Annotated in this window: 54 protein-coding genes (2 of these 54 running past the window's edge); 22 read left to right on the top strand and 32 right to left on the bottom strand. The window is 42.8% G+C overall.

The features are described from left to right. A protein-coding gene (locus ABWP91_RS07025) for a PTS system mannose/fructose/sorbose family transporter subunit IID (RefSeq protein WP_353242656.1) crosses the window boundary here: on the top strand, positions 1-754 show its 3' portion. The gene continues 98 nt to the left of window position 1, outside the view; the window shows 754 of its 852 coding nt (coding positions 99-852); the start codon falls outside the window, past its left edge; its stop codon occupies positions 752-754. Between the two features lie 13 nt (positions 755-767). After that, entirely contained in the window at positions 768-1,811 is a 1,044-nt protein-coding gene (locus tag ABWP91_RS07030) for a tyrosine-protein phosphatase (protein ID WP_353242657.1), read from the top strand. A gap of 194 nt (positions 1,812-2,005) precedes the next feature. Here ABWP91_RS07030 and araD read toward each other — a convergent pair whose 3' ends face one another. After that, entirely contained in the window at positions 2,006-2,704 is a 699-nt protein-coding gene (araD, locus tag ABWP91_RS07035; protein WP_353242658.1) for an L-ribulose-5-phosphate 4-epimerase, read from the bottom strand. Positions 2,705-3,158: 454 nt separating this feature from the next. Here araD and ABWP91_RS07040 point away from each other — a divergent pair, with 454 nt between their 5' ends. From ABWP91_RS07040 to ABWP91_RS07070, 7 genes are all read left to right on the top strand, one after another. Next, positions 3,159-3,971 carry a DeoR/GlpR family DNA-binding transcription regulator gene (locus ABWP91_RS07040; protein ID WP_353242659.1) on the top strand — a complete coding sequence of 271 codons (813 nt, stop codon included), beginning with the start codon at positions 3,159-3,161 and terminating at the stop codon, positions 3,969-3,971. A 212-nt stretch (positions 3,972-4,183) separates the two neighbouring features. Continuing rightward, positions 4,184-5,176 (top strand): substrate-binding domain-containing protein, encoded by a 993-nt coding sequence (locus ABWP91_RS07045; RefSeq protein ID WP_219249519.1) that lies wholly within the window; start codon positions 4,184-4,186, stop codon positions 5,174-5,176. Between the two features lie 157 nt (positions 5,177-5,333). Next, positions 5,334-6,851, top strand: a complete 1,518-nt coding sequence (locus tag ABWP91_RS07050; protein ID WP_353242660.1) for a sugar ABC transporter ATP-binding protein — start codon at positions 5,334-5,336, stop codon at positions 6,849-6,851. Then, positions 6,844-7,833: an ABC transporter permease gene (locus ABWP91_RS07055; RefSeq protein ID WP_353242661.1), complete on the top strand. Its 990-nt coding sequence runs from the start codon at positions 6,844-6,846 to the stop codon at positions 7,831-7,833. The genes ABWP91_RS07050 and ABWP91_RS07055 overlap by 8 nt, the downstream gene beginning before the upstream one ends. A 13-nt stretch (positions 7,834-7,846) precedes the next feature. Beyond that, entirely contained in the window at positions 7,847-8,881 is a 1,035-nt protein-coding gene (locus ABWP91_RS07060; RefSeq protein ID WP_219244722.1) for an ABC transporter permease, read from the top strand. 19 nt (positions 8,882-8,900) lie between these two features. Further along, on the top strand, positions 8,901-9,764 hold the full coding sequence (locus ABWP91_RS07065) for an L-ribulose-5-phosphate 3-epimerase (RefSeq protein WP_047756407.1): 864 nt from the start codon (positions 8,901-8,903) through the stop codon (positions 9,762-9,764). 11 nt (positions 9,765-9,775) lie between these two features. Beyond that, entirely contained in the window at positions 9,776-11,251 is a 1,476-nt protein-coding gene (locus tag ABWP91_RS07070) for an FGGY-family carbohydrate kinase (RefSeq protein ID WP_353242662.1), read from the top strand. A gap of 55 nt (positions 11,252-11,306) precedes the next feature. Here ABWP91_RS07070 and ABWP91_RS07075 read toward each other — a convergent pair whose 3' ends face one another. Then, positions 11,307-12,650, bottom strand: a complete 1,344-nt coding sequence (locus ABWP91_RS07075) for a phosphoethanolamine transferase (RefSeq protein WP_353242663.1) — start codon at positions 12,648-12,650, stop codon at positions 11,307-11,309. A gap of 501 nt (positions 12,651-13,151) precedes the next feature. Between ABWP91_RS07075 and ABWP91_RS07080 the strand changes: the two genes are divergently transcribed. From ABWP91_RS07080 to ABWP91_RS07095, 4 genes are read left to right on the top strand one after another with little or no spacing between them, the layout of a single operon-like run. Beyond that, entirely contained in the window at positions 13,152-13,904 is a 753-nt protein-coding gene (locus ABWP91_RS07080) for a sugar phosphate isomerase/epimerase family protein (RefSeq protein WP_353242664.1), read from the top strand. Between the two features lie 3 nt (positions 13,905-13,907). After that, positions 13,908-14,891: a sugar kinase gene (locus ABWP91_RS07085; protein WP_353242665.1), complete on the top strand. Its 984-nt coding sequence runs from the start codon at positions 13,908-13,910 to the stop codon at positions 14,889-14,891. A 13-nt stretch (positions 14,892-14,904) separates the two neighbouring features. Then, positions 14,905-16,185 (top strand): MFS transporter, encoded by a 1,281-nt coding sequence (locus ABWP91_RS07090; protein ID WP_353242666.1) that lies wholly within the window; start codon positions 14,905-14,907, stop codon positions 16,183-16,185. 12 nt (positions 16,186-16,197) lie between these two features. Further along, positions 16,198-17,178 carry an NAD(P)-dependent oxidoreductase gene (locus ABWP91_RS07095; RefSeq protein ID WP_353242667.1) on the top strand — a complete coding sequence of 327 codons (981 nt, stop codon included), beginning with the start codon at positions 16,198-16,200 and terminating at the stop codon, positions 17,176-17,178. A gap of 58 nt (positions 17,179-17,236) precedes the next feature. On the opposite strand, the gene ABWP91_RS07100 is transcribed toward ABWP91_RS07095, so the two are convergent. Next, positions 17,237-18,259: a LacI family DNA-binding transcriptional regulator gene (locus ABWP91_RS07100; protein WP_353242668.1), complete on the bottom strand. Its 1,023-nt coding sequence runs from the start codon at positions 18,257-18,259 to the stop codon at positions 17,237-17,239. A gap of 80 nt (positions 18,260-18,339) precedes the next feature. Continuing rightward, positions 18,340-19,293, bottom strand: coding sequence for a DNA-binding transcriptional regulator DsdC (dsdC, locus tag ABWP91_RS07105; RefSeq protein ID WP_353242669.1), 954 nt, complete (start codon positions 19,291-19,293; stop codon positions 18,340-18,342). Between the two features lie 209 nt (positions 19,294-19,502). On the opposite strand from dsdC, the gene dsdX reads away from it, so the two are divergent. Beyond that, on the top strand, positions 19,503-20,840 hold the full coding sequence (gene dsdX, locus ABWP91_RS07110) for a D-serine transporter DsdX (protein WP_353242670.1): 1,338 nt from the start codon (positions 19,503-19,505) through the stop codon (positions 20,838-20,840). Positions 20,841-20,852: 12 nt separating this feature from the next. After that, on the top strand, positions 20,853-22,187 hold the full coding sequence (gene dsdA / locus ABWP91_RS07115; RefSeq protein WP_353242671.1) for a D-serine ammonia-lyase: 1,335 nt from the start codon (positions 20,853-20,855) through the stop codon (positions 22,185-22,187). A 42-nt stretch (positions 22,188-22,229) separates the two neighbouring features. Here the strand turns inward: dsdA and ABWP91_RS07120 are convergent, their stop codons facing one another. The 6 genes from ABWP91_RS07120 to ABWP91_RS07145 are packed head-to-tail and all read right to left on the bottom strand — an operon-like array spanning position 22,230 to position 29,204. Next, the gene (locus tag ABWP91_RS07120; protein WP_353242672.1) at positions 22,230-23,279 is read right to left on the bottom strand and encodes an osmoprotectant NAGGN system M42 family peptidase; all 1,050 of its coding nucleotides are present in this window, start codon (positions 23,277-23,279) and stop codon (positions 22,230-22,232) included. Positions 23,280-23,284: 5 nt separating this feature from the next. Then, positions 23,285-24,055 (bottom strand): FadR/GntR family transcriptional regulator, encoded by a 771-nt coding sequence (locus tag ABWP91_RS07125; protein ID WP_353242673.1) that lies wholly within the window; start codon positions 24,053-24,055, stop codon positions 23,285-23,287. An 18-nt stretch (positions 24,056-24,073) separates the two neighbouring features. Further along, a complete protein-coding gene (locus tag ABWP91_RS07130) occupies positions 24,074-24,868 on the bottom strand; it encodes an ATP-binding cassette domain-containing protein (protein WP_353242674.1) in 795 nt (264 codons plus the stop codon). Further along, entirely contained in the window at positions 24,865-26,682 is a 1,818-nt protein-coding gene (locus tag ABWP91_RS07135; protein WP_353242675.1) for an ABC transporter permease subunit, read from the bottom strand. Before ABWP91_RS07135 ends, ABWP91_RS07130 begins: the two co-directional genes overlap by 4 nt. Further along, positions 26,679-27,626 carry an ABC transporter permease gene (locus ABWP91_RS07140; RefSeq protein ID WP_353242767.1) on the bottom strand — a complete coding sequence of 316 codons (948 nt, stop codon included), beginning with the start codon at positions 27,624-27,626 and terminating at the stop codon, positions 26,679-26,681. Before ABWP91_RS07140 ends, ABWP91_RS07135 begins: the two co-directional genes overlap by 4 nt. 18 nt (positions 27,627-27,644) lie before the next feature. Continuing rightward, positions 27,645-29,204, bottom strand: a complete 1,560-nt coding sequence (locus tag ABWP91_RS07145) for an ABC transporter substrate-binding protein (RefSeq protein WP_353242676.1) — start codon at positions 29,202-29,204, stop codon at positions 27,645-27,647. A 157-nt stretch (positions 29,205-29,361) separates the two neighbouring features. On the opposite strand from ABWP91_RS07145, the gene ABWP91_RS07150 reads away from it, so the two are divergent. From ABWP91_RS07150 to ABWP91_RS07165, 4 genes are all read left to right on the top strand, one after another. Beyond that, positions 29,362-30,024: a DUF1028 domain-containing protein gene (locus ABWP91_RS07150; RefSeq protein ID WP_353242677.1), complete on the top strand. Its 663-nt coding sequence runs from the start codon at positions 29,362-29,364 to the stop codon at positions 30,022-30,024. 893 nt (positions 30,025-30,917) lie between these two features. Next, on the top strand, positions 30,918-32,336 hold the full coding sequence (locus ABWP91_RS07155) for an NAD(P)/FAD-dependent oxidoreductase (protein WP_353242678.1): 1,419 nt from the start codon (positions 30,918-30,920) through the stop codon (positions 32,334-32,336). 124 nt (positions 32,337-32,460) lie between these two features. After that, positions 32,461-32,961, top strand: coding sequence for a RidA family protein (locus ABWP91_RS07160; RefSeq protein WP_353242679.1), 501 nt, complete (start codon positions 32,461-32,463; stop codon positions 32,959-32,961). 210 nt (positions 32,962-33,171) lie between these two features. Next, positions 33,172-34,638, top strand: coding sequence for a hypothetical protein (locus ABWP91_RS07165; RefSeq protein WP_353242680.1), 1,467 nt, complete (start codon positions 33,172-33,174; stop codon positions 34,636-34,638). A 192-nt stretch (positions 34,639-34,830) separates the two neighbouring features. Here the strand turns inward: ABWP91_RS07165 and ABWP91_RS07170 are convergent, their stop codons facing one another. The 14 genes from ABWP91_RS07170 to ABWP91_RS07235 form a co-directional block, all read right to left on the bottom strand. Further along, complete coding sequence (locus ABWP91_RS07170) at positions 34,831-35,589, bottom strand: iron ABC transporter ATP-binding protein (protein WP_353242681.1); 759 nt, start codon at positions 35,587-35,589, stop codon at positions 34,831-34,833. Between the two features lies 1 nt (position 35,590). Next, positions 35,591-36,580, bottom strand: coding sequence for an iron chelate uptake ABC transporter family permease subunit (locus ABWP91_RS07175; protein ID WP_353242682.1), 990 nt, complete (start codon positions 36,578-36,580; stop codon positions 35,591-35,593). Beyond that, a complete protein-coding gene (locus ABWP91_RS07180; protein ID WP_353242683.1) occupies positions 36,567-37,529 on the bottom strand; it encodes an ABC transporter permease in 963 nt (320 codons plus the stop codon). The genes ABWP91_RS07175 and ABWP91_RS07180 overlap by 14 nt, the downstream gene beginning before the upstream one ends. Before the next feature lie 3 nt (positions 37,530-37,532). After that, on the bottom strand, positions 37,533-38,501 hold the full coding sequence (locus ABWP91_RS07185; protein ID WP_353242684.1) for a siderophore ABC transporter substrate-binding protein: 969 nt from the start codon (positions 38,499-38,501) through the stop codon (positions 37,533-37,535). A gap of 355 nt (positions 38,502-38,856) precedes the next feature. Next, positions 38,857-39,129: a helix-turn-helix domain-containing protein gene (locus ABWP91_RS07190; RefSeq protein WP_353242685.1), complete on the bottom strand. Its 273-nt coding sequence runs from the start codon at positions 39,127-39,129 to the stop codon at positions 38,857-38,859. A 14-nt stretch (positions 39,130-39,143) separates the two neighbouring features. After that, complete coding sequence (locus ABWP91_RS07195) at positions 39,144-39,965, bottom strand: MrpH family fimbial adhesin (RefSeq protein ID WP_502935792.1); 822 nt, start codon at positions 39,963-39,965, stop codon at positions 39,144-39,146. A gap of 17 nt (positions 39,966-39,982) precedes the next feature. Next, positions 39,983-40,513: a fimbrial protein gene (locus ABWP91_RS07200; protein ID WP_353242687.1), complete on the bottom strand. Its 531-nt coding sequence runs from the start codon at positions 40,511-40,513 to the stop codon at positions 39,983-39,985. After that, on the bottom strand, positions 40,513-41,001 hold the full coding sequence (locus ABWP91_RS07205) for a fimbrial protein (RefSeq protein ID WP_353242688.1): 489 nt from the start codon (positions 40,999-41,001) through the stop codon (positions 40,513-40,515). The genes ABWP91_RS07200 and ABWP91_RS07205 overlap by 1 nt, the downstream gene beginning before the upstream one ends. A gap of 11 nt (positions 41,002-41,012) precedes the next feature. Further along, complete coding sequence (locus tag ABWP91_RS07210) at positions 41,013-41,564, bottom strand: fimbrial protein (RefSeq protein WP_353242689.1); 552 nt, start codon at positions 41,562-41,564, stop codon at positions 41,013-41,015. Then, a complete protein-coding gene (locus ABWP91_RS07215; protein ID WP_353242690.1) occupies positions 41,557-42,138 on the bottom strand; it encodes a fimbrial protein in 582 nt (193 codons plus the stop codon). Before ABWP91_RS07215 ends, ABWP91_RS07210 begins: the two co-directional genes overlap by 8 nt. A gap of 16 nt (positions 42,139-42,154) precedes the next feature. Then, positions 42,155-42,904, bottom strand: a complete 750-nt coding sequence (locus tag ABWP91_RS07220) for a fimbria/pilus periplasmic chaperone (RefSeq protein ID WP_353242691.1) — start codon at positions 42,902-42,904, stop codon at positions 42,155-42,157. 35 nt (positions 42,905-42,939) lie between these two features. Next, entirely contained in the window at positions 42,940-45,630 is a 2,691-nt protein-coding gene (locus ABWP91_RS07225) for an outer membrane usher protein (protein ID WP_353242692.1), read from the bottom strand. Between the two features lie 20 nt (positions 45,631-45,650). After that, the gene (locus tag ABWP91_RS07230; RefSeq protein ID WP_353242693.1) at positions 45,651-46,202 is read right to left on the bottom strand and encodes a fimbrial protein; all 552 of its coding nucleotides are present in this window, start codon (positions 46,200-46,202) and stop codon (positions 45,651-45,653) included. Between the two features lie 79 nt (positions 46,203-46,281). Further along, positions 46,282-46,812, bottom strand: a complete 531-nt coding sequence (locus ABWP91_RS07235; RefSeq protein ID WP_353242694.1) for a fimbrial protein — start codon at positions 46,810-46,812, stop codon at positions 46,282-46,284. Positions 46,813-48,091: 1,279 nt separating this feature from the next. On the opposite strand from ABWP91_RS07235, the gene ABWP91_RS07240 reads away from it, so the two are divergent. Further along, a complete protein-coding gene (locus ABWP91_RS07240; RefSeq protein WP_353242695.1) occupies positions 48,092-48,757 on the top strand; it encodes a 3-oxoacid CoA-transferase subunit A in 666 nt (221 codons plus the stop codon). Continuing rightward, positions 48,748-49,395 (top strand): 3-oxoacid CoA-transferase subunit B, encoded by a 648-nt coding sequence (locus tag ABWP91_RS07245; protein WP_353242696.1) that lies wholly within the window; start codon positions 48,748-48,750, stop codon positions 49,393-49,395. The genes ABWP91_RS07240 and ABWP91_RS07245 overlap by 10 nt, the downstream gene beginning before the upstream one ends. 64 nt (positions 49,396-49,459) lie before the next feature. Here ABWP91_RS07245 and ABWP91_RS07250 read toward each other — a convergent pair whose 3' ends face one another. Genes ABWP91_RS07250 through ABWP91_RS07275 form a run of 6 tightly spaced genes read right to left on the bottom strand, consistent with a single transcriptional unit; the run spans position 49,460 to position 55,732 of the window. Continuing rightward, a complete protein-coding gene (locus ABWP91_RS07250) occupies positions 49,460-50,716 on the bottom strand; it encodes an amino acid deaminase (protein WP_353242697.1) in 1,257 nt (418 codons plus the stop codon). Positions 50,717-50,738: 22 nt separating this feature from the next. Further along, positions 50,739-52,190, bottom strand: a complete 1,452-nt coding sequence (locus tag ABWP91_RS07255; RefSeq protein WP_353242698.1) for a sodium:solute symporter family protein — start codon at positions 52,188-52,190, stop codon at positions 50,739-50,741. Between the two features lie 24 nt (positions 52,191-52,214). Continuing rightward, on the bottom strand, positions 52,215-52,610 hold the full coding sequence (locus ABWP91_RS07260; protein WP_353242768.1) for a RidA family protein: 396 nt from the start codon (positions 52,608-52,610) through the stop codon (positions 52,215-52,217). Positions 52,611-52,622: 12 nt separating this feature from the next. Further along, positions 52,623-54,059: an N-acyl-D-amino-acid deacylase family protein gene (locus ABWP91_RS07265; RefSeq protein WP_353242699.1), complete on the bottom strand. Its 1,437-nt coding sequence runs from the start codon at positions 54,057-54,059 to the stop codon at positions 52,623-52,625. 18 nt (positions 54,060-54,077) lie between these two features. Further along, the gene (locus ABWP91_RS07270) at positions 54,078-54,704 is read right to left on the bottom strand and encodes a 2-dehydro-3-deoxy-6-phosphogalactonate aldolase (RefSeq protein WP_353242700.1); all 627 of its coding nucleotides are present in this window, start codon (positions 54,702-54,704) and stop codon (positions 54,078-54,080) included. A 32-nt stretch (positions 54,705-54,736) separates the two neighbouring features. Further along, a complete protein-coding gene (locus tag ABWP91_RS07275; protein WP_353242701.1) occupies positions 54,737-55,732 on the bottom strand; it encodes a 2-dehydro-3-deoxygalactonokinase in 996 nt (331 codons plus the stop codon). Positions 55,733-55,984: 252 nt separating this feature from the next. Here ABWP91_RS07275 and ABWP91_RS07280 point away from each other — a divergent pair, with 252 nt between their 5' ends. Next, positions 55,985-56,767, top strand: a complete 783-nt coding sequence (locus ABWP91_RS07280; protein WP_353242702.1) for an IclR family transcriptional regulator — start codon at positions 55,985-55,987, stop codon at positions 56,765-56,767. Between the two features lie 120 nt (positions 56,768-56,887). On the opposite strand, the gene narI is transcribed toward ABWP91_RS07280, so the two are convergent. Both narI and narJ read right to left on the bottom strand, forming a co-directional pair. Continuing rightward, on the bottom strand, positions 56,888-57,565 hold the full coding sequence (gene narI, locus ABWP91_RS07285; protein ID WP_206083360.1) for a respiratory nitrate reductase subunit gamma: 678 nt from the start codon (positions 57,563-57,565) through the stop codon (positions 56,888-56,890). After that, a protein-coding gene (narJ, locus tag ABWP91_RS07290) for a nitrate reductase molybdenum cofactor assembly chaperone (protein WP_353242703.1) crosses the window boundary here: on the bottom strand, positions 57,562-57,671 show its 3' end. Its footprint extends 613 nt past the window's final position; the window shows 110 of its 723 coding nt (coding positions 614-723); its start codon lies off the right edge, out of view; the stop codon is at positions 57,562-57,564. The genes narI and narJ overlap by 4 nt, the downstream gene beginning before the upstream one ends.

Consider the following 57,671-nt stretch of genomic DNA (forward strand, 5'->3'; position numbering starts at 1 on the left):
CATGTCATTATCCTATAACTACGAAAAGCTACAAACCATCGGTTTTGCACATTGCATGGTGCCTGTACTCGATAAGCTGTATGAGAAGGCCGACCAAGAAACACGTATTAAAGCGATGCAACGCCACTTTGAATTCTTTAATACCCAAATAAACGCAGGGGCCCTGATCCTCGGTGTGACTGCCGCGTTAGAAGAAAAAACCACTGAAGAAGAAAAAGAAGCCGTTGTTTCCGTAAAAGCTGGCCTTATGGGCCCCTTTGCAGGGCTTGGAGACAGCTTATTGAAATTTACGTGGCTGCCAATCTGCGGAAGTATCGGGGCTGCCTTTGCACTTCAAGGCAATATTATCGGCCCGATACTGATGTTCCTGCTGTTTAACATCGTCAACATCGGTACCAAATATTTCTTTATTCATTACGGCTATAACAAAGGGGTTGATTTAATCGAGCAGTCGAAAAAATCAAATATTATTCAACGTATTACTAATATAGCGAACGTCGTCGGGGTGATGGTCCTAGGCTCCTTGATAGCCACCACCGTCAAGCTCTCTACCCCGCTAACCATTGCCGTGGGTGAACAGTCCATCAAAGTACAAGAGATGTTTGACAAAGTTATCCCTAACTTACTAACCCTATTATTTGCACTCGGGATTTTCTTCCTCGTACGTCGGTTACAAGGAAAACATACAGTTGCACTGATTGTGGCCATTATGGTTCTCGGCGTGGTGTGTTCTATGTTTGGAATTTTAGGATGATTAAGGAAAATATATGGAAATCGCAGTAAATCGAATTAACGCGTCCACGCTGGAGATTAAATTCAGTGAAATACCCAGCTCACCCGCGGCTTTATATTGGACAGATGAGGCGAATACGCAAATTCGCCCTGAGAATTTTATTACCGATAAACTGGAAAGTGCACTGACCGTGCACGACCCTTTAAATGCCAAACAACGTATTTATTTTATCTTGCAAACCGAAAGTGGGTGCCAACTGTTTGCTGAACGAACCTTGCCCATTGAAGGGCTAAATAACTTTCGTGATTTTGGGGGTTATATCACAACGGAAGGGAGGCAGGTCAAATGGGGGATGTTATATCGCTCTAACCACCTGTTTAATTTAAGTGAGCAGGCCAAAAATTATCTTTCTCACCTCGGTATTAAAAGTATTATTGATTATCGAACTCAAAATGAAATCAATAAATTCCCCAACTGCCCTATTGGTGAAGATAAAACCTATCATTTAGATGCAACGGCACAAACCGCAGAGCTTGCAGCGCAGTTTGCGGCCTCGCCAGACAATGAAGATAAAGCGTTAATCGAAAGCGTTATCCACCATATTCCCAAAGAAATGGTTAACGGAGATGGACTGCAAATATTGGAGCAATATCGCCAATTTGTTATCAGCGAGAAATCTAAAATTGCCTTCCACCAAATGGTTAAAGTATTGCTCGATGAACATAATAGCCCGAGTATTCAACACTGTAGAGGTGGTAAGGACCGAACAGGTTATGGCGCTTTGCTGATCCTTTCAATGTTGGGCGTCCCCAAGAAAACCATTGTGCAAGACTATATGGTGACGCATTTTAATCGGCTTGCACGTAATGAAATTAAAATGGCAGGCTATCGAAAGATCACACAAGACCAAAATGTTTTGGATTATTTACTTTCATTAATCGACACCAAAGAGGCGTTTATTATTGAAGTCTTTAATGCAATGGAAGAAATGTCAGGCTCAGTTGAAGCTTATATTAAAAATGAGCTTAAATTTGCCGATGACGATATCAAAAAATTGAAAGCCATTTATTTAGATTAATTTTATTTAAAAAAAATAAAATCGATTAATTTAGCTGATTAAACGCTAGGAAATTTTATTTTCAAAAAATGACAAAATAGCCACATTGAATCGCTCTTTGTGGCTATTTTTATTTAAAAAATAACAATAATGATTAAATACCTAAAATCATTATTAACTATTTTTATTGCGTTCAAATATGAATGATTAAAAATTTACTTTTGACCATAATACGCGTTTTTGCCGTGCTTACGTAAATAATGCTTATCTAACAGTTCTTGCTGCATTGCCCCTACCGCAGGCTGTAATTGGCGAGTAAATAAATTCATATAGGCAATTTCTTCCAGAACGACCGCATTATGCACAGCGTTGTCAGGGCTCGTTCCCCATGCAAAAGGGCCGTGGCTATTGACTAAGACCGCAGGAACATCTTTTGCTGTAATGCCTTTTTCTTTAAAGGTTTCAATGATGACATTACCCGTTTCCCTTTCATAATCACCGGCAATTTCACTTTCCGTCATTAAACGCGTACATGGAATTTCACCATAAAAATAGTCAGCGTGTGTGGTACCTAACGCGCTTAATGGTTGCCCTGCTTGCGCCCAAATGGTTGCGTGGCGCGAGTGAGTATGCACGATACCACCAATTTCTGGGAATGCCTTGTAAAGGGCTAAATGGGTATCTGTATCAGAAGAGGGACGGTATTTCCCTTCTACCACTTTCCCCGTTTCTAATGAAACAACAACCATGTCTTCTGCCTGCATGGTTTCATAATCCACGCCCGATGGCTTAATCACCATTAACCCTGCTTCACGGTCAATCCCACTCACGTTACCCCATGTGAACGTCACTAAGTTGTGTTTTGGTAAAGCAAGGTTCGCTTCAAAGACGTGTTGTTTGAGTTTTTCTAACATAATGATCCCCTAGCTATAAAATTTGCTTAAATATCAACAACAAAAATTTATTCTCTGGGTATGTTTTGTGTGTTGATAACCTGTCTCTACCTATTAAGGTAAACAGATTTTGCTGATTTAAAAAGCAGCCACATTTACAAACTCGCAACAATTCAGACTAAATCGGTCACACTCGGGCGCATTTGGTCATATTTAGTCTATTTCAATGCGTGGAAATATGACCGAATCAGCCTAACCATTTTTGTTTCTCATGAATCAGATGGAAAGATAACGCAAATAACCGAGACTCAAGTCACATATTTAATGTAACAAGCAACATACATTTCAAATACAGACAATACAGATCACTTTAAAATGCTTTGTTTTTTTCAAAAAGAGATTACTTGAATCCAGTCACGACAAAAAAAAAGTAACGCAGGCAGAATAAATATCGTGGAAAGAATAGGAGCTAAAAATGTTACAAGCCGAACGCCATAAATTAATTTGTTCCCATGTTACTCAAAATGGTTCGGCGTTAGTGCGTGAATTAGCTCAGTTATGCTTAGTTTCCCAAGAAACGATCCGCCGTGATTTAACCGCACTGGAACGCGAAAACCGTATCATTCGTAGCTTCGGTGGCGCTGTCGCCATTGACCAAGAAGAAATGCCGATGGTCAACGTAATGCCATCTTCGGTCAAACTCAGTCAAATGGTTGATGGTGCAGAGTCTTTTCGCAAAAGAACTGAAGAACACCCTGATGCGAAAATGAAAATATCCAAAGCTGCGCTGAAATTTATCCAGCCTGGCGACTGTATTATGTTAGATAACAGCAGTACATGCTGGTTTCTCGCAAGGCAAATTCCAGACATCGATATTACGGTGGTCACGAATTCCGTCAAAATTATCCAAGCCTTAGCGTGCCGCGACCGAGTTCGTGTTATTGGGATTGGCGGTGAATATTCAGAACGCCATGATGACTTCCATGGCCCGATTGCAGAAAGCATTATTCGTAGCTTCCAAATTAAAACCTTATTTTTATCATGCCAAGGTTTTAATATTGAAAATGGTATTCGTGATGGTAGCGAAATAAACTCAAAACTAAAAAACATTATGTTGCAGGTCTCTGAGAATACCGTTTTGCTCGCAGATAACAGTAAGCTTGGGAAATATGCATTTAGCCAAGTTTGTACATTCGATGCTATTAACGTACTCATTACCAATAAGCTGAATGATACTAATTTTCAAACGCAATTTCCGAATTTGAATATTATCGAGTGTGATAAGTAATTTATTAAAATATAAAAAGCCCGTAACCGTGATGTAAGTAAAATAATAATTGTTAATTTATTTTCTGTATTAAAAAAGTGCAGGGATATTATGTACCCATAATTCCTAGCACCTAATTATAGGCATACCTAAATTCGATAATACCATTGACCCTACGTTGATGAGATAGCCGACTTTAGTATCCATCTACACTAAGGAATACAACTATGAACATGAAGAAGCTAGTTTTACCTTGTTTAATGAGCGTTGCACTGTTTTCAAATGTTGCGATGGCTGAATCTCAAAAAGCACAAAAACCATTTACTATGGGCGTTGTGGTGAAAGTCGGTGGTATTCCTTGGTTTAACGTGATGGAACAAGGGATTACCGAAGAAGGTAAAAAACTCGGTGTGAATGCATTCCAAGTTGGTCCAACAACCGCTGACCCTGCGGAACAAGTTCGTGCAATTGAAGATTTAATCGCGAAAAAAGTGGATGTGATCGGTGTCGTGCCAAACGATGCAAAAGTGCTTGAGCCTGTACTGAAGCGTGCTCAAGAAGCGGGTATCAAAGTTATCACCCACGAATCACCAAACCAAACTAACGCAGACTGGGACTTCGAATTACTCGACACCCAAAGCATGGGCGCTAACCATATGAGAGATATGGCAGCCTGTATGGGTGAAGAAGGTAAATACGCCATGTTTGTTGGTAGCTTAACCGTTCCTCTGGTAAATGAGTGGGCAGATGCCGCTATTGCTTACCAAAAAGCCAACTACCCGAAAATGCAAATGGTCGATGACCGTTTCGGTGTCGCTGAATCCGTTGATGACTCAATGCGTACCGCTAATGACCTGTTATCTAAACATAAAGACCTAAAAGGCATCATGTCATTCGGTTCACAAGGCCCTATCGGTGCGGGTCGTGCTATCGATAAACGTCGTAAAAATGCGGAAACTTGCGTATTCGGCACCTTTACCCCAGGCCAAGGCATCAAATTACTGGAAAAAGGCGCGATTGATGGCGGCTATATTTCCAATCCAAAAGTGGCAGGGCAAGTTTTCGTTCAAGTTGCGACCGCAATGATGAATGGCGAAGAGATCAAAGATGGTGTTTCAATCGGTGATATGGGTGAAATTAAAGTCAGTGGCAACACAATTTTAAGCGATAACCCAGTCAACTTGAATATTGAGAACACCAAAAAACTGGTTGAAGTCGGCCTGTAATTACTCTCTATAAAATGTCATATAAAACAAAAAAATAAGATTTACCCAGATTTTAAATTTTCTGTTTTCAAATCGTTCGAGTTGCCCCCAATAGCGCGGTAGCTCGAACGCTGAAGAACAAGCCAACACCAATTTATTTGCAGTAGGAATTGTACTTATGACAACCACCTCAAAAGTTGACAAATCCGATCCACTCATTACCTTGCGCGACCTTTCCAAAAGCTTTGGCGGCCACCGCGCGCTACGCAATATCGATTTGACGCTCAACAAAGGTGAAGTGCACTGCTTAGCAGGCACGAATGGGTGCGGGAAGAGCACACTGATCAAAACCATTAGTGGCGTCTATGCCCCTGATGACGGAAGTAAAATTGAGATTGATGGCAAAGGCTATAACCGTTTAACGCCAGACAAAGCGCGTGAATTAGGCGTGCAAGTTATCTACCAAGATTTATCGTTATTTCCGAACTTAACCGTTGCGGAAAATATCGCTTTTGAGCTGAATCTCAAAGGCTATTTTGGCTGGTTTCGTAAAAAACAACTGCGCGAGAAAGCATTAGAAATCTTAAATGAGCTGTCTTTTTCCATCAATCCAGACACCCCCGTGCAGTTTTTACCTATCGCCCAACGCCAGCAAGTGGCAATTTGCCGTGCATTAGTTGCAGACGCACGTCTGGTGATTATGGATGAGCCAACGGCGTCATTAACCCGTACTGAAGTAAACCAACTTTTATCTACTGTTAACTATTTAAAAGATAAAGGGATTACAGTTGTATTTGTTAGCCACCGTTTGGAAGAAGTAAAAGAAATTTCAGACCGCATTACGGTTATCCGTGATGGGCAAAAAATTGGCACATGGCCAGCTGAGGGCCTCACTACCCGTAAAATTACTGAACTCATGACGGGTTTAGACATCGTCCATGAACGTAAGCCACCGAATAATGCCGAAGACCGCCGTTCAGTGTTAGAGCTGAAAAACTTAAGCCGTGCGGGGCAATATAGCGATGTATCACTGAACTTAAAACGCGGTGAAGTACTGGGTTTATGTGGGTTGTTAGGTTCTGGTCGTACCGAGCTCGCCTTATCACTGTTTGGGATCACCCACCCAGATAGCGGTGAAATGAACATTGAAGGCAAGCCCGTTAAATTAAAAAATAACACCGATGCGATTAAACACGGTATTGGTTATGTGTCTGAAGACCGCCTGACATTAGGCGCGATTCTGCAGCAATCTATCGCGGACAATATGGTGATTTCAATTCTGGATCGCCTCAAAACTCCACTGCATTTAATCGATGAAAAACAGTGCCAAGACATTGTGCAAGAGTGGATTGCCGACTTAGACATCAAAGTCACTGACCCGAATAACGCCCTCTCGACATTATCTGGCGGTAACCAACAAAAAGTGGTACTGGCAAAATGGATTTTAACACGCCCTAAAGTGTTGATTTTAGACTCGCCAACTGTTGGGGTCGATATTGGTGCAAAAGACAGTATTTATAAACTGATCCACCGTTTATCCGGTGTCGGTATTTCCATTTTGTTAATTACCGATGAAGCCTCCGAAGCTTATTACAACTGCGACCGAATTTTACATATGAAACAAGGCTCTATTGTCAAAGAAATTGTGACGGATTCCATCAATGAGCAGCAATTGGAGGAAATCATCAATGGCTAATTGGCAAAAACTTCGCCCCCAATCTGTTGAAGGTTGGTTAACATGGGTCATCTTGATTATGGTGGTTTTCTTCACCACCATGAGCCCGCAATTTCTGACGATCCAAAATTTACTCGACCTGAGTGAAAGCTATGCCGTCACCGGTATCTTTGCTTTAGGGTTATTTGTTGTTTTAGTCACGGGCGGAATTGATATTTCCTTCGCTGCGGTGGCCTCCGTCGTTCAATACGTCATTGCCACGTGGCTGCTGCAAGGCTTTATTGCCAGCCCTGCATTAAGTATCACGCTGGCAATTATCATCGGGATCACTTTCGGCTTAATCAACGCGATTTTAATTTACTCACTGAATGTGGTGTCGATCATTATCACTATCAGTATGCAATCACTGCTATTCGGTATGTTGATGTGGCTAACCAACGGGCACAGCATTTATGACCTGCCTGATTGGTGGGTCGACCCTGTGACTATCTTACCTTTCGAGGTAGACGGGGAATATTACCAAATTGGCTTACCACTAATTGTCATGTTGGGGATCGCCTGTTTAACGTGGATTTTAATGAACAAAACCCACATTGGCCGCCAACTTTATGCAGTAGGAGGTAGCCAAGAATCGGCATCTCGTATCGGTATTCGGGTATGGGTTATCTACCTGTTTGCGTACGGTTATCTCGGTGCAATGGCAGCCATTGGCGGCATGTTGCAGACCTACCGTATGAGCGAAGTTGTTCCAAGTGCCCTCGTTGGTGGTGAGTTAGATGTGCTCGCAGCAGCCGTATTAGGTGGCGCTAGCTTATCTGGTGGGCGCGGAAGCGTTATCGGTACGCTGATGGGAGTATTCCTCATCGGTATCTTGAAAAACGGCCTTAACCTGATTGGTGTCTCAAACTACTTCGTCAATATCGTCATCGGTATGGTTATCCTCATCGCGATTTCTATTACCCATTATAAGAAACGCAAAGAGACGGACGTAGGTTTTGTTTAACAGGAATATCACCATGAAAAAACAAGCTTTTTTTAAAATTGATGGCTCTGTTATCGGACTGCTTTCAATCTTTGTACTGGCTATCGCGGCCTTCAGCATCGCTATGCCGGGGCACTTTTTCACTCAAAATACTTTTTTGAGTATTACCTTCCAGCTCCCAGAGTTGGGCTTACTGACATTTGCCATGTTCGTGCCTATGTTAAGCGGTGGCTTGAACCTTGCGATCATCAGTACTGCCAACTTAACAGGGTTGTTTATGGCGTGGGTGTTCATTAATTACCTCCCCGTCGATGCAGGTACTGGCACGCAGATTATGTGGCTGGTGATTGCATTAGTGGGCGCAACTGTGATTGCCGTGATTATCGGTAGCTTAACAGGGTTAATGATTTCCCATATCGGTGCCCACCCTATCCTTGTGACCTTAGGGACAATGACCATCATCAGCGGCATTGGCGTATATCTAACCAAAGGCGCGGCGCTCAGTGGGATGCCACCGATTGTACGCGCTATCGGTTCTGATACCGTCTTTGGTGTACCGATTGCCATGATTATCTTTATTGTCACCGCTATTTTATTGGCGCTGTTCTTAGGCTGCACCCGCTTAGGCAAAAATATCTACATGAGCGGCAGCAACATCAACGCAACGTGGTTCAGTGGCATTCGAACTGACCGTGTAATGATTGCGATTTATACCATTTCGAGCCTGCTGTGTGTGCTAGCAGGGCTGATTATGATGGCGCGCTTTAACTCGGCGCGTATGGGATACGGTGATTCTTATTTATTACTGACCATCCTTGCCATCGTATTAGGCGGAACTAACCCATTCGGGGGAGTTGGTAAGGTGAGCCGTGTGTTCTGTGCGCTCTTGGTTTTGCAGGTGATTGCAACGGGTTTAAGCCTGCTCGGTATCAGCTTGCACTTTAACCTTGCGGTTTGGGGTATCACCTTAATCTTGGCGTTAGCATTCAAATTCTTTAAAGAAAAATGGAGCGCCAAACGTGCTATGACCCGTAACCAAAAACTCAATAAAGCATCGTCACAAAGTTAAATTTTTCAGGGAGATTATTATGCGCAAGCATCCGATTGGAATTTACGAAAAAGCCTTACCGAAAAACAGCAGCTGGTTAGAAAAGTTAGCTATAGCCAAAGCCGCGGGATTTGATTTTGTTGAAATGTCAGTGGATGAAACTGACGAGCGCCTTGCCCGATTAGACTGGAGCCAAGCAGAACGCTTAGCGCTCGTCAAAGCCATGCAAGACACTGGCGTTCGTATCCCAAGCATGTGTTTGTCTGGTCATCGCCGTTTCCCGTTTGGTAGCCACGATGAAGCCACCCGCTTAATGGCATATACCTTAATGGAAAAAGCCATCAAACTGGCTCAAGACTTAGGTATCCGTACTATCCAGTTGGCTGGATACGATGTGTATTATGAAGAACAAGATGCCCAAACCATTGCAAATTTTGAAAAAGGTATGCAGTGGGTGAGTGAAATCGCCGCCGCTTCCCAAGTGATGTGTGCGGTGGAAATCATGGATACGCCATTTATGAACTCCATTAGCAAATGGCAAGCATTGTCCGACAAGATTCGCTCGCCATGGTTCAGCGTTTACCCTGATGTTGGCAACCTAACGGCTTGGGGCAATGATGTGGAGCAAGAATTCACAAAAGGTATTGAACATGTTGCGGCCATTCATTTAAAAGATACTTATGCCGTTACAGACACCTGCAAAGGGCAATTTCGCGATGTGCCATTTGGTGAAGGCTGCGTCGACTTTGTGAATTTATTCAAGCTATTAAAACGTCTAAATTACCGTGGTACTTTCTTAATTGAAATGTGGACGGAAAAAGCGGATGAGCCACTCGTCGAAATTATTAAAGCACGTCAGTGGATGGAAGATAAAATGCAGCAAGCGGGTTGGAACAACGCGTAAAGGAGCCCAAAATGAGCACATTTTTTATGGGTGTTGACCTCGGCGGAACCGTCATTAAAGCGGGGATCTACACGCCTGAAGGCCAAGAAATTACCGTTGCTGAGCACCCGTTTCCAACAGAAAGCCCAGAGGCGGGCTTCAGCGAACGGAATATGGACGAACTATGGCAAGCCGCTTGCCATGTTATCCGTGATGCCATCAAAAATAGCCGTTTAAATGCATCCCAAATTGCAGGGGTCAGCTTTTCTTCACACGGAAAAGGCCTGTACTTACTGGATAAATATGGCAAGCCTGTTCGCAAAGGGATTGTGTCCTCAGATTCACGGGCTCAAGCCATTGTCGATGCATGGCATCAAAATGGTACCGCAGACAATGCTTATCCGCTGAGCTTACAGCAGTTGTGGGCTTCCCACCCTGTCGCATTATTGCGTTGGTTAAAAGAAAACGAGCCCGATAACTACCGTGATACAGGCCATGTTTTGATGGTGCACGACTATATTCGTTACCGCCTAACAGACCAAATCGCTTGCGAAGAAACCAATATTTCAGGCAGCCAACTGTTTAACCAAATCCAATCAAGTTATGACCCTAAGCTTTGCCAACTTTTTGGCATTGATGAGGTGAATGATAAGCTTGCTCCTGTTATCAATTCCGCAGAACTTGCAGGGACGGTGACACGTCAAGCCGCTGAAGAATCCGGTCTTGTGGAAGGAACTCCCGTATTTGGTGGCTTCTTTGATGTGGTTGGTGCGGCATTAGCGTCTGGTGTCAGTCAAAAAGACAAACTCAGCGCCGTTGCAGGGACATGGACGATTTCCACCCGTGTTTTCGACGAAATTGTTCCCTCAGACTACCCGTATGTTTGGAGTAAATACTGTATTCCAGGCACCTATTTTGTCCACGAAGGCAGCCCAACATCAGCCAGTAATTTAGCGTGGTTTACCCGCCATTTCTTCAACCAACGCTTGCAAGACTATGACGAGCTGAACCATTGCGTCGCTGAAGGGGCAACACGGAAAAATGACATATTATTTTTCCCATGGCTGTACGGCTCGAACTACCACAGTAACTTACATGGCGGGTTATTAGGGTTGAGCTCACACCATACCGACGCTGATATTGTGTATGCCATTTATCAAGGCATCGTGTTCTCGCATTTACTGCACCAAGACCGTATTGTAGGCCTTGATAATGCCACTGAGTCCATCCGTTTCACGGGAGGGCCAACACAATCACCACTGTGGATGCAAATGTTCTGTGATGCGAGTAACTTGCCGCTAGATGTTGTGAACGTGCAGCAATCAGGCTGCCAAGCTGCGGCACTGTGTGCTGCGGTAGGAACGGGGTATTATTCAGGTTTTGATGCGGCGATTGCCGCGAGTACGCCAAAAATCACCACATACCAACCTAATGCGCTAGGTCACCAGCAATTACGTGATAAATTCGCCCGTTTTAAAGCAGTCGCGGATGCATTGAGTCGTCATTAAATACACAAAAATCATCAAGGCAGCGCTCAATGTCAGCGCTGCCTTTTTTGTTCAATTAATCCGCAATAATTTTTGTGTTAAGGGTTGCAGGGGAAAGTACAGTATCCTGCGGTAAACTGTCATATTTCACAAACTCATCTCTTGGGAAAACAAACACATCGATGTCTTTTTCAGGTGTGATGCTGTCCGCGACAATGCTTTTTGCTGGTGATGTCAGGTTCGTTTCAACCCCTAGCCAAGACGCAAAGTAATCAAATAAATTCCACTCACTTAATGTTTCATCACGGAATTCACGCTGTGTATCGTCCGAATTCATCACCACTAATGGAATTTGATATGCCCCTTTCACCAATTGGCCGTGGCGTAGATACAAGTTGCCTTCTTTAATGAAGCCTTTATATTCTGCTTCCAAAGCCGCAACGTGTTGTTTGTTCGCTTTCACTAAACCTTGTCCATGGTCAGCAAAGTACAAAATAGAGAATGGATTTTCGCCATTTTTATTGTTTTCTTGCAAAATGTTATACACATCACCAATAAAATCATCACTGAGTTTTATCCCTGACACATAACAATTCACCAGGCTGCCCCATCTAGTATCAAACTGTTCAGGGTTGATGTTGTAATTCTCTTTGATAAGCCCACATGCGCCTTTTGGCCAGCCATCATGATGTGGCCCCCACATATGCACAAAAATCACTTTTTCTTTATCTGACGGGTTATTTAACGCGGCTTTAAAGGCAGGCAGCATTTTGAAGTCATTAGTCAGTTTATTGACACTGTCATCAACCGTGAATTTCTCTTGCACAAACAAGTTGTCAAACCCAGCTTTGCTGTCCCTTACCGGTAAAAAATAATTGGCTTTTAAAAAGTAATTTGTGAAGCCGATTTCATCGTCTCCAAAGCTACCGTTATTACCAATATAATAGGTTTCATAGCCCGCTTGGTTGGCAAGGTCAACAATGGAATTATTGTTGTAGTACGGCTTTTCGTGGTGCTCCGTGATAGTGCTAAGATCATTTTTAGCTAATGCGCGCGTCAGTGTTGGCACGGTATTTGACGCAGCGCTGATAAAGTGGTTAAAAAAACGGCCATTGACTGAAGACAAAAACGGCGTGTTTTCTAATGGATAACCATAGGTGTGCATATAGTTTTTATTGGTACTTTCCCCGATGATGACGACTTTTACCTTGTATTTGTCCGCATTTTTCTTGGTAATTTGAATATCCGTTTTGCTATTCACGCCATAACAAAGGTCGGCGTTGGATTTTGCTGCTTGTATTAGTTCAGGCGTACATGCTTTGGTATAAACGCCTGCATTTTCGGTAGTACTCGCCTGCGCCCATGAAACGGTAGTCAGTAACAGCGTGCTGTAGAGTGTGGTGGTATTGATTAATTTCATCTCCAGATCCTTCATTTTTATCGTTTATTTTTTCTATACTGGTGAAGCAAACTGATAAAATTTTTTCCATAGCGCTTTTCCATAACTGTTTTCCATAAAAGAATGCACCAAAATTTCATCATTCAATTAATATATTGAAATAATATTTCATTAAAAGCGCTAGGTTGAGAAATTGGGATGCAAGTAGCAATAAAAAATATCTAAAATGGAAGAAAAAAAGAGCTTGTTAGTGTTACTACCGCCTTTAACCATCTTTTAATTTTCTTATTAAACAGTTAATTACTAATTTATAACCGCCCCCTATTGGCAATTTCCTTCGATTGCATTCATTACATGAAGAGTTGTGATAGAGATCGGTAATTCAGCGTTTGCCAAGCACGGATTAGTGATACAGCTCCAAGTTTCCATTTTCCTCACTAGAAATCAAAATGGAACCGATTCCATAATAAGTTATTCGCAGTGGCAATAGGGTTTATCCCCCCAAGAAGATAGAGGAAAGTCATGAGCAAAGAGATTATTGTCGTCACCGCCGCCTACGGCGCACAAACCGTAAAACAACTTGGCGGCCAACAAGCTTTATTTGATGCTATTCAAGGGGCAAACGCGGAGGGTGCCGAGATCCGCCAAGAGTTATTACTCCCTAACGATAACCTTGATGATATCGCTAACGGGCTACAATCACGGCAGCTCAGCGCAGTCTATTCTGTGCCAGATACCTTATTTCAGCATCATGCACCGATTGAAATCACAAAACTTAAGCATTATTTGGATGATGCCAAAAAATTGAATGCCCGTTTCCTTAAACTCTCATTAGGTGATCTACCAGAACATTATGATTTAACGGATGTTATTAACCTACTTAAACATTATTCCCCCCAGTTAGTTATCGAAAATGACCAAACTGAGGTTGGTGGGCACATTGCACCACTCAAACGCTTTTTTGTGGATGTCGTGGAAAAAGAGCTGCCAATTAAAATGGCATTCGATATGGCCAATTGGCACTGGCTCGGTGAAGACCCTGTCGTTGCCGCGCAGCATTTTGCCCCTTTGGTCGCTTATATCCATGTCAAAGCCTGCCAGTTACGTACGGATAATAAACGCGTTGCTGTTGCCCTTGATGATAGCGACGGGTCATGGAAAGCCGTCTTAAACTTACTTCCTAGCAACGCTTCCCGCGGGATTGAATTCCCGCTTGAGGGTGATGACCTGCTTACGGTAACTGAACACTATGTTTCTCTGTTAAAGGAGATTTAATTCATGAAAAATCAATTAGATGTTGTAACCCTCGGCGAAGCCATGATGATGTTTGTGGCAACAAATACGGGCGAGCTCCATGAAGTTGAAAGCTTTGTCCGTCGTGCCGCAGGCGCAGAGCTGAATGTGGCGATAGGCCTTTCCCGTATCGGCTTAAAAAGTGGTTGGGTAAGCCGCCTTGGCAATGACTCTTTTGGGCGTTTTATTCAAAGTACATTAGATAAAGAACACGTTGATCATCAATGCGTTAAATTCGATGGAAATTACCCAACGGGTTTTCAGCTCAAATCTAAAGCTGAAAATGGAACCGATCCCAAAGTGGAGTATTTCCGCAAGGGCTCAGCGGCAAGCCACTTAGAGCTCACTGATTTCAATGAAGATTATTTTTCCTCTGCCCGCCACTTGCATTTAAGCGGTGTCGCCGCAGCGCTTTCTGCCACTAGCTATCAATTATCGCTATATGCGGCAAAATGGATGCGAAATGCGGGAAAAACATTATCTTTTGACCCTAACTTACGCCCATCATTATGGCGCAGTGAAAATGAAATGGTGGCGCAATTAAATCAGTTAGCCTTTCACGCCAATTGGGTCTTGCCGGGCTTAACAGAAGGGAAAATTCTCACCGGTTTTGATCAGCCTGAAGCCATTGCCGATTTTTATCTATCCCAAGGGGTAGAAGCCGTTGTCATCAAAACAGGTGAGCAAGGCGCTTATTATAAAACATCGAACAATCAGCAAGGTATCGTCCCTGCTTACTTAGTCAAAAATGTGGTGGATACCGTGGGCGCTGGCGATGGCTTTGCCGTTGGGGTTATCAGCGCGCTTCTTGAAGGGTTATCTTTACCTCAAGCCGTTGAAAGAGGAAACTTTATCGGTGCGAGAGCTATCCAAGTGATTGGTGATAGTGAAGGCTTACCGACGAAAGCACAGTTACAGCAAGAAATGATGGCATTTTCCCCCTCAACTACCGCAGACGCTACGTGCTAAGAAGGAATAGATTATGACAACCAGAGCTCCTGCGATGTCGCGTTGGTGGCGCATTATGCCAATCGTGTTTATCACCTACAGCCTTGCCTACCTCGACCGTGCTAACTATAGCTTTGCCGCCGCCGCAGGGATTAACGCCGACTTAGGGATCACCAAGGGGATGTCCTCCCTGCTCGGTTCCTTATTTTTCTTAGGGTATTTTTTCTTCCAAATCCCTGGGGCTATCTACGCGGAAAAACGCAGTGTCCGCAAACTGATTTTTGCCTGTATTTTCTTATGGGGCATATTTGCTAGCTTAACGGGAATGGTCAGCAACATACCAATGTTAGTGATTATTCGCTTCAGCTTAGGGGTCGTCGAAGCCGCGGTTATGCCCGCGATGCTTATCTATATCAGTAACTGGTTCACCCAATCCGAACGTTCCCGCGCCAACACTTTCTTAATTTTAGGTAACCCCGTGACGGTGTTATGGATGTCCGTGTTATCGGGTTACTTAATTCAAGCCTTTGGCTGGCGTGAAATGTTTATTATTGAAGGGGTTCCCGCGGTTCTATGGGCCTTCTTCTGGTGGCGAACTGCCCGTGATAAACCAAGCCAAGTCAATTGGTTAAGTCAGCAAGAAAAAGCCGATTTAGACAAAATCCTCAGTGATGAACAGAAAAATATCAAGCCCGTACGCAATTACCGCGAGGCGTTCAAATCCCGTAACGTTGTATTGTTGTGCGCACAATATTTCTGTTGGAGTATCGGGGTTTATGGCTTTGTGTTATGGCTACCTTCGATTATTCGCGGTGCATCAAACTTAGGCATGGTGGAAACAGGCTGGCTCTCTGCGGTGCCATATCTTGCCGCCACGTTGGCGATGATTTTGGTATCATGGGCTTCAGACCGTATGCATAACCGCAAATTATTTGTCTGGCCAATGCTCTTAATCGGTGCTGTGTGCTTCCTTGGTTCTTACATGTTAGGCAATTCGAATTTCTGGTTATCCTACACATTACTGGTGATTGCGGGTGCCGCCATGTACGCACCTTATGGCCCATTCTTTGCGATTATCCCTGAGATGTTACCGAAAAACGTCGCAGGGGGCGCAATGGCGCTGATCAACAGCATGGGTGCCTTGGGGTCATTCTTCGGCTCATGGTTTGTCGGTTACCTCAATGGTGCCACAGGCAGCCCAAGCGCTTCCTATATGTTTATGGGTCTGGCATTGTTAGCCTCAGTGTTCTTTACGCTAATTGTCAAACCCAACCAAGAACCGAGCAGCGGTTCCGCTATCGCCAAACACGCTTAATAAGGGGCAACCATGAAAAAGAATATTATTTTGTATAAAACAATCCCCGATACCCAACTTGCGCGCTTACAGCAGCAATTTAATGTCACTGTTTTTGATGAAATTACGGAAGAAAACAAGGCAAGTTTCCAGCAAGCGCTAAGTAGCGCAGAAGGCATCATTGGTGCAAGCTACCCAATTACAGCAAAGGAGCTCGCCCTTGCACCACAGCTAAAAGCAGCATCAACCATTTCCGTTGGCGTTGACCAGTTTGACATTGACGCAATGAATGCACGGAAAATTGCCTTGATGCACACCCCCAATGTGCTCACAGAAACCACCGCAGACACTATTTTCACCTTAGTACTTTGCAGTGCCCGCCGTATCATCGAAATGGCCGAAATGGTGAAAAACGGCCAATGGACCAAAAGCATTGGCGAAAGTGATTACGGCAGTAACGTGAATGGCAAAACCATCGGAATTTTAGGTATGGGTCGCATTGGCTATGCAGTCGCGAAGCGAGCCAATGCAGGCTTTGGCATGCCCGTTCTCTACTATAGTAACCACGAACATGTAGAGGCAGAAACCAAGCTCAATGCCCAACGTTGTGATTTAGACACCCTACTAAAAGAGTCTGATTTTGTTTGTGTCGTGGTGCCATTACTGCCATCCACTGAAAAACTGATCGGTAAAGCCGAACTTGCGAAAATGAAACCGAGCGCGTTTTTAATCAATGGTTCTCGCGGGAAGATTATTGATGAAGCGGCGCTAATAACCGCCTTAGAAAATGGCACGATCCGCGGCGCAGGCTTGGATGTATTTGAAGTTGAACCACTCCCTACAGATTCTAAACTGCTCACCTTACCGAATGTTGTTGCCCTGCCCCACATTGGTTCTGCCACCCACGAAACGCGCTATGCGATGGTAGAATGTGCGGTCGATAACTTAATTGCCGCGCTAAACGGTGACCTTAGCGAAAATTGCGCTAATTTAAGCGCGATACAAGCACACTAACCTCTATCGATAATACAAAAAGAGGGGCCTGCAATTCCCCTCTTTGTTCAATTCTATCCTACAATGTGGTTGAATTTCTTACCACCAGTTCCCCATGGAATAGGTACTGTGTTGGGGCTTTTTCAGGGTTTTCCAGCTTTTCTAATAAACACTCAACGGCTTTGTGGCCCATTTCAGCGGTAGGTTGCGAAACAGAGGTGATCCCTTGCCCGGCAAAGGCTGCCCATTCGAGGTTATCAAAGCTGAGAAAACCAATATCTGCCCCCCAACGTAGCCCTTGTTGGTTCATCACATAAGCAAGTTGCAAGGTTAACACGCCATTTGCCGCCACAATGGCTTTGCGCATACCGCGGTGAGACGTACAAAAGTTAGCCACGATGGAATCTAATTGCGCGGGGTCTGGTAAGGTAATTTGGTGAAACTCACCTTTAACTTGGCCTTGCTGGTTCAGTAAGCGTTGGAAGGTTTGCAGGCGCTCTTTACGCGCGCTGTTATATTCGATGGGTTCAGTCACAAAGCAAATTGCCTCAAACCCTTGCTCTATCAAGTGGCTAAATGCCATTTCAGCCGATGCAGGGTTATCTAAACCGACCATATCACACGGGAAATCCTCGATTTTTCTATCGAGTAACACAAAGGGCAATGTGGTTTGCTTCAGCACATCAATAAATTGTGCGTTTACCCCCGCAGAATTGATAATTAGCCCATCAACGCGGTAGCCTTTTAATAACTGAATAAATTGGCATTCCAGCTCAATGCTATTGTTTGCATTGCACACCACCGTCATAAACCCTTGCTTGATGGATTCTGACTCAACACCTTTGAGCACTTCCACCGAAAATGGATTTCCGATATCGGCAATAATCAACCCTATCAACCCGGTACGGCCATGCTTTAAGCTACGCGCCATTTGGTTTGGCCGATAATTCAGTTCTTGAATTGCCGCTTCAATACGTTGGCGCATGTTATCCGACAGCAAATGGAATTCACCGTTTAAATAACGTGAGATACTGGTTTTCCCTGCCTGTGCTTTGGCAGCCACATCTTTGATTGTTGCTACTTTTTGAGTTTTCGGTGCCATCGCGCGCGTTTTTTCCATGTGCTGAAAAGAAAGGCTAATGCCTTATCTTACTCGAATTAACAGCGATTTACTTGCCATATTCATCTAACTTGCTGTTTTAGCCACTGAATAAAAATATCGGCTTTGGGGTTACGTTTTTCATTTAGCATCGCAAAATAATGGCGTTGCTGGCACTTGAGTGCAATATCCCCAAAAGGCATCACCAACTCTTGGCGCTTAATGCGTTTTTCAACCAATTGCTTACGCCCCATCGCCACACCCGCGTGGTTCATCGCCGCCACAATCGCCAAGTCTGAACGGTCAAAACACAGGTTCCGACGGTGAGGAAATAACGATAACTGGTAGTGTTCGCTCCACGCTTTCCATTCATCATAGTCGGAGTTGCTGCTCCAAGCCTGCCTGTCATGCAACAAGGTACAGTTTTTGAGTTGATGAATATTGTCCATCAAATCGTGCTGTTTGGCATATTGTGGGCTGCATACAGGCACAATAGATTCCGGCATTAAGTCTTCACAATACAAATTAGGCCGCGTGATATCATCGTAGTAAATCGCGACATCAATACCATAACCACGGAAATTAACGTCATCATTCCCCGTCAATAAATTGAGCTGAATGGAGGGATATTGGTTAGTAAAACCCGCAATTTTGGGGATAAGCCAGCACTGGGCAATAGAAGGCCGTGAATACACCGTTAATTCCCCTGAAATTTCTTGGTTTTTAATATCCAGAATTTCTTGGTTGATATCATCCAAGTTTTTACGCAGGGCCCAATAAATTCGCTCACCGTCTGCGGTTAACTCTATACGCCGATGAAAACGCTCAAATAATTTAAACCCTAATTCCTCTTCAAGGGTATTAATTCGGTGGCTGACCGCACTGGGCGTTAACGCCAATTCTTGGGATGCGAGGGCAAAAGAGCGATGACGAGCCACCGCTTCAAAAGTATGTAAGCGAGAAAGCTGGTGGCTCGACAACCGTTTATGCCATTGAATAAAGCCGGATTGCTCAAAGGGATTATGATTAGTTGACATCGAACCTCCTAGGTCAGTCCTATATTTTTCCAGAATAACGCGTTTAACATGAATTGTTATGATGCAAATCGATAAATCATCCTTTTTTATGACCAACATCACGTCATTGAGTTAATTTAATTCATCTAAGACTTAAGTTTCATCGTTTGTCACCCCTGCGTATTTATTATCCAATAGAGGCACAACAACAAAATGATTAGGGGTAGGATATGGACTCTACAATGTGGATGCTCGGCACGCTGGTTATTAGTATCTTGCTGATCATCGTTTCGATTATTAAATTTAAGTTTCACCCTTTTTTAGCCCTTTTACTCGCCAGCTTCTTTGTCGGTATCTCCATGAAAATGAACCCATTAGAAATGGTAAATGCCATTGAAAATGGGATTGGCGGTACACTCGGTTTCCTCGCAGCCATTATCGGGCTGGGGACTATCCTCGGAAAAATGATGGAAATCTCGGGGGCAGCAGAACGTATAGGTGTTACCTTACAAAAAAGCCGCTGGTTAACCCCCGATGTCACGATGGTGTTAATCGGTTTAATCTGCGGTATCACCCTGTTTGTTGAAGTCGGTGTGGTGTTATTGATCCCACTGGCGTTTTCCATTGCCAAAAGAACCAATACATCGTTATTAAAACTCGCCATTCCACTGTGTACCGCACTGATGGCGGTGCATTGCATCGTACCGCCACACCCTGCGGCGCTGTTTGTTACCAATGAATTAGGGGCAGATATTGGCACGGTGATTGTTGCTGGGCTTGCTGTGGGGCTTGTGGCTTCGTTAGTAGGCGGGCCATTATTCCTAAAATTTTTAGGTGAGCGCTTACCGTTCAAAACCGTACCAGAGGCATTTTCTGACCTCGAAGTACGTGACGAAAAAGATTTACCTTCTTTAGGTGCCACATTATTTACGGTTCTACTGCCAATCATTCTCATGTTGGTCAAAACAGCTGCTGATTTAAACATGAGTAAAGACAATCAGTTATATACCTTCCTACAGTTTATTGGTAACCCAATTACCGCCATGTTTATTGCTGCGTTTGTTGCTTATTACATGCTGGGTATTCGCCGTAACATGGGCATGAGCGTATTACTCAGTAAAACCGAAGAAAGCTTTAGTTCGATAGCCAATATCTTACTGATTATTGGTGCGGGCGGTGCATTTAACGGTATCTTAAAAGGTAGTGGACTGAGTGATTCCCTTGCGCTGGTGCTGTCTGGTATCGACATGCACCCCATCTTACTGGCATGGTTAGTCGCCATTATTCTGCACGCAGCAGTCGGCTCTGCCACCGTTGCTATGATGGGCGCCACCGCCATTGTGGCACCGTTAATGCCAATGTACCCACATATCAGCCCAGAAATTATGACATTAGCCATTGGTTCTGGTGCGATTGGTTGTACTATCGTCACAGACTCTCTGTTCTGGCTGGTTAAACAATATTGTAATGCCACCTTGGCTGAAACATTCCGTTTTTACAGTGTCGCTACCCTTATTGCATCCCTTGTTGCGCTGGCAGGCACCTTTGCACTTTCATTTGTGATTTAAAAGAGAGTAATTATGACTCAGATAAACGTGAATAAGTTAATTGCTGACTACCCTTTAGTTCAGGACTTAATCAATTTAAAACACGTGGCGTGGTTTAACCCTAATGCCACCACCACAGAAGCGGGTTTACCTTATGTGGGACTGACCCTTAGTGATGTTCAAGATGCCGAGGCGCGTTTAAGCCGTTTTGCTCCATACTTGATGAAAGCATTCCCAGAAACGCAGGCTACTCAAGGTATTATCGAGTCTGATGTGGTGGCAATCCCCAATATGCAAACCGCGATCGAAGCCCGTTACCAAACGCCAATCACCGGGAAAATGTTATTAAAGAAAGACAGCCACTTGCCAATTTCAGGCTCGATCAAAGCGCGTGGGGGGATTTATGAAGTACTCACCCACGCCGAAAAACTGGCACTTGAGGCAGGGTTGTTATCCATTGATGATAATTATGAAGTTCTATTTTCCGATAAATTCCGTCAATTCTTTAGCCAATACAGCATCGCAGTAGGCTCAACGGGTAACTTAGGGATGTCTATCGGCATTATGAGTGCCAAGTTAGGCTTTAGCGTCAGCGTGCATATGTCTGCGGATGCGCGCCAATGGAAGAAAGACAAACTACGCTCACACGGTGTGAATGTCGTTGAATATGAACAAGATTATAGCATTGCCGTTGAACAAGGCCGCAAAGAAGCAGAACAAGACCCGAACTGTTTCTTTATTGATGATGAAAACTCCACGACCTTGTTTTTAGGCTATGCCGTCGCGGGGCTACGTCTGAAAAAACAATTTATAGAACAAGGTGTTATTGTTGATAAAGACCATCCGCTGTTTGTCTATCTACCTTGCGGCGTAGGCGGTGGCCCTGGTGGGGTTGCCTTTGGATTAAAATTGGCGTTTGGCGATGCAGTGCACTGCCTATTTGCAGAGCCGACGCATTCACCGTGCATGCTTTTGGGCGTCCACACTGGGTTACACGATGGTATCTCTGTGCAGGAAATTGGTATTGATAATATCACTGCAGCAGATGGCCTTGCTGTTGGCCGTGCCTCTGGTTTTGTGGGGCGTGCGATGGAGCGGTTAATCGACGGGTACTACACCCTTGATGACCCAGAAATGTATAACCTGTTAGGGTTACTCAACCAAACAGAAGCCATCAAATTGGAACCGTCAGCCCTAGCGGGTATGACAGGCTGCGTGCATGTCACACAAAACACCGATTACCAGCAATCTAAAGCGCTCAGTGCGCAGCAGATGGCAAATGCCACTCACCTCATTTGGGCAACAGGCGGCGGCATGGTACCAAGTAACGAAATGGAAAAATATTTAGCACAAGCCAAACTGAGTTAATCACCCTTCCCCCTTCAAAGCTTTGGAGGGGGTTTTCATCAATTACTGTCCTGGTAGTGGGACTAAATCACTTTCAATATAACGCCTTACCAGCGTCGCTAATGCCACCAATGAATCCATGTGTGTTCTTTCCCAACCATGGGAACTATCGAGTGCAAAACACGCCAACGCTGCACGAATATCCCACCCTGCATCAATTGCCGCCGCACTGTCTGAGCGGTAATGTTTAAACGTATCGCGAACGTGGGGAATATCGTATTGCTGGCACAGTTGCAATAAATGGCGGGTAATTGCTAAATCAAATGGCCCTGTTCTATCGCGAAACGCGAGTGTCAGTGAATCATCGCGCGTTGCTTGGTCTGGCCCTGATACCGAGTTATCTATCGCCAATAATTCTTGAACTTGCGGGCCAAAGCCATGGGTTCCTCCAATGCCGACTTCTTCAGAAATCGTGAACATCATTTGGCAAGAAACCGCAGGCACAACCCCATCATCCACCAGCGATTTCAGTGCAGCCAACATCACGGCACAGCCTGCTTTATCATCCAAATGACGGGAAACAACAAAGCCGTTATCAATAAATTCAGGCTGGGCATCTACCGCAACAATGTCTCCCACATTTAAACCGTGAGATTGTAGGTCAGCAAGGTTATAGCAAGGAACATCTAAGCGGATTTCAAGGTTATCCCAATCCGCCACTTGAGTATCAACTTCGGTGTTGAAGCGGTGCCCTGACGCTTTTAAAGGTAAAATTGTGCCACGGTATTGGTGGTCATCACTAAATACCGTTACCCTTGCCCCTTCTGCAAAACGCGCAGCCCAAGTACCCGTGTTGCGTAGCGCTAAGCGGCCGTTTGATTTCAATTGGGTGACCATGGCCCCCAGCGTATCCAAATGAGCGGCCAGTGCACGCTTGGGTTCATCCCATCCCAACGTAATGTGCAGCACCCCACGGCGCGTATACTGCGGCTTGAAACCTAATTCAGCCAGCCATTGGTGCGTCTGTGCTACCGCTTTGTCGGTCATTCCCACAGGGCTCGGTGTTTGTAACAATGTGCGTAAAACATTCGCTAGATATACGGTGTCGATCATGATGATTACCTATCTTCACTTAAAAAACGTTCTTGTAAGGTGGCCTGTAGAGCCAACATGGCGTGTTCTGCATAATCCATGTGTGCTTCCATGACGGCTTGCACTTTTTGAGCATCTTTGCGGCGCAAGGCTTCAATTAATTGGTATTGGTATTCAATGCCTTGGCGTCTATCAACCGGTTCAGGTTTCAAATAAATGTCTTTACAGACGGCCAAATCTTTCAGTAATCGCTGAAGGAAATGGCAAATAAACACCAATAGCACGTTGTCTGAATAGCTTGCGACAACGGTGTGGAAATCCAACTCAGCCATCCGTTGCTGCCAACGTTCGTCTTCGTCCGCAGGTTCATGGTCGTAAATCGCCATGGTGTCATACAGTTTTTGAATTCCCGCGTTATCGATATTTTCCATCGCACTGACCGCAACAACAGGTTCCAATAATTTTCGCAGCGTGTAGATATCTTTAATGGAAATATCCCGCGTAAATAAGTAGTTAGATAACAAACTCATGGCACGAGATTCCGTCATTGAATCAATAAACGCACCGCCTCCTGGACCTGTTTTGGTTTTTATCAGTCCTTGAACTTCAAGGGATTTTAACGCTTCCCTGACAGTACTTTTACTCGCGCTATAGCGCTCGATCAGGTCTTTTTCTTGGGGTAACCGATCACCGGGGCTGAGATTGTCTGCCATAATGGTTTCTTTAATGGCATTCACAATTTCATCTGTCCGTTTAATGCGAACCGGCTCTATTGCCGATGGCTTCTCGATGCTCATAGCTGCTCTCAACAAGTTTTAATAGGAACGAATACGTGGCGCACTCGATAATAGGTTTTGAGTATACGCATTTTCAGGCGCCGCAAATAGCTGACGAGTTTCGCGGCACTCAAGCAAATCCCCTAAATACAGCACGGCAACCCTGTCAGCGATTGACTCCACGACGGCTAAATCATGGCTAATAAATAAATAGGAGAGTGAAAACTGCGCTTTTAACTCTTCCAACAGCAGTAAAACTTGGGCTTGAACGGACACGTCCAAAGCACTTACAGGCTCATCAAGCACTAAGACCCGTGCATCTGCGGCAAGCGCCCTAGCTATCGCCAAGCGCTGAGCCTGCCCACCTGAAAACTCATGTGGATAACACGCCAGTGAATCCATTGGCATATTGACGGCTTCAAGTAATTGTACCAATCGGTTTACGCGTTGTGATGGAGTCATCTGTTTTAAATATTTCAATGGAACCGATAAGGTTTCCCCAATGGTTTTACGTGGGTTTAGCGAGGCAACTGGGTCTTGAAAAACGTATTGAATCGCTTGCCCAAAAGCTTTCGCACCCTGCTTTTGCCACTGTGCCTTAGTTTGCCCTAACACCCGAATGTCCCCAGAAGTGGCGCTTTCCAGCCCCACTAAGATCCGAGCCAGCGTACTTTTCCCAGAGCCACTTTCACCAACAACCGCCAGCGTTTCCCCTTCATACAGTGACAATGAAATATTTTTCAGGGCATGGACTTCCCGCCCCTTGGGATGAAATAGGCTACGAGGCTGGCCAAACGTTTTCACTAATTGATTCACTTCAATCACGCTGTTCATGGTGCCTCCTGCGCCGTTTTTAGGACTTTATCTTCGGTTTCATTGCGATAAAGCGCCGCCACTTGCGTTAAAAATTGACGGCCTTCACCCAGTTTTGGAACACTGGCAATTAGCCGTTGCGTATACGGGTGTTGTGGTTGTTGCAATACCGTTTGAGTCACGCCTGTTTCCACAATTTCCCCTTGTTGCATCACCGCAACACGGTCGCAAATTTGGTTAATCACGGCAAAATCATGGGTAATAAACAACAGTGCCACACCCCGTTCGCGGCGTAGTTTGTTCAATAATTCTAAAATTCTCGCTTGAACAGTCACATCCAGCGCCGTTGTCGGTTCATCCGCAATGATAAGCACAGGGTCGTTAGCTAGCGCCATGGCTATCCCCACCCGCTGGCGTTGCCCACCTGATAACTCATGGGGATAAGCACTAAACCGTTCAGCGGCATCAGGGATCCCCACGCTATCAAGGAGTTCGATGGCTTTCGCTTTTGCTACTTGGTTGGATAACGCCTGATGAGCGGTGATAGCCTCTTGAAGCTGTACACCAATCGTAAACTGCGGGTGCAAGGTCGTTAGTGGGTCTTGAAAAATATACGACACCCGCGCACCACGTCGCCGTTGCATAATAGAAAGCGGCAGGGACAGCATCTCTTCATGTTCCACATACACCCCACCCGCCGTAATAACCGCAGGGGGTGAAGCCAGCAACCCCATAATGGACAGCGCAGTTACGCTCTTGCCCGAGCCACTTTCCCCAATTAGCCCCAGGCATTCACCTGCACCAACGGTAAAACTGATCCCTTTGACAGTTGGGCGCAGCTGGTGGCCTTGGCGAAATGCAACCGCAAGGTCTTTCACTTCCAGCACGGCCTGACTGCCGTCTGTTTTAGCGGGGATATTCACGCGATCCGTTTGGGTCATAGGTTGTGAGCGGTGCAAAGCCCCTGATTTTAAACGTGGATCGAGAATATCACGCACGCCATCACCCAATAGATTGAAGCTGATGACAATCAGGAAAATCATTACCCCCGGCACCAAAGCCACATGAGGTGCCACAAACATTTGCGCGCGCCCTTGCCCTAACATCGAACCGAGATCAGCATTCGGTGGCTGTGTGCCTAAGCCTAAAAATGAAAGCCCTGCAGTTTCTAAAATCATCCATCCAATGGTTGTCGACATGGTAACAACGATAATTGGCAGGACATTGGGTAAAACCTCGGTCAATAGCACCTGTATATGGTTTTTACCTGACAACCTTGCTGCCTGAATAAAATCCCTATCACGCAGTCCAACCGTTAAGCCGCGAATATTTCGGGCAAAAAAGGGAATATTAACTAAAGCAATCGCATATAACGCATTTAATAAGCCCGGCCCCAGTACCGCCACAATGGCCAGTGCCAATAAAATATAAGGGAATGCCATCAGCATATCGATACAGCGCATCAATACTGTGTCGGTACGGTGCCCAACATAACCAGCAATTAAGCCAATTAGTGTGCCAAAAACAGCAGCAATCAGTGTGGCAGAGATCCCCACCATCAGTGACACCCTCGTGCCCCACAATAAGCGCGATAAAATATCACGCCCCAAGTGGTCAGTACCCAAGATATGCCCCGATGAAAAAACCGGTAATAGGCGGTTCACTAAATCCGTTTCGTCTGGGTTATCCAGCGGTAACCAAGGCGCGAATAAGGCAAGTAGCATGATGACCGTTAAAATCATCAAACCAATCGTCGCAAGGCGGTTCGCCAGTAGTAGCGAGCCAATAGATTGTCGATGACGATGTTGAATAATCGGTGTTGTCGCTTGGCTCATGATTTCAACCTCGGATCTAACATGGCTTGCAGGACATCAGCAAACAAATTGATAAACACGTAAGACGCCGCTGCAATCAAAACGCCCCCTTGAACTAAGAATAAATCTCGGGTTGCCACAGCTTTCACCAACATTGCCCCTAACCCCGGCCACTGAAAAACGGTTTCAATATACACCGCGCCACCAAACACAAAGCCCGCTTGAATACCAATCACAGGGATCACTGAAACCAGCGCCATACGAAATGCATGGCGGAAAATGACTTTGCGTTCACTGAGGCCTTTCGCCCTAGCCGTTCGAATAAAATCGAGGCGTAAAACTTCCAACATGGCCGTTCGCGTTAAACGGGCAATCACCCCAGTGGCAACGAGTGATAGCGTAATAACGGGCAACACGAGGTGATGCAATAAATCCCCTAAGCCACCGCCTTGCCAAATGTCGTACATCCCTGATGCAGGAAACCATTGCAGTTGAACGGAGAAAACCATAATCATCAATAAGCCAATCCAGAAGGATGGCATTGAAATACCGAGTAAAACTGCTAAGGTGATGAACCGATCGCTCCAACTAAACTGGCGAATAGCCGAAATGATCCCAGCCAATAACCCCAACACCGAACTCAGTAGTAAGGCACATCCCCCCAGTATTAAGGTTGCCGAAAAACGTTCTAATACTTCATCAACCACAGGGCGGTTCAGGACAAATGAGCGGCCAAAGTCCCCTGAAATTAAATTTTGCATCCAAATAAAGTACTGTTGATATAACGGCTTATCTAAACCGAGCTCGATTTTTACGCGTGCAACATTCTCAGGTGTTGCCCAAGGGCCAAGGAGCGCTTGAGCGGGGTCACCGGGGATCATCGCCATGATCAAAAAGACAATTAGCGTCAAACCAATCAGTATGGGAATGGTCGCTAAAATGCGCTTTAAACAGTATAACCACATCATTTTTTCCCCATAAAATTAATCTTTGCGAACATCTTTAAGTAATAAATTAAAGTTCGGCTGTAATTTAAAGTATTGAACATGATTATTTGCCACGGCGTTTTGCTTCCAATTGGCAACAAAGAGCCAAGGCGCATCTTGATGAACAATTTTTTGCACTTGCTGATACAGTGCGGCGCGTTCCTCAAGGTTATTGGTGACTCGCGCCTTATCCAGCAAGGCATCGAGTTGCTTGTTACTGTAATAGCCCGAATTAAACCCGCCTTTATCAGGCCAAGATGCAGAATGTAACGTTAAGAAGGGCAAGGTATCTGGGTCATTGGTCATCCATGCCATCTCCGCCATGTGTGCCTCTTTTAGCCCCGCATTAACTTTCGACAGATAGGTATTCCATTCAAAAGTTTGAATTTCTACCGATAACCCAACCGCCTTTAAATCAGCTTGGATTGCTGTCGCCATCGGAATAGGGTCTAACATGCCCGAGCCGCCCTCTGTTACGTAAAACACAATTTTCTGCCCTTCTGCCCCTGCCTCTTTGATTAGTTCGCGGGCTTTTTCTGGGTCATAAGGGTACGCCGCGGTTTCTTTATCAAATGCCCAATCGAATGCTGAAGGGATCGGACCTTCCGCTACATCCGCAGAATCCTGAAGGATATACTTGACGATATTTTGCTTATTCACTGCGTAGTTCACCGCTTGGCGAACACGCACATCATCAAATGGAGGTAAAGAGGCATTTAACATGCTGTACCACACATGGGGGCCCGTCGCTTCGTAGACATGAAAGCGGCTATCCGCAGCAAAAAGAGGAACGTTATCAGCAGGGACTTCAACCATGGCATCAATTCCCCCAGACAACATCTCCGCTACGCGAGTATTAGCGTCAGTAATTGGGCGGAAAACCACGTATTTTAGGTTCGGTTTACCGTCCCAATAAACGTCATTGCTGGATACAACCACTCGTTGGTTTGCCGTCCACTCATCGAACTTAAAAGGCCCTGTACCACTTGGGTGGCGACTAAAATCTTTGCCGTATTGCTTAATCGCAGCAGGTGACACAATCAAACCCGCGGGTGTGGCTAAATTCGATAAAAAAGGTGCGAAAGGCTCTTTTAACGTGAATACCACCGTCAAATCATCAGGGGTATCAATCTTGTCGATAGCAGAAAAGAAAAATGACAGCGGAAATGGCCCAGTAAAATAATAAGGGTGCTGGTTGTCCAGCATGCGTTCAAATGTGAATCTTACGGCTTGCGCATTAAATGGGCTGCCATCATGAAACCGAATATTGTCGCGTAACTGGAACGTATAAGTTAGCCCATCATCACTGACGTCCCATGATTTTGCGAGAGCAGGTTCGAGCGTCAACGTACCATCCGCATTGCGCACTAACCCTTCATAGATATTGACTAAAATCCGCGAATCATTCGCTGCCGTTGCCACTTGCGGGTCAAGGGATTGCGGTTCGGCAACCTGCCCTAATAGCAGTACGTCACTGTACTTTGACGCCTGAGACGGTAATGAAAATAAAGAAAGCAGTAAGACACCCGCTATCCACCTACCTAAACGCATTCTCATACAACCTCCCCTGTGCTGCCCATGTCATTTTTGAAATGTGATTTGTGTCAATTTTGTTAATTATTTTACATTTTTCTCTATTTATGATGATAAATTATGTTTCTAGCAACAATTTATAATGATAAATTTGATCAATGTCTAATTTATGAGGTGCAAAATGACATTTTCAATCGTGGCGCGTTGCCCACAAACAGGAAAAATGGGTGCAGCCACGGCAACAGGCGGCCCTGCGGTTGGCGCATTAGTTCTGCATGGTGCAAGCGCCGCAGGCGCAATCGCGACACAAGCCATGACAAACCCCATTGCGGGCTTAAGGGGTATTGCGCATTTACAGCGTGGTTTCTTGGCAAGTTCATGTCTTGATACATTGTTAGTTGAGGATGAGAGCCCCGAGTTACGGCAATGGATTATTCTCGATCATACTGGTAATAGTGCCGATTGGACTGGGCAAGCTTGTTTGCCTTGGTGTGGAAGCGTGTCGGAAAAGAACCTCGCCATCGCAGGTAATATGTTAGTGGGTGAACAGGTTATTAGTGCCATACATCAGAGCTATCAAAAAAATAGCAGTCTTGAGCTTGCTGATAGGCTTTTGCTCGCTATGCAAGTAGGGGCAAAGTCTGGTGGGGATTATCGTGGCATACGTTCTGCCGCGCTAAAGATATGGAGTAACCGCCAATATGCCGATATTGACATACGCTGCGATTGGTCAGAAAACCCCTTAGTCGAACTGGACATTATCCTCCAACAGGTTCGTGCCGAGGATTATGCTAACTTTTTCGCTCAAATTCCCACAGGAAATGAATATATCGCTAATAATTGACCTCAGTACGGTGTATATCTACTAATAAAGTAAAATAACTGAATGGTATACACCCTATTATTAGATGGCTATTTAATAATCTATTTTATAGGTATTTAATATCTTTATATTTTTGTCGCGAATAGTTTCAAATCAATATTATTAATTAATAGATTTATTAATAATATTTACTTAAATAATCCAATTTTTAATATCACTATATTTTTCTTATATATTTTACATTCTGATACATCTGATGATTTGCTCAAATAAACACCTCGTCGGTTATATTTATTTTTGGCCGTAAAATACATTATTTTAAATTCACTTCAATTATTAACCCTCGTAAATATTAGGTTATTTATTTTTTATAAAAAAATAGAAAAAAGATAAAAACCATTAAGTTTCATGATTATAGATAAAAAACAAAATCTAAAGTCAAATCATTACGCCGATTTAGCGTATCTCCATTCGGCATTCAAACTTGATGTTTAATTCGCCAAGAGTTGAGTAAAATTAGCGCAGAGAAGCCATTGAAAATGGTGTTTTTATATTATTATTTCCACCAGATGACTTAACCTATATTTAGCATTTTCTTCTGCTATTCATTATTTTAACTTGTTACTGAATTAATACTAAATAGCACAACTTAAGCACAATAATTAACTTTACACCTGTACACATTTAATGACACTAATATTTAAAAATCATTAATTAGCTAATAGATAATTTTGAAGAATCTCCGACAAACCCTTTACAGCACTGACCATACCAATTTACGCCAACATTCATTTCATCGACTTTTATTAACAAATGCTACCCCTACTTAACAATTTCAAAATATATGATAAGATCATTATCTCAATTTGAAATTATTTACTATATAAAAAACAAGATTGTTATTGAGGTTATAGATGAAAATCTCGAGAAGAAAGCTATTATTAGGGGTTGGTGCTGCTGGTGTTCTGGCAGGGGGTGCAACAGTTGTTCCGATGATCCGTCGTGAAGGCCGTTTCGAATCTACACCATCGCGCGTACCAGCTGTTGCTGGCACTGAAGGCAAATTACCTGAGTCTGCAGATGCAGTCATCATCGGTGCTGGCCTTCAAGGGATCATGACCGCAATTAACCTTGCTGAAAAAGGTCTGAATGTTGTTATTTGTGAAAAAGGCGTTGTCGGCGGTGAGCAATCAGGCCGTGCATACAGCCAAATCATCAGTTATAAAACCTCACCAGCGATTTTCCCTTTACACCACTACGGAAAAATCCAATGGCTCGGTATGAACGAAAAAATCGGTGCTGATACTAGCTACCGCGTTCAAGGCCGTGTTGAAGTTCCTTCAAGCGAAGAAGATTTAGAAGTTTCAAGAGCTTGGATCAAAGCTGCTTCTGAAAACCCAGGTTTTGATACGCCATTACGTACCCGCATGATCGAAGGTACTGAACTGGCAAATCGTCTGGTTGATGCTCAAACTCCATGGAAAATTGGTGGATTTGAAGAAGACTCAGGTAGCCTTGACCCAGAAACTGTTACCCCTGCAATGGCGAACTATGCAAAATCAATCGGTATCCGTATCTATACCAATTGTGCAGTACGCGGCATTGAAACAGCAGGCGGTAAAATTTCCGATGTTGTGACTGAAAAAGGCGCTATCAAAACCTCTCGTGTCGTTCTGACTGGTGGTATTTGGTCCCGTCTGTTTATGGGCAACTTAGGTATTGATGTTCCAACACTGAACGTTTACCTGTCACAACAACGCATCTCAGGCGTTCCGGGCGCACCAAAAGGTAACGTCCACCTTCCTAACGGTATTCACTTCCGTGAACAAGCTGATGGTACCTACGCGGTTGCACCACGTATCTTTACCAGCTCTATCGTTAAAGACAGCTTCCTGTTAGGACCAAGATTCCTGCACGTATTAGGCGGCGGCGAATTACCATTAGAATTCTCTCTGGGTAAAGACTTATTTAACTCCTTCATGATGTCGACATCTTGGAACTTAGATGAGAAGACACCATTTGAAGAGTTCCGTACGGCAACCAATACACCAAACAACGAGCACTTAGATGGCGTTCTGGAAAGACTGAGAAACGAATTCCCAGTATTTAAAGAGTCTAAAGTGGTTGAGCGTTGGGGTGGTACCGTTGCACCAACGGATGATGAAATTCCAATTATTTCAACAGTCGAGCAGTACCCAGGTTTAGTCATCAATACCGCAACAGGTTGGGGTATGACTGAAAGTCCTGCGTCTGGTCGCTTAACGGCTGAATTGTTAATGGGCGAAACACCATTTATCGACCCAACGCCGTACAAACTTTCTCGTTTTAACTAATAAACGAAAAAGTCGCGTTTTTTTTTACTGGGATCTCTCTGTCAATGGAATTAGACTAAACTAAAATTTAGTCTTAAGTGAAACCGATAGATCCCGTTTACTTTGATAATGTTAAGGAGTTTACATGCGCTATAAAACTTTATTGCTTTCTCTGCCTTTGATTTTAGGTGTAGCGAGTGCGAATGCAGCTGACGATGTTAAACGCGTTCCAGTGAAAGGATTCCCTATCTCTGAATCAGTAGAAATCAGCGCGGGCAACCTTATTTTCCTAAGCGGAAAAGTACCTTCTAAAATCTCTGCAGATGCAAAAGAAGGCGTTTTAGAGTCTTACGGTAATACCGAAGCACAAACTATCAACGTGTTAAAACAAATCCAAGCTAACCTCGAAGGTATGGGCTTGACGATGAACGACGTTGTTAAAATGCAAGTATTCTTAGTTGGTGGTGAAGAAACTCAAGGGACTATGGACTTTGCTGGCTTTATGGCTGGTTACAACAAGTTCTATGAGTCTGAGAAAGTCACTAATCTGCCAGCTCGTTCAACTTTCCAAGTCGCTAAACTGGCTAACCCAGCTTGGAGAGTGGAAATTGAAGTGACAGCGGTTCGTCCTGCTGCAAAAAAATAAGTTATTCTAACGAATAACGAATCAATAATGGGGCATAGCAATATGCCTCGTTATATTTCCCCCTCACCCTTTCCTCGCAATACTTTTTCATTGTCTTTCACAGACTGTCATCATGATTTCCGCTATTTTATTGTTTTAATAAAACCATGTTATGCTTCGATGATGAACAAACATGTCAAAAAGCATAAAAAGTCCCGGTAAAGGCGTAATATGATCAAAGAATCTCTCAAGATACACGGAAAAAAACAGTTTGAAATCAAGCAAAAGGTTTTGTTCCCACGCAAATCTAAAGAGGTTCGCTACCAAGTTGAAACGTTTTTCTTTTTGCCCTCATCATTACAAGTTAACCCTGATTTATATGCCCCATCAAGCCTTCAGCGTAGCCTTAAAAATTATATTCGACTCAGCCCACCGACGGTAAAGCTCTCATCCTTACCAGAGGAAAATGGGGAGATAAACGAGTTAAAGCGCTGGCTGGAACAGTATGACCCGTTAAGCCCACCTTCTCTGGACGAATATGAAAATAAACTGAAGCGCTATGCGCTCACCATTAAAAGAACGGTGCGTATTAATGTCAAAATGGTGAGCCAAAACCCACAACGGCAGACCGCGGAATACCTGACAGATCTCATGGCCGATATTGGGAAATGCCTAACCGCGTACCGTGCATTGCTCCCTCTCGCAGCCAAAGTAGAAGAAGCCATTCACTCCAATGCTTTTTCCTATTGTGATGAATTTATGACTTACTACACCATTAATTACTTACGTGATTTATTGGCTGATAAACAGATACCCTTGCGCGAAGAAATACGTCATTTTTGGTACCAAGAAATGCGTTACTTGAAGAAAAACTATCCTGACTGTTTTCCAAGTGATGAAACGGATGTCGAGCTAGTGACCTATAGGCGCAATTTATTAAAAAAGTATATTAATCGTTATCTCTATTTAGAAATTCGTCATAAGCGCGGTTTACCACTGCTGTTGCATTCTATTTATGGTATTGCGGCCGCAATCTCGATGATCTTTGCCACCCTGATTGCGTTCCTATGGCAGGGAAAATATGGTGCGCTAAGTGCCAACCTCTTTTTAGCGATGGTCATTGGCTATATTTTCAAAGATAGGCTGAAAGAAATTGGTCGAGAACAACTGTATCGCGTGTTCCAAAAATGGATCCCTGACCGCCAATTACGTATTTACCGTGAAGGTGTTAAGGCCCCAGTGGGGGTATGTAAAGAGTCTTTTCGGTTTATCAGTGAAGGCATGCTCTCCCCCGATATTCGCGAAATGCGCCAACAGTCCCACTGGGTGAATTTGGTCAACGTGCAGCGCATGGAAGATATTTTGTATTATCGCAAGGACGTACTGCTGCATAACCGCCAAGCGGTGTTTGAAAAGAACCAATCGTCGATAGCAGATATCACCCGCTTTAATATTTCGGATTTTTTAAAATACATTGATATTAGCTATGAAGAATTAACGGTGAATGACGAAGAACCCGCCATGATTGGTGAAAAGGTCTATCACATTTACTTATGCCGCCGCGTGACAATGGATAAAAAGACCTACAATGAGCTAGCGCGTTTGGTGGTAAATGCAGATGGAATTAAGCGTTTAGAAGTGCTTCAATCGCTGGATTTACTAACCACCGATGAAGATATTGAACTTTCAAAGCCATAATTTTATGGCTTTTATCCCCTTAGCACATTACACATTACACATTACACATTACACATTACATAAAAAATATTCTAACTAATTTAGGTTGTAGCAAGGCGGCAAGTGAAGCTAATCCCTAGGAGCATACAAAAGTATGTGACTAGGGTTGGTGAGCGTAGCCAACACAGCTACAGCCTATATTAGGACGAATATTTAGTAATAGAGGGCGATGAACTGATTATCAACCTGCTTAATCTCAACTGGCGTATCAAAAATATCCTCAATAATATCGGATTTCATGATGTCTTCTGGTTTGCCATGATAGGATAAACGGCCATTTCTTAGCGCCACAATATAGTCTGAGTAAACAGAAGCAAAGTTAATATCATGGATCACTAAAATAATGGTTTTCCCTAGCTCATCTGCTGCGCGGCGCAATAACTTCATCATGATCACGGCGTGCTTCATGTCGAGGTTATTTAAGGGTTCATCTAGCAATACATATTCTGTATCTTGGCACAAAACCATCGCTACATAGGCACGTTGGCGCTGCCCGCCCGATAGTTCATCTAAATAACGGTGGCGTAAATCTGATAAATTCAGGAAAGACAGTGATTCGTCAATTTTCTGTTTATCTTCAAGGTTTAAACGCCCTTTGGTATAGGGATAGCGCCCAAAACCAACTAATTCTTCCACTGTTAAGCGGCTCGCAAATTGATTTTCTTGGCGCAGGACAGATAAACATTTAGCTAACTTATCACTTGGCGTTGTCGAAACATCTAATTCGTTGACCTTAACATAGCCGCCTTCATCTGGTGTCAATAAGCGCCCAATAATCGACAGTAGCGTTGATTTACCTGCACCATTGGGCCCAATAATCGAGGTGATACCGCTATTTTTGATCGTTGTTGTGACGTTATCTAAGACCTTAGTATCCTGATAACTTTTCGATATCTGACTAATTTCAATCATACTAAAACCTTCTTAACACCATATAAATAAAGAATATTCCGCCAACAAACTCAATAACAACGGACAATGTTCCCGCCATATTTAGACCATATTCAAGGACGAGTTGCCCACCAATCAGCGCGATAACACCTAATAAGAAAGAAACAGGCAATAAATAGCGATGCTGGCTGCTACCACTGATAAAGTAAGCAAGATTTGCCACCATCAATCCTAAGAAGGTCAGGGGCCCAACCAATGAGGTTGAAATAGCCACTAAGATGGAGATCAGCAGTAAAATAACCGTGACTTGCTGGCGATAATTAATCCCTAAATTCACGGCATTGGCTTGCCCTAATGCTAAGACATCAAAGCAGTAACGCATCCGCCATAGCAGGACCCCAACGACAACGGTAATGAGCAAGGTAAAGAAAATAAGCTCTGGCGTCCCACGCGTGAACGTCGCAAACATGCGACTTTGTAAAATGGAAAACTCATTTGGGTCCATTAAACGCTGGAGTAACGTTGCCACACTGCGAAATAAGGTGCCCAAAATAATACCAACCATCAAGACAAGGTTGATATTCATTTTCACAGAGACAAATAGCCAGCGATAAAGCAGAACCGAAAACAGCACGAGCAACGTCGATTCCAACAGGAATTTACCGATATTTAGCAGCCATGAAGCGGGGAAACTGTCAGTATAAAAAATAAAGACGGTTTGCAGCAAGATAAACAGAGCCTCAAGCCCCATAATTGATGGCGTCAATATTTTGTTATTTGCGATAGTTTGGAACAATACCGTCGATGCCCCCGCGGCAAATGCCACTACAATCATGGTCAACACGATATAGCCACGATGCGGCAGAATATACGCAAGGTTATTGCCTAGATTGATTGTCATATAGAGCACAATGGATAGCAGCGATAGGGCCAGCAATATCCATATTCTTTGCAGCGGCGTTAGCCCTTTTTTAGGTTTTGCTAACGCAATTGCGGAGTTAACTTTTTGCATAACGTTGCTGCTTCAACAGTAAATATAAGAAAATAACCGCACCAACTACCCCGAGAATCACACTTGCAGGGATTTCAAATGGATAACGGATCAAGCGCCCAATAATGTCGCACAGTAAGACTAAACCGCCTCCCGCAATACATATCCACGGGATGGTTTTACGAATGTTATCCCCCATCACTAAGCTCACAAGGTTTGGAATAATTAAGCCAAGGAAAGGTAACGCGCCGACTACAACAACCACCACACCGCTAATCAGGGCTATAATGGATAAACCGATAGTCATGACTTTACGGTAATTGAGGCCTACGTTAATGGAAAACTCACGGCCCATACCTGCGACAGTAAAGCTATCTGCAATCCAGCAGGCAATTAACGTTAGGATGCCCACCAGCCATAGTAACTCGTAACGGCCTTGAATGATGCTTGAAAAGTCACCACTCATCCATGCGCCAAGGGACTGAAGCAAATCAAAATAATAGGCTGTAAAAATAGTTAGCGCGCTGATAACCGCACCTAACATAATCCCCACTAGTGGCACTATCAACGCTGATTTTAGAATGACACGGCGCAATAACACCATAAACAGCATCGTACCAATCAATGCAAAGCCACTGGCAACCACCATTTTGGTCATAATACTGGCGGCTGGGAACAGGATCATCACAACCAATAAGCCTAAACTAGCAGATTGTGTGGTCCCCGCAAGGGAAGGCTCAACAAAGCGGTTTTGGGTGAGTAATTGCATGATAAGCCCTGCAACGCTCATGGCACTGCCGGCTAGAATTAAGGAGACGGTTCGAGGAATTCGGCTAATAAAAAAGATGTCTTGCATCTCTGGGTCGGTGAAAAGCGAAACGGGTGACACGTCACCCGCTCCTACAAACAAGCTTAATACCGCTAAAACCAATAACGCGATAATTCCACAAAAAAGATAAAGCGTTTTCATTGGTTATTTTGCTTGGCTCTTCTCTAGTGCAGTATTGATATCATCCATTAATTTGGAATAGGTTTGGATACCGCCTGCGATGTATACCGCGGTTGGGTCAAGGTAAGTAATTTGGCCTTTTTCCCACGCAGCTGTTTTTCTCACTAATGCGTTATCGAGAACTTCCGCGGCAGGTTGTGCATCAGCTTTGCCAATTGCGCTATCGCGGTCAATCACAAACAGCCAATCTGGGTTTAATTTCACCAGTAATTCAGCATTAACAATGTTACCGTGACGGCCCGTGTTTTCTTCAAAGACATACGCAGGCTCGAAACCTAACACGTCAAAAATAAAGCCAAAACGTGAACCTGGGCCGTAGGCTGAAATTTTACCGCCACTGACTAAAATCACCATTGCTTTACCCGCAGTCGGTGCTTTAGTTTTGATACCGTCAATTTTGGTATTGAAATCAGCAATCAGTTTTTTTGCTTCTTCTTCTTTACCAAACAGGGCGCCAAGCTCGTTAGTACGCTCAGTTAAGCTGCCAATAAAGTTTTTATTGTCGATATCTAAAGAAATTGTTGGGGCAACGCCGCTCAGTTTGTCATATGCGTCACGGGCACGGCTACCACCTAAAATCAGGTCAGGTTTTGCATTACTTAGTGTTTCATAAGCGGGTTCGAACAGGGTTCCGCCGTTGACATATTCAGAGCCACTGTATTTGGTTAAGAATTCAGGAAAGCGTACGTTGGTTTGTGGAACACCTGCCACTGGTGCACCTAATGCATCCATGATGTCCAGTGTTTCCATGTTCATGACAATCACTTTCTGTGGATGGCGAGGAATTTCAGTTTTACCTTGTACATGTTCAATCGTAATGGTTTGTTTCTCTGCTGCTTGGGTTGTTTCTGGCGTTTCTTTTGTGTTATCACAACCTGCTAAAACTAAAGCAGATAACAAGGCAAGACCTGAAACTAATGATTTTGCAAACATCTCATTTCCTCCATCCATCTATAAAAGTACTAACGATAAAATACCAACGTCTCGAAGAGGGGGGTATCTTACACGTTATTAAGCGCTAATGATATTAGTTTGCATTTGCATTTGCCCAAAAGGTGTCAGAACGCACAAAATCACCAATTTTATAAATGGGTATCAATCAAGATAAAGCGTTGAATGGGAATATTAAAGAAAATCTTTGAAATGATGGATAGCCACTGCCCTAATGTTGGGCAAAAATAAATAGGCTGAGCCTTCAACTGCATGTGCTTTCTGACAGTTCGATTACAACGAATGACAGAAATTATAATCCCAGCCTATTTATCATTAATACCGATTTAAACGCTCATCAATGAATGTCATCTAGTTGCCCATTTTCAGTAAGCTGCGAGCTGACATCCTCAAGGAACCAATCAATAGGCGTTCCCATCAAAAATGAGAGTTTAAACAAATGGAATAGGTCAATTTTGATCTTCCCTCTTTCATAACGAGAGATTTGTTGTTGGCTTACACCTAACAATTGAGCCAGTTGAAAGCCGGTATAACCCAGCTCTCTGCGTTTCTCTAAGATCCTTTGACCGACCATATAATGGATTTTTTCACTGCCGTTTTCTGAATACATATTTTCACCATTTATTAAGGTACAGTTAAAATAAGAGCTGCCCCACCTCTAAACGAACCAGGTTGAACACGTCCATTAGTGCCTAATCTCGCTTTAAGTTTTACCGTACTTGAACCACCCGCAGGAACATATAAACTGTAACCATTTTCACCGGGTGTGTTGTAATTACCTAAAGTCAAATTAGCGTATAAACTACCATCTGAACGTAAGTTTTCTCGGCTATTAGTCCCAGAAACCCCTGTGGCAATCACTAAGACACTCATCGATAGGTTGCAAGTGACGCTAACCGTCACCTCTCTGGTTTGCCCCGCTAATTCTGCTTCACTCACTGTGCCAAAGCTAAGATCTGGGATATTTTCATTGATCTTACAAGCCCCCACCGGTGGCGGAGCAATACCGCACAATGATCCATTAATCAACGACCCCTTTCCTGCAAAGCCAGCACTTGGTTGGAAAAATATTCCTACACACTCCTGATTACTATTTAAAGATTCACCAACGTGTTGAGTGCTTCCTTTGAACGGTAAAGGAAACTTATCTAAAAAAGCTTGCCTAACTTCTCGCATTGTTCTTAAGTTTGTTACGTTTATAGCCGTATATGTTGGTGACCCAGGCGTTCCAGATGATGTATGCTTATGATTTATAACAGCGTAACAAGGACTATAAATACATTCATTTAAGACATATGGAGGATAATCATCCCAACGATCTATATTAAAATAATAGGTTGCGTTAGCAGGATTCCCTGTAGACGATGTAATATAAGAAAAAATTGCCGCTGATGCAGATGATGAAAATATGACTGCACCGAATAACACTGATAAAAGCACTTTCATAGTAATTCACAGCCTTATTATTCATAATCGAGTTTAAACGTTGCTACCGCACTGTACGGCCCAACCTTAATTGACTTATTTGCAATCGCGTCTGGCTCACCTTTTAAATAAGCGTAAAAACGTAATTCGTTTGATCCGTCTTGTAAGGAGGTTTTAGCGCCCTTATCTTCCATTTTCAGTGGTGATTTATCCGCATTTTGTAAACCAACTGCAAACCCAGAGGCTACACTGCCTGCTGATAATGCGAGAAAACCAGGTAATGCTAAACTTGGTGTCCCCGAGAAACTAACTTCTACCCACTTGCCTATACTGGTATCGCAATCCGCCAATTTAATAACAAACTCTTTTCCTTGAGTCTCTCCATAGGCGTAGAAGTTTTTTTCTGGCGTATCAAAAAACTCCATCACAATACTTTCATCCCCAGGCAAAATCGTACAAGGTTCTTCCACGAGGTTACCTGTGATTTTTAAGTTATCTGGTATCGCTAATGCAGCACTGGTATTAATAAGTAAAGCAGCCGTGACCATACATTGAATTAATCTATTCATTATTGGTACTCCGCTAGCAATGTTCCGATTGCGGTAAATGATCTTTCTGGCAATGTCGTTCCTAATCTTTTTACAGGCACAACCTCTAAGACAGGCGGCTGACCATAACTAATCTTTAGGGGTTTATTTATTTCGAAACCAACACCATTTTGTGTAATGCGCATACCGAGATCTCTAATCTCTGTGCTAAGTGCTGACTTATCAAAATCGGTTGGGTTCCCTTTAATCGTCAACATGAGATCCCAGCCCTTTAGGTTGTCATCGCACTTAAGCGCATAATTAATGGGTTTCGTAAAATTAACGCCATCAACCTTATGTAAACCAATATCTTTATATTCAACTAGGTAGACTTTATCCTCAAATACTGTACACGGTGGCGGAATAAGTAGAGTGCCAGTAAATTCAACATTATCAGCTGCAAATGCTATGCTGGCTGGAAATGCGAATAAACTCATTATCAGAGGAAGTTTTTTCATTATTTTGTGCATTATCCATCTCCTCACTGATAGTCAAGTTTAATTGTAACGCCAGCTTGAAAAGGGCCACCGATGTTCAATACTTTCGACATATCACGAACAGGCATAGCGTGAAACTGAGGTGCGTTAGGGTAAACAAACTTCACTTCTTGGTTTAGTCTCAGGCGACTTCCGTTATAGGTAAATCCAACACCTAAGCCAGAAATGTTCGTTCTCACTGCGCGGGTAGGATCAAAACCCGCAGGATCCCCCACTAACGTCATTTTCATTTGTTCTGTCGGTCTTTTGTCACACTCAATATTGTAATTAATGGGCTTACTGTATGCGGCACCGTCAATACGCGTGCTCATGACTTCCTCAAAGTCCACCTTAATCACTTTATCGCCATTAATTTTACATGGCGGAGGTGCGAGTACGTACCCTGTTATCGGCACGATCACCAGACCTGGAGTTGCACGTGTATTTGATAGCGGTGTTATACGTGATTCAGGTAAATCTGCGTATGACGCTGATGCAAACAGCACTCCAGCGAGACATGATGTCAGCAAATACCGCTGCTTATTAAAATCAATCATAATCCACCTTAAAGTCCATTACCGCGCTGAAACTTCCTTCCGTGAGTTTTTCGGGTGTTCTCACTGGTGTGACAAAATAGTGAAGAGAGCCTTGAGGTGCATCGAGGAATTGTGGACGACCTTGGCTACCAAGCCGGATATCTTCTCCTTGAGCATCAGTAACTTCCAAGGCTAGACCAGATACCCCTTTGACACTTAGCATTTCAGGATAGTGTTTATCGGATACCGCAACAAAAGAAACAGAAATAACAGGTTGAATAGCATCCCATGTTGGTGTATCCGTTCTGACATCCCGTAATCGGCTTTGAGTCCGAATACAATTGTGGAATTCTAACTCGAATGAAACTGGCTCAGCTCTATCACCTGGTTTGCGCAGTGAAGAAGAAGGGATCTCTCCCAGAGACACTTCTTGGCGCATTGACTTCGTCACATCCATAGCACAAGGTGCTTCTGTCATCATGCCATTGACTGTCAATGTTCCATGTAAACCATCTATATCAAATGAGTCAGCGCCAGCTGTAAATATGTGAGCTAAACCGAATATGATAGCGTTAAACAGGAGAGTCCTTTTCATACGTTAAGCTCCGTTATTAGTTTGTCGCGGATTCAACTTTACAAGTCGTACCGGCACAGCTAAACGTCAGCTTTGGTCGGCCGCCGTAGTCGTTAATGTAGGTTAGAACAGGTTTTGCTCCCATCGCCCCCGCACTACCTTTAAGCATTCCACTCGCTTTCGGTGATACCATCAGCGGCTCAAATTGTCCGACTGTGTCGCCCCCAATTCTCGAGCTTGCATCCACAATAGTGACAAAATAGGCTGTTGGGTTATTCACCTCATAAGCATCACCTTTGCGTGTTAGAGTAATCTTTTCTTGCCATGGATTTTCTAAATCAGTACGTGTGGCATATAGCGCTTTTGGCCGATAAAACAATTTAATACGTGTTTGTAAGGCAATTTGTAATACGTTCGGCTCTGTACTGCGAGGTGGAATTTCACGTAGGTTAAAATAGTAAACACTCTCTCTATCCTGTGGTAAGCGTGCAACATCAGGAAGGGATTGAATTTTAACTTGGCTACTTTCACCAGCCTCTACACGTTGTACTGGAGGTAAAACCGTTAAAGGTGACTCAACTTTATTACCATCAATATCCTCAATCCAACCTTGCGCAAGATAAGGTAACTCCTTATTTTCATTTTTAATATTTAAACTGATGGTTTTATCACCACCATTAAAAACAACGCGCGTTCTGTCCAATGCAATAGCTGCCAGAGCTTGGCCACACAAGACAGCAGATAACGTGAGGGTTGTTGTAATAAAAGCAATCTTTTTAATATTCATAATTACCAACTCTTTAAAAAATCAAATAACTCGGGTTACTCAAATAAATCAACATTTTGAGCAAGCTCCGGTGGCTTCAATAACCAACGCTGACTCGGTGCTACCCCTTGTTGAATCGGGGCTGGGACCACTCGCTTAGCGGGTTGACCAACAGGTACATTTTTCGCTGGGATAAACCCTATTGCTGCACTTGGATTATTTGTACATGGCAGTAACAGTGAGTTGAAATCTGCTGTTTCAATATTTTCAGGTATTTGCACCTGACACTGAACACTGCCATCCCAATGCACATCTAAAACTTCATTCGCTTTTACACCTGAGAGATAAATAGAACCGTTATCAGTGACGATTCCCATTTCTCTATTTTTGTCATTTCTTACCGTTGTACCAAACGGAGGATGGCTTCCATCCGCTAATGCCAATCTCACCATAACTTTTAAGCCTGCTAACACTTCAAACTCGCGATAAGCAACTGCTCCTTCCGTTAAGGTCGCTTGTTGAACCGTACGTAATGCTTCAACATTATCTGGGAGTTTATTAACGTCAATTTTGGTGCTAGTTCGGTAGTAATCACTCACATCTGCAATGACCGCTTTCCCAAAACGGTTCGTGCTCGTTGTAGGGCCAAAACCTTGTACAGGTACGCCAGAAGCACCTTCAGTGCTTAGCATGATTCGGCTTCCACCTGGTGAGTTAATACGGTGCAATGCAGCGCCATAACCCGTTACTGTCGCACCACCTTGTAAAGAGAATGCGGCTGATGATGTGTCTCCATTGATATAACTGGTACTGGCTGTCAGGTTTGCCATATCTGCATCGCGGTTATAGTATGCATCGATAGTTCCACGACCACGGGTACTCACCCCTGAACCTACTCGATAGGTACTCTTATCATCAATACGGTCGTAGTAACTGACGGTATGTGAATTACCATCTTTTGAAACATAATTGCTGTAGTTAATGGTCGCTGCATCCGCCCAAGGCATAGACAGGTTCATATACATACCGTCATCATTTTTACTGTTATCAAACTTGTTGCGAAATGCCGACAAACTTAAACTGATGTTTTTAAAGCGACCAACATCAAAATATTTCGCAATAGAAAGGTTGTAACGTTTTGTAGCTGGTCTATTCCAATATGTTTCATGGTTATAGTTGAGATATGCCGTTAAATCCGCACTCGTAAAGTATTTATTAAATGTAATGGTATAGAGCTCTTTACTATTATCGAATGTGGCACCTCTATAGCGGCGGTCTAAGTATTGATTCATACTCATAAAGTCACGTTCAGAGAATCTGTACCCTGCGAATGTCACTTGGCTATCATAATCTTCGAAGCGTTTTGAATAACTTAAACGATATGAAGCCCCGGTATAAATTTTGTCTTCCGTTTTAAGTTTTGCGCGTGATTCAGTAACATCAAAAGAAATCGCACCAAAAGCCAGTAAATCTCGGCCTACACCCAGTGATAATGCGTTATAGTCACCCGCCGCAAGTCCACCACCAAATAGAGACCAACCGTTAGATATACCCCAACTAAATTCGCCCATGGCGAACCCTTGTCCTTCGGTTTTATGATCCATATTATTTGGGCGACCGCCCGCTATTTTGAACAGCACAGAGCCTGGGCGCGTTAAATACGGTATTGAAGCCGTATTCATTTGGAATTCTTGTACCGAGCCATCTTGCTCTTCAACCCGTACATCCAACTTACCGCTAACCGCATCACTTAAATCTTGAATACGAAAAGGCCCTGGAGCAACTTGGGTTTCATAAATGACACGTCCTTGCTGAGTCACAACGACTTTTGCATTTGTTTTTGCAACGCCAGTAACTTCAGGTGCATAACCACGCAGATTTGGTGGCAGCATTCTTTCATCAGAAATTAAGCTTGCCCCCATATAGCGGAAAGAATCAAATAACCCCGAACGTAAAAACTGCTCACCCATCGTCAATTTGGCGTTAAGTTCTTTTACAGCTCGATATGCGTAATATTGACTCCAATCCCAATTTCTATTGGTCGATTGCCCACTAGTACGATTATAACTTGCTTGCCAATCGGCTCGAACACGCCATGCACCTAAGTTAAAGCCTGTTGTACCGTTACCTGTCAACGAGTGCGTGTTTGCAGAATCGGTTGGCCTTTTAATGTTAGCATTCAAGTTATAGTCAAAAATTAGGGCTGGCACCCCTTCGTCCCAACGTGACGGAGGATCCCAATTGTCAGAGGTAAATTCGACATATGCCTGCGGGACAGTAATAGAAATCGTTTCTTTTGGTAAAGAACCATTTACTGTCATGCCAGGTATGCTTTCTATATTTAAGCATTGACCATTATGTGTAAATTTTACCTGCTCTTTCCATTCGCTACGTAGGGCTATATGATCAACAAGTTCTGGTGTTAAACATGGTTCAGTCATGCTTTCATCACCAACAATTGGCATATATTCAATATCGTAAATAGCGGCAAGATCACGGTTATTTAAATTGATTTTAAATGGATACGTTCCCGGCATAACATAACCTGCGCGAGAGAATTCACTTAAAGAAATATTACTTTTATCCTGAAGGTCTAAAATATCAGTATTAAACTCAATACTATCATTATTCGCATTAGCTAAATTAATATGAGCAATCGCAAGAAACACCATAGTGGCAACAGGTGTCAAAAAATAGCTTACTGAGTTATTAGATACTTTATTTTTACTTTTTAATAACAGAGCCATAATAGTCCCTTAGTAATAACTCAGTAATAATCCATCTTAAAACGGATAGTGGTCTGATAATTTCCTGGCTTTAAACGTTTATTATTAGATACAACCCGAACGTTATAATTTAGCGTGTTTGATCCCGGCTTAAGTGCTAAGTCAGGCATCGCTTTACCAGGTATTGCAACATTTCCATTAGAATCAGTGATTTTTACTGATAATCCATTTGCATGCCCGAAAACATCAAAATTACGGCCATCAGTTGGACCATCAAATGTAATATTAAAAAATTGCCAATTAGGTTTTCCAGGAGTAATCGGTGCTAGAACACAATTGATAAGACGAATAGAAAAGTCTTGGGTCTGACTTTCTCTATCTTGTATTATCTGGCTAATCGGTACAGTCGTTATATTAACTGATTGATCTCGGCTATCTGCATCAATCGCACAAGGGGCTTCAATAATTGAACCGCCCATGCTAACCGTTCCATCTATAGGTTTCAGCGCCCGAGAAATTTGATTTTGTGCACTAACTATTGGGGCAAATATCATTCCTGAAAGCACCATGACAATTATGCCAAAGTGATTCATAGCGACTCCATTTCAACTTAATAACCAATTTCAATTCATTAAAATTAGTGCCCATACATCCTTGTACGGGCAATACCAATTACTGGTAGCTCAGAGCAAATGTTGCGATTGCATCAAACTCACCTGGTACAGCAGGTTTGTTTGTCGCATCTGCATCACCTTGTAAGAATGCAGTAAAGCGCAGTGTGTTTGCACCAGTGAACAGAGCTTGAGATGGAGACTTAGCACCTAAGTCAATTTTGTCACCGTTGACGTCAGTGATAACAATACCTGCGTTTTTCGCAGTACCAGCGATAGCTAAACCACCATTAACAGCAGTACTTGGTGTACCTGTGAATGTAGTTTGTACAGTTTTCAGGGTAGTGATATCACACTGTTCTAACTCGATGTTAAAAGGACGAGCAACACTTTTACCGCCGCCGTTTAATGCTGTAGTTGCGATAGCACCCATCTTAACTTCGAATGCTTCTGCTCCTGGTGGGATTGAGCAAGGAGCATCAATGATTGAACCTTTAAAAGTTACAGTACCTGAACCTTGGTTTGCAGCAGCAGAACCAGCAACAACAGCCAGACCTAAACCTAATACTAAAGCAAGTTTATTTAATTTCATTTTATACATTTCCATTAGATAAAAAGACGACACAAATTAAAATAACGAGTTATTATTAATCTGATTATTTTAATTTTTTCTTAAAATATGTTTGGTTAGTAAACATTAAGGATTGATACTAATAACAATCTTATTTATCAAACTCCGTTAATAAACTAGATAATTAAACAATGTATCAATGCGAAGCCATTATTATATCTCAATTTAGTTATGTCAAATCACAGGAATAACCAAACTCTTACTCGTTAAGTTAGTGAAATATATATAATAAGTACGAACTCAACTCAAATAAATACTCCGATATAGGATAATCAAGAGAATAAAACCCAATAGATACGAGGTATTTTCATCAAAAGACAATAAAATAAACTCATTCATCATTAATAAAGTTTTTTATACTCATAAAACGGGTTCTTATTAGTGAAAAAAAATCCATTCTTTAAATGTTTTTATTTTATTTCAAGTATATTTAATTAAACCTCAATTAATCATATTTCAATTTTAATGAGAAATATCTCAATTTTTATTTTTAAATAATGTCATAATGTTTCTTATTTTACCATTTGTTACATTTAACCATACGATAAACAGTCCCGTAGAAATAAAAAATCAAAACAAATACAATTAGTTAAATTATAAATTAAATAATTAATTAATATAATTCATGTTACCCAACAAAAAATAATTCTACAACTTAGTAAAGAATGGAAACAAAAAACAACCAATAACAAATTGATGATCACTTAAAAAAATTAACAAACAAAACCCATTTCAACATTAGTAAATTTATTTCAAAACTTTTCAAAAAGTAATTATTGGTAATTTAAATGATTAAAATAAATATAAACAACCGTGTTGATCATCACAAAAATGCAAGTAAGAAAACCAAATTTTCATTTTTAATTCTTTAAATGAATCACATTTTCATTACCAAACTTTTTGGCCATCTGCAAAAAACAAAATATCCCAATTAAGAGTAAGTTGTTTATTAAGTTCGGCTCGATAATTCACCAATTGAAATATCATGCCATGTTACCAAGTTCTCATTTAACTTCTAAGTAAGATCACGCATTACAAAATAGGTATTTCTATTACTCAGAAATTAATAATGATTAATGGTAAATTGTAATTCCTTTATTCAGCTAAGCTCTTGCTGATCTATAAATCCCCTCCTTAGCTTGCTAGAAGAAAAACATTCGCTACTACCATTATTTATGTGGGGAAAAAATGCCTCTCTTCGCTATTGTGGAATACCATTCCGAGTCTAAAGGTGATGTGAATGAAACATAAATTTATCGAAAAGAATACGATAATGGACTATTTCAGAGATGGCATGAGTGTGATGTATGGCGGTTTTATGGGAATAGGCACCCCTCCTACACTCATTTCACTTATCTTAGAGTCTGGTATAAAAAACCTAACACTTATCGGCAGTGATACCAGTTTACCCAATATTGGTATTGCACGCTTAATTGAAGCAAGGCGAGTTAAACGAATCATTTGCTCTCATGTTGGGTTATTACCACAAGCGGCAAAACAAATTCGTTCAGGAAAACTACTTGCCGAATTTATCCCACAAGGCACTTTAGTGGAACGTATTCGCTGTGGCGGAGCAGGTTTAGGCGGTTTTTTGACACCAACAGGAGTGGGGACATCAGTTGCAAATGGAAAACAATGCTTACACATTGAACATCAAGACTATTTACTTGAGCTTCCCTTACGTGCAGATTTAGCGATCATTCATGCAGATAAAGGCGATAAAGCCGGCAATCTCTCATACCGCTTAACAGCTCGCAATTTTAACCCTCTGATAGCTCTAGCAGCTAATACCGTCTTAGCTGAAGCCAAACAATTGGTGAATATTGGCGAACTTCCCCCTGATTCGATTATGACCCCTGGCATGTTAGTGACAGGCGTATTTCAAGGAGAGTCACTGTGGAAATAAAAAACCGTATTGCCCGTCGAGTAGCACAAGAGCTGCACGATGGCGACATCGTAAACCTTGGCGCAGGTTTACCAACACTCGTCGCACAATACCTTCCTGATAATATTGACGTTTTATTTCACTCTGAAAATGGCATACTTGGCCTTTGCGATAATAGCCTTGACACCCAAGACCCCGATTTAACAAATGCTGCAGGGCAGCCTTGCTCTATTATTCCAGGGGGCGCGACCTTTGATAGTGCATTTTCCTTTTCCCTGATTCGTGGAGGACATCTCGATACATGCATACTAGGCGGCCTTGAAGTTGACCAACAGGGTAATTTTGCCAATTGGATGATCCCAGAAAAAATGAAACCCGGTATGGGAGGCGCGATGGATTTAGTAACAGGGACAAAAAATGTAATCGTCGCGATGGAACATTGCACTAAAGCAGGTAAAGCGAAAATCGTGCGCCAATGTCAGTTTCCCCTGACCGCAGCAAAATGTGTCTCCACCATTGTCACTGAGCTAGCTGTTTTTCGGTTTATTGATGGGCAGCTGACTTTAGTTGAACATACAGCAGATACAGATATTGCAACGATCAAAGCCTGTACTGAGGCTGAGTTTGTGGTTGCTGATGGATTACAAAAAATGCCTTAACACAATAATTAAAAAAATCAGCTGCTTTAAGAGCAGCTGATTTTAATTAATCGGAGGACACCGTTTAGAAATACGTTGGCATCTCTTCTTGCACCGTGTATTCATCATCAATCAGGTAAATCACTTTCCATTTATCAAAAGTAATACAGGGGTGTGAAGTCCCAAAGACTAAGATGTCTCCTACTTGAAAATGGCAACTTTCATCAAAAGATAAAATGGCATGTTGATCCATTAAACCAATCGTTTTTGCATTCACTCGTTGAAAAGAAAGTCGTTTACTATCACGATAGTGTGCTATCGGTTGGGGTAACCCAGCATCAAATGCGACATCCCTTTTACCAAAATTAACAATTGCCCGCCCATTCTCAGGAACTGACTGTACTAATGCAACAATTTCCATTGCAGGCATCAAGTCACCCTCTAGCTGACAAGCAACACTGTCTCTGGCTTTGAGGGCTTGTTGAGCCTCATCATAAATGCCATGGTCATGTGTAATATAACAACCAGGGCGAATGACAAAGCGAAAAGGCTTTGAAAAAGTAAACTCAGCCATTTTTTTACTTACAAGGTCATACCAAACCGAGCCTGCCCCTGTGAGTAGTACCTCATCCTGACACCTATCAAATGCCCCCAAGCTATCGAGTTTTTGGCTCGTCGCTAAGACTCGCTGTAAAAATTGCCGCACCTCATTAATGTCTTTTTCTGCATCATCACTATGAATAACACCTTCATAAAATTCAATGCCAGCGATGACTAAAGAAGGCAGCGCTTTTAGCTCTTCAGCTAACGAAAGAGCCTCATCTTCTGTACGGCAACCACAACGTCCACCATTCACACCCAGCTCAATCAGAATATTCAACCTTTGGTTTTCGCGGGAAAAAACCTCGGCAAGTTGTTTCGCATTTTGAAGGCTATCGACGCAACAATACAAGTTAGCCTGATGGAGTTTAACCAGCTCCGCAAGTAACCGAATATTGGTTTTACCAACAACCTGATTAGCGATTACAATATTCTTAATGCCTGATTCTATTGCCACTTTTGCCTGATAAGCTGTTCCAACACTCAATCCCCACGCGCCTTGTGCGATTTGGCGTTTGAAAATAGCGGGGGTCATCGTCGTTTTACCGTGGGGTGATAACGACACGTTCGCAGTATTCGCATAAGATTGCATCCATGCAATATTATTCTCTAACTCACGCTGTTTCACGACCACAGCGGGTAAACATACATCTTCGTGAAGAATATTTATTGGCAAGTTATCTAAATTAGGCAACTTCGTCGACTTATGCTTTATCGCTTCGAGAAAATTATGATTAGTCATTTGAATCTCTCAATTTGAACATTTATTTACTTTTCGCGGTATTTTCTCTTTCGTGAGTAATGTTTTCTAAAACTTCTTCACGGCTGAGTTTATTTTTTGGTGTCACTAAGGTCACAACCACCGCACAAACCAAGCTAATTAATAATGCTGGGATTACTGGGTTACCTAATTTTGCTGACCATTCTGGTGATAAGATAATCGTTAACGATGTTGAACTTCCTGCCACCAGCGCTGCAATACAACCTTGCCAGTTAAAGCGATGCCAGAATTTACCTAATAACACTGTGACACAGAGACCTGACATAATCATTGAAATCATTTTAGTGATATAGCCAATAATGTCATTTGAGGTTAATGCGAATACCAGTGCGAGCAAGATAACGCCAAGTAAGAAGATCCGAGATAAGTTAATGGCTTTCTCTGGTGGTGGCATTTTCCCTGTCACCATCGTATAGATATCACGTAAGATTATCGAAACACCTGCGATGGCATCTGAGCTACCTGATGACATATTGGCTGACATACCTGCAATCAATACCACCATTGCCAGTACATGCGGTAATGCATTGGTCGCATATAAGAATGCAAAGCTACTATTTTCTAAATTAGGTTCCATCACATGAGTTGCCATACCGATAATTGCAGGCAAGAACGAGAACCCCATATACAAGACGCCAGTAATAATGAATGATTGACGAATCGCTTTTGTTGATGCCGCTGAATAGATACGCTGGCGATATGACGGTGTCGCCAAAACACCGATGCCAATCACGATAGCAAGTGAGATTGCCGGTAGCATGCCAAGCTTACCAACCCCAAAAACAGTAAACGCTTTCGGATCCGTATTTTGCACCACAACATCCCATCCACCTACGTAGCTCACTGAGGCGACGGCAAGAATAATAAACCCGAGGAATAAGACGATAGACTGTAAGGTATCAATCCATGACACGGCTTTATAACCGCCAATACCTACATAAAATACAAACCCAACAGCAATAATTATCTTCGCAACCGTGATATCAATGTCTGCAGCCCATGCCAAGTACAAGCCACCACCAAGGATGTGTGCGCCTAACCAACCAATTGATGCTAAGAAAATGAGTATCGCAACTAAGTTTTTAACTAAACGACTTCCGCCTGTGTAGTAGCAAATCTCCTCACTCATGGTCATAAAACGATAGTTTCTCACTGGCGCAAATAACCAAGCCGTCAGTAAGATCCCCGTCGCTCCACCGATACCATATAACATACCGGTCCAACCATTTGAATAACCAAAACTCACTGCACCAATACTTGACCCAGTTCCCACCATCGTTCCGACGGTAGACCCTAAAGTGAGTAACATCGGTAATTTTCGACCACCAAGAATGAAGTCTTCACCGGTCTTTTGATGCCTCGTTACATACCATCCAATGAACATCATCACGAACGCATACAGCAAAAACCACATTAAGAAATTATTATGTTCCATAATAGCCCCCTATCGTCTCAGCGATTAAGATTTGAACTTGCTGTTAAAACAGGTGATGTCCACTTCAACCATGCAATCAACCACAAGGTCTGCGACAAAACAGACTCTCGCTGGTGGATGCTCCGCAAAGAATTGCTGAAACACTTTATTAAAGGACTGAAAGTATCGAGCATCACTCAAAACCACTTTCATATGCACAATATCTTGGCGCTCAAAGCCCGCGTCCTTCATGATGTTTAAACAGTTTTCGATAGCCAGTTTTGATTGCGCAATAATGCCGCCATCAATCACTTCGCCATCAACCATCGGTGTTTGCCCTGATACATATAACCAGCCGTCCGCCAGCACAGCTTTTGAAAAAGGTAATGATTGCCCACCAGTCCCTTTTGAACCTTCAATGCCAAATCGTTTAATCATTATTATTTCTCTCTTTTATTTATTTCTTTCTAAGAATTTACCTGCTCTATCCCCAGTCATTTCTTTTGCGGTATAGGTCAGAACACCGTTAACAAAAACATATTCAATGCCATCTGCTTTCTGTTTTGGATCTTGGAACGTCGAGGTTTCATTGATTTTTATTGGGTCAAATAAGACGATGTCTGCAAAAAAGTTTTCTTGGATAAGCCCTCTATCCTTCAACGAAAAACGCTGAGCCGACATACCCGTCATTTTGTAAATCGCGGTGGTCATTGGGAACAGTTTTTCATCACGGCTGTAGTGGCTAATAACGCGTGGAAATGTGCCCCATAAACGTGGGTGCGGATTAGGGTCACGAGGTAAACCATCTGAGCCCACCATGCTGCTTGGGTGCTGCAATACGCGGCGAACATCGTCTTCATGCATTTGAAAATAAATAGCACCCGCAGGGACGATTTTTTCCGCCACTTGGTAAATATCGATATTCCACATTGTGGCAATATCTTTCAGTGTCTTACCTGCAACATCTGGGAATGGCGTTGACCAAGTCACTAAGATGTCATAATCATCAGTGACTTGTGTGATATCTAAATTTGAAGAGCCTGCTCTATAGGGGTAGCAATCACAGTTAATATCTTGCATTGCTTGATATTTTTCGATTAGCGCAAGAGTCTCTTTAGTGCGTCCCCAGTTTTTTGCCCCAGCACACTTATGGTGAGAAATTTGCACTGGCACTTTTGCATGACGGCCAATATGAAAAGCTTCATGCATTGCATCAATTATTCCGTCATATTCGGTACGCATATGCGTGGTGTAAATTCCTTGATACTCTGCTAATAATTCAGCCAACTCACAGATTTCTTCTGTGGATGAGTTGATGGCATTACCGTAAGACAACCCTGTGCTTAACCCTAGAGCTCCCTCATTTAATGCAGACTCTAAAACTTGCTTCATCTGTTCGATATTGCTCTGAGTCGCAGGTTTTAATAAATCCGAAACACAGTTATTTCTTAGTGTGGTATGGCCAATCAATGTTGCCACATTTACGGTCGGCGCAATTTCATTAATTTTTTGTTTATAACTGGCTAAATCAGAAAAATTAAATTCGTTTAATTCTCCCAGCAAATTAATTGGGTCAGGTACTTCATCTTTTAACGTAGCGCATGCTGCACTAATCCCACAGTTACCCACAATAATGGTGGTAACACCCTGTGATGTTTTTTCAATATATTCAGGTTTATCTATGACAATTAAATCATCATGTGTATGAACATCAATAAACCCTGGGGATAAAATCAATCCTGAGCAATCAATTATTCTTTCAGGTTCTTCGTTAATATTTTCAGCAATTTTAATAATTCGGTCATCTTTAATTGCCACATCGCTGATAAATTCATTTTTCCCACTGCCATCAATAACAGTGGCATTTTTAAAAACATAATCGAATTTCATTTTAATATCTCTTTTAAATTAATAATTTTGATTTTTAAATGCGATATATGCAGATATAAATGCTTTCGCGTTTTCTCTGGTTTTCTCTGGTGTTTGGCTTACTCGATAAAGGTCATTCCCAAGCCCTGCGCCATAACAGCCAATGCTTAGGTACTCATGTAAGTTTTGTGGCGTTACGCCACCAACGGCATAAATAGCTATCTCTTTAGGGATCACTGACATCAGTGACTTAACGTAGTTGACTCCTAGCGGTGCAGTTGGAAATATCTTTAAATTACAAGCTCCTGCATCAATCGCTGTAAATGCCTCAGTGGCTGTTGCACAACCTGGATATATTTCCATCTTGTTTGCTAAAGATGATTTGATCACCGAAACATTAATATTCGGCGTAACAATAATCTTTGCATCCATTGCCGCTAATTTTTCAACATTTTGTTGATTCAGGACGGTCCCTGCGCCTATTTTTAATTGGTTGCCATAATGTTGAATAGCCAATGGAATGCTTTTTTCCCATTCAGGGGAATTCAATGGAATTTCTATATATTTAAAACCTTCCTCAGCCAGTATTGAAACATGATCTAAAACTTCTTCGGGTTTAATTCCACGCAATATTGCAATTAAAGGAATTTCATTTTCAAGATTCATACAATCACCTAATAACAAATTATTAAAAATATTTATTTATATTCTGTGAGGTTTAATATTGAAATTGCCCCTAATCCAGAATACGGCTGTTCCTTTTTATCTTTTAATACGCTGATTTCACCCGTGAAATAACTATCATTTTTAATTAATAATTGAAGAGCATTCGCTAAGATAGGTTTTCCACTAATTACAATTTTTATATCGTTCGTCACACATAAGGCTTGGCTGTTTTTTATCGCAAGCAAATCTGATGCTAAAATTGCACCTAATAGAAAACTCGATTTTTGGTCAAGTGTGGCCTCCGTAAAAAGGTCTAATAACCTGACTGAAAAACAGCTCCTCGCGATCCCCACTTGCTGGCTTAACCTTGCGCCTTTTAGCAAATATTCATCGTCGAGTTGTTCGGCAAATTGATGCGCTAATGAGCTTGCGAGTATCGTTTGGTGTGTTAACGTATCGAAAATTTCGCCTGCCATCGTGGTTGCCAGTGCAATCACATTTTTATTGTCATCAATGCGAACAAACTTTGAATGCGAACCAGGTAAGATAACCAACGAAGCGCCTAAATCTGGCTGCTGCGCTAAGATACCGAAGATCTCAACTTCTTCACCACGCATTACATCCATACTTTCAATAGAATCAAACGTTAACTCCGTGGTTTTATTTTTAATGCCCGGTATAAAAATGATAGGCTTTTCGCTAATGCCATTTATTACACACGCGCTAACCTTTTGTGCGAGCTGCTTCATCGAAACTGGCGTGACTTCATGGGGCAAATGGCATAGCCCAATTTCTGAAGTAATCATGCCCGACGCTACCAAGCGATAGTTTTCCCTTTCTTCATCACTAAATTTTGCCAAAAGCTGTGCCAAAAGCGTTTTTATTGATTGAATTAAATGCGCATTACTTCCATTTTTCGCACAATCCCGAATCCCGACTTCCGCGCTCAGCTCCCCCACAACCGCATTGTTTCGCCATGCTCTCACGCGGGTATTTGTTGTCCCTGTATCAATGGTCACTATCAACATATTTATCCCTTTAAAATAATGGAACGCCGTTCCTTTTTAAATAACATACATTAAAATATAGGAATGTCGTTCCGTTTTTATGAAAACGACGATCGAGATCACAATCAATAACGTAAAGATATGACTTATCAATTAATTACAAATTACCTGTCTTTACGCACAAAAGTGGTGAGAGTAAGGAGAAAATGGAACGACGTTTAATTCACATGAAATTATGCGTACAATGACCCCAGCGAAGGTAAGGAGCCAACAATGACGAAAGACAGCCAAGCAAACTCATCAAACATTGATAGAGTACTGACCATCCTTGAAGAAATAAGTAATCATTCCGATGGAATTTCATTGGCAGAATTGGTTAAAAACACAGGGATAGCCAAAACAACGGCGTTTCGGATATTAGAGACGTTAAAAGAACGCCAATATGTCAGCATCGATCACCTTACAGAGCGTTATAACCTTGATTTAAAAAGCCTTGAACTCGGAATTAAAGGCTTAATGAATGTTAATTTAGTTGAAGTTTCAATTCCTTACTTAAAAACGCTATCCAGCTCAACATTCGAAACCTGCTTTTTGGGAGTCTATAACAGTGGGCATGTGGTGTATCTGTATAAAAGCGAAGGCACCCTATCGATTCAAACAACTGCAAAATTAGGGGCAAGGTTACCCGCCTATTGCACAGGGATTGGGAAAGCGCTTTTAGCGTTCCAGCCTTTGGAAGAAATTGATGAGGTTCTAGATAAACCACTGGTGAAATTCACAGAAAAAACCGTTGTCGATAGAATGAAGCTGTATGAATTGTTGGCCGATATTCGTTTGAAAGGCTTTTCTTTAGATGATGAAGAAAACGAAGAAGGGCTAACGTGTGTTGCAAGGCCAATATTCAACTACACCGGCAGTATTGTTGGGGCTATCAGTGTTGCAGGCCCGACACACCGTATGTTGCCCAAAATAGACAGGGTCAATGATGAACTTGCCCATGTTTGTTTGCTTATTTCTCGCCGCCTTGGCTATATCGAACCCGCCGTCAGCAAATAAACATAAAAAAACCCCATCTAACATGTTAGATGGGGTGCCAAAATAGCCATATTTGTTGTTTACACAAGAATCAATTACACAAGAGCAATGTACTGGCTCACTTCCCTGTGAAACCCGAACTTAGTGGCGATTTCTCACCAACTGATACCGACGACTTAGGTATTCGATAGGTGCACTCCAAATGTGCACTAAACGGCAGAATGGGAAGAGTAAAAATATCGTCATCCCCAACACGATGTGTAACTTGAACACGATGCCAACGCCTTCAAGGTAATTCGATGCGCCCCAATGGAATGTCACCACAGACTGTGCCCAGCCCACTAATTTCAACATTTCACTGCCATCCATATGTTGCGCAGAGAATGGAATAGTGAGTAACCCTAAACACACTTGCACCACCAGCAATACCATAATCATGATGTCACCAAAGGAAGATGTCGCGCGAATACGTGGGTTAGTCAGTCGACGTTTCAATAACATCGCCCCCCCAATTAACATCATCACCCCCGCGGAACCGCCCCCAATCATCGCCATCAACTGCTTGATATGCATTGGCAGGAAAGATTCATACATCCAATGTGGTGTTAGCATCCCCAGAAAATGGCCGACAAAAATCCCAATAATCCCCAAATGGAATAAATTGGATGCCAGACGCATATTCTTTTTATCTAACATTTGGCTTGAACCCGCACGCCACGTGTATTGACCGTAGTCATAACGCAGCCAGCTGCCGACAATAAATACAGTGCCAGCAATATACGGGTAGATGTCGAAGAAGAATTGATTGAGAAAATTCATTTTTGCACTCCTACATGGCTGCTTATGCCGAGATCCAAGTATTGTGGCGTGACGGCATTAGCAAAACGGTGTTGATGGGCGGTGACTTCCCCACCGCAGGTTTTCT

It is taken from the genome of Providencia sp., from assembly GCF_040396775.1.
Classification (GTDB): Bacteria; Pseudomonadota; Gammaproteobacteria; order Enterobacterales; family Enterobacteriaceae; genus Providencia.

What these genes read in the sequence shown, in the direction of transcription:
- ABWP91_RS07100 (WP_353242668.1), bottom strand. Translation starts at nt 18,259, where the DNA reads ATGGCACCGAAAACTCAAAAAGTAGCAACAATCAAAGATGTGGCTGCC.
- ABWP91_RS07090 (WP_353242666.1), top strand. Translation starts at nt 14,905, where the DNA reads ATGACAACCAGAGCTCCTGCGATGTCGCGTTGGTGGCGCATTATGCCA.
- araD (WP_353242658.1), bottom strand. Translation starts at nt 2,704, where the DNA reads ATGTTAGAAAAACTCAAACAACACGTCTTTGAAGCGAACCTTGCTTTA.
- ABWP91_RS07165 (WP_353242680.1), top strand. Translation starts at nt 33,172, where the DNA reads ATGATCAAAGAATCTCTCAAGATACACGGAAAAAAACAGTTTGAAATC.
- ABWP91_RS07210 (WP_353242689.1), bottom strand. Translation starts at nt 41,564, where the DNA reads ATGATTGATTTTAATAAGCAGCGGTATTTGCTGACATCATGTCTCGCT.
- ABWP91_RS07055 (WP_353242661.1), top strand. Translation starts at nt 6,844, where the DNA reads ATGGCTAATTGGCAAAAACTTCGCCCCCAATCTGTTGAAGGTTGGTTA.
- ABWP91_RS07250 (WP_353242697.1), bottom strand. Translation starts at nt 50,716, where the DNA reads ATGACTAATCATAATTTTCTCGAAGCGATAAAGCATAAGTCGACGAAG.
- ABWP91_RS07095 (WP_353242667.1), top strand. Translation starts at nt 16,198, where the DNA reads ATGAAAAAGAATATTATTTTGTATAAAACAATCCCCGATACCCAACTT.
- ABWP91_RS07180 (WP_353242683.1), bottom strand. Translation starts at nt 37,529, where the DNA reads ATGAAAACGCTTTATCTTTTTTGTGGAATTATCGCGTTATTGGTTTTA.
- narI (WP_206083360.1), bottom strand. Translation starts at nt 57,565, where the DNA reads ATGAATTTTCTCAATCAATTCTTCTTCGACATCTACCCGTATATTGCT.
- ABWP91_RS07120 (WP_353242672.1), bottom strand. Translation starts at nt 23,279, where the DNA reads ATGATCGACACCGTATATCTAGCGAATGTTTTACGCACATTGTTACAA.
- ABWP91_RS07050 (WP_353242660.1), top strand. Translation starts at nt 5,334, where the DNA reads ATGACAACCACCTCAAAAGTTGACAAATCCGATCCACTCATTACCTTG.
- ABWP91_RS07155 (WP_353242678.1), top strand. Translation starts at nt 30,918, where the DNA reads ATGAAAATCTCGAGAAGAAAGCTATTATTAGGGGTTGGTGCTGCTGGT.
- dsdC (WP_353242669.1), bottom strand. Translation starts at nt 19,293, where the DNA reads ATGTCAACTAATCATAATCCCTTTGAGCAATCCGGCTTTATTCAATGG.
- ABWP91_RS07170 (WP_353242681.1), bottom strand. Translation starts at nt 35,589, where the DNA reads ATGATTGAAATTAGTCAGATATCGAAAAGTTATCAGGATACTAAGGTC.
- ABWP91_RS07230 (WP_353242693.1), bottom strand. Translation starts at nt 46,202, where the DNA reads ATGAATCACTTTGGCATAATTGTCATGGTGCTTTCAGGAATGATATTT.
- ABWP91_RS07075 (WP_353242663.1), bottom strand. Translation starts at nt 12,650, where the DNA reads ATGAAATTAATCAATACCACCACACTCTACAGCACGCTGTTACTGACT.
- ABWP91_RS07190 (WP_353242685.1), bottom strand. Translation starts at nt 39,129, where the DNA reads ATGTATTCAGAAAACGGCAGTGAAAAAATCCATTATATGGTCGGTCAA.
- ABWP91_RS07070 (WP_353242662.1), top strand. Translation starts at nt 9,776, where the DNA reads ATGAGCACATTTTTTATGGGTGTTGACCTCGGCGGAACCGTCATTAAA.
- ABWP91_RS07045 (WP_219249519.1), top strand. Translation starts at nt 4,184, where the DNA reads ATGAAGAAGCTAGTTTTACCTTGTTTAATGAGCGTTGCACTGTTTTCA.
- ABWP91_RS07205 (WP_353242688.1), bottom strand. Translation starts at nt 41,001, where the DNA reads ATGCACAAAATAATGAAAAAACTTCCTCTGATAATGAGTTTATTCGCA.
- ABWP91_RS07265 (WP_353242699.1), bottom strand. Translation starts at nt 54,059, where the DNA reads ATGAAATTCGATTATGTTTTTAAAAATGCCACTGTTATTGATGGCAGT.
- ABWP91_RS07125 (WP_353242673.1), bottom strand. Translation starts at nt 24,055, where the DNA reads ATGAGCATCGAGAAGCCATCGGCAATAGAGCCGGTTCGCATTAAACGG.
- ABWP91_RS07030 (WP_353242657.1), top strand. Translation starts at nt 768, where the DNA reads ATGGAAATCGCAGTAAATCGAATTAACGCGTCCACGCTGGAGATTAAA.
- ABWP91_RS07240 (WP_353242695.1), top strand. Translation starts at nt 48,092, where the DNA reads ATGAAACATAAATTTATCGAAAAGAATACGATAATGGACTATTTCAGA.
- ABWP91_RS07255 (WP_353242698.1), bottom strand. Translation starts at nt 52,190, where the DNA reads ATGGAACATAATAATTTCTTAATGTGGTTTTTGCTGTATGCGTTCGTG.
- ABWP91_RS07160 (WP_353242679.1), top strand. Translation starts at nt 32,461, where the DNA reads ATGCGCTATAAAACTTTATTGCTTTCTCTGCCTTTGATTTTAGGTGTA.
- ABWP91_RS07275 (WP_353242701.1), bottom strand. Translation starts at nt 55,732, where the DNA reads ATGTTGATAGTGACCATTGATACAGGGACAACAAATACCCGCGTGAGA.
- ABWP91_RS07175 (WP_353242682.1), bottom strand. Translation starts at nt 36,580, where the DNA reads ATGCAAAAAGTTAACTCCGCAATTGCGTTAGCAAAACCTAAAAAAGGG.
- ABWP91_RS07270 (WP_353242700.1), bottom strand. Translation starts at nt 54,704, where the DNA reads ATGAATCTTGAAAATGAAATTCCTTTAATTGCAATATTGCGTGGAATT.
- ABWP91_RS07200 (WP_353242687.1), bottom strand. Translation starts at nt 40,513, where the DNA reads ATGAATAGATTAATTCAATGTATGGTCACGGCTGCTTTACTTATTAAT.
- ABWP91_RS07065 (WP_047756407.1), top strand. Translation starts at nt 8,901, where the DNA reads ATGCGCAAGCATCCGATTGGAATTTACGAAAAAGCCTTACCGAAAAAC.
- ABWP91_RS07080 (WP_353242664.1), top strand. Translation starts at nt 13,152, where the DNA reads ATGAGCAAAGAGATTATTGTCGTCACCGCCGCCTACGGCGCACAAACC.
- ABWP91_RS07145 (WP_353242676.1), bottom strand. Translation starts at nt 29,204, where the DNA reads ATGAGAATGCGTTTAGGTAGGTGGATAGCGGGTGTCTTACTGCTTTCT.
- ABWP91_RS07130 (WP_353242674.1), bottom strand. Translation starts at nt 24,868, where the DNA reads ATGAACAGCGTGATTGAAGTGAATCAATTAGTGAAAACGTTTGGCCAG.
- ABWP91_RS07185 (WP_353242684.1), bottom strand. Translation starts at nt 38,501, where the DNA reads ATGTTTGCAAAATCATTAGTTTCAGGTCTTGCCTTGTTATCTGCTTTA.
- ABWP91_RS07060 (WP_219244722.1), top strand. Translation starts at nt 7,847, where the DNA reads ATGAAAAAACAAGCTTTTTTTAAAATTGATGGCTCTGTTATCGGACTG.
- ABWP91_RS07040 (WP_353242659.1), top strand. Translation starts at nt 3,159, where the DNA reads ATGTTACAAGCCGAACGCCATAAATTAATTTGTTCCCATGTTACTCAA.
- ABWP91_RS07150 (WP_353242677.1), top strand. Translation starts at nt 29,362, where the DNA reads ATGACATTTTCAATCGTGGCGCGTTGCCCACAAACAGGAAAAATGGGT.
- dsdX (WP_353242670.1), top strand. Translation starts at nt 19,503, where the DNA reads ATGGACTCTACAATGTGGATGCTCGGCACGCTGGTTATTAGTATCTTG.
- ABWP91_RS07215 (WP_353242690.1), bottom strand. Translation starts at nt 42,138, where the DNA reads ATGAAAAGGACTCTCCTGTTTAACGCTATCATATTCGGTTTAGCTCAC.
- ABWP91_RS07140 (WP_353242767.1), bottom strand. Translation starts at nt 27,626, where the DNA reads ATGTGGTTATACTGTTTAAAGCGCATTTTAGCGACCATTCCCATACTG.
- ABWP91_RS07225 (WP_353242692.1), bottom strand. Translation starts at nt 45,630, where the DNA reads ATGGCTCTGTTATTAAAAAGTAAAAATAAAGTATCTAATAACTCAGTA.
- dsdA (WP_353242671.1), top strand. Translation starts at nt 20,853, where the DNA reads ATGACTCAGATAAACGTGAATAAGTTAATTGCTGACTACCCTTTAGTT.
- ABWP91_RS07085 (WP_353242665.1), top strand. Translation starts at nt 13,908, where the DNA reads ATGAAAAATCAATTAGATGTTGTAACCCTCGGCGAAGCCATGATGATG.
- ABWP91_RS07220 (WP_353242691.1), bottom strand. Translation starts at nt 42,904, where the DNA reads ATGAATATTAAAAAGATTGCTTTTATTACAACAACCCTCACGTTATCT.
- ABWP91_RS07235 (WP_353242694.1), bottom strand. Translation starts at nt 46,812, where the DNA reads ATGAAATTAAATAAACTTGCTTTAGTATTAGGTTTAGGTCTGGCTGTT.
- ABWP91_RS07135 (WP_353242675.1), bottom strand. Translation starts at nt 26,682, where the DNA reads ATGAGCCAAGCGACAACACCGATTATTCAACATCGTCATCGACAATCT.
- ABWP91_RS07280 (WP_353242702.1), top strand. Translation starts at nt 55,985, where the DNA reads ATGACGAAAGACAGCCAAGCAAACTCATCAAACATTGATAGAGTACTG.
- ABWP91_RS07195 (WP_502935792.1), bottom strand. Translation starts at nt 39,965, where the DNA reads ATGAAAGTGCTTTTATCAGTGTTATTCGGTGCAGTCATATTTTCATCA.